Annotated in this window: 57 protein-coding genes, 2 tRNA genes and 1 other RNA gene (2 of these 60 only partly in view); 26 read left to right on the forward strand and 34 right to left on the reverse strand. The window is 44.6% G+C overall.

Annotated features, from left to right (window positions below; genetic code table 11):
• The 4 genes in view from PHILAsVB114_RS06005 to aroA are tightly spaced (at most 37 nt apart) and all read right to left on the reverse strand, a layout consistent with a single transcriptional unit that may run on beyond the window.
• Positions 1–671 carry the 5' end (the start) of a heavy metal translocating P-type ATPase gene (locus PHILAsVB114_RS06005; protein ID WP_095698462.1) on the reverse strand. The gene continues 1585 nt to the left of window position 1, outside the view, so the window shows 671 of its 2256 coding nt (coding positions 1–671); it begins with the start codon at positions 669–671; its stop codon lies off the left edge, out of view.
• Entirely contained in the window at positions 671–1477 is an 807-nt protein-coding gene (locus PHILAsVB114_RS06010; protein WP_095698463.1) for an inositol monophosphatase family protein, read from the reverse strand. Before PHILAsVB114_RS06010 ends, PHILAsVB114_RS06005 begins: the two co-directional genes overlap by 1 nt.
• A gap of 37 nt (positions 1478–1514) precedes the next feature.
• Positions 1515–2546, reverse strand: coding sequence for a ribosome small subunit-dependent GTPase A (gene rsgA, locus PHILAsVB114_RS06015; RefSeq protein ID WP_095698464.1), 1032 nt, complete (start codon positions 2544–2546; stop codon positions 1515–1517).
• On the reverse strand, positions 2546–3895 hold the full coding sequence (aroA, locus tag PHILAsVB114_RS06020) for a 3-phosphoshikimate 1-carboxyvinyltransferase (protein WP_095698465.1): 1350 nt from the start codon (positions 3893–3895) through the stop codon (positions 2546–2548). Before aroA ends, rsgA begins: the two co-directional genes overlap by 1 nt.
• A gap of 31 nt (positions 3896–3926) precedes the next feature.
• Between aroA and PHILAsVB114_RS06025 the strand changes: the two genes are divergently transcribed.
• The 4 genes from PHILAsVB114_RS06025 to PHILAsVB114_RS06040 are packed head-to-tail and all read left to right on the forward strand — an operon-like array spanning position 3927 to position 6153.
• Positions 3927–4658, forward strand: coding sequence for an SOS response-associated peptidase (locus tag PHILAsVB114_RS06025; RefSeq protein WP_095698466.1), 732 nt, complete (start codon positions 3927–3929; stop codon positions 4656–4658).
• A 48-nt stretch (positions 4659–4706) separates the two neighbouring features.
• Entirely contained in the window at positions 4707–5330 is a 624-nt protein-coding gene (locus PHILAsVB114_RS06030; protein ID WP_095698467.1) for a sigma-70 family RNA polymerase sigma factor, read from the forward strand.
• Positions 5327–5728, forward strand: a complete 402-nt coding sequence (locus PHILAsVB114_RS06035; protein ID WP_095698468.1) for an anti-sigma factor family protein — start codon at positions 5327–5329, stop codon at positions 5726–5728. The genes PHILAsVB114_RS06030 and PHILAsVB114_RS06035 overlap by 4 nt, the downstream gene beginning before the upstream one ends.
• A 5-nt stretch (positions 5729–5733) precedes the next feature.
• Positions 5734–6153: a thioesterase family protein gene (locus tag PHILAsVB114_RS06040; RefSeq protein WP_204246782.1), complete on the forward strand. Its 420-nt coding sequence runs from the start codon at positions 5734–5736 to the stop codon at positions 6151–6153.
• Here PHILAsVB114_RS06040 and sodN read toward each other — a convergent pair.
• Complete coding sequence (gene sodN / locus PHILAsVB114_RS06045; protein WP_095698469.1) at positions 6143–6535, reverse strand: superoxide dismutase, Ni; 393 nt, start codon at positions 6533–6535, stop codon at positions 6143–6145. The genes PHILAsVB114_RS06040 and sodN overlap by 11 nt on opposite strands.
• A gap of 71 nt (positions 6536–6606) precedes the next feature.
• Here sodN and sodX point away from each other — a divergent pair, with 71 nt between their 5' ends.
• Entirely contained in the window at positions 6607–6930 is a 324-nt protein-coding gene (gene sodX / locus PHILAsVB114_RS06960) for a nickel-type superoxide dismutase maturation protease (RefSeq protein ID WP_157906160.1), read from the forward strand.
• Here the strand turns inward: sodX and PHILAsVB114_RS06055 are convergent.
• Positions 6920–10666, reverse strand: a complete 3747-nt coding sequence (locus PHILAsVB114_RS06055) for a multifunctional oxoglutarate decarboxylase/oxoglutarate dehydrogenase thiamine pyrophosphate-binding subunit/dihydrolipoyllysine-residue succinyltransferase subunit (RefSeq protein WP_095698470.1) — start codon at positions 10664–10666, stop codon at positions 6920–6922. The genes sodX and PHILAsVB114_RS06055 overlap by 11 nt on opposite strands.
• 171 nt (positions 10667–10837) lie before the next feature.
• On the opposite strand from PHILAsVB114_RS06055, the gene PHILAsVB114_RS06060 reads away from it, so the two are divergent.
• Positions 10838–11578 carry an SDR family NAD(P)-dependent oxidoreductase gene (locus PHILAsVB114_RS06060; protein ID WP_095698471.1) on the forward strand — a complete coding sequence of 247 codons (741 nt, stop codon included), beginning with the start codon at positions 10838–10840 and terminating at the stop codon, positions 11576–11578.
• Between the two features lie 8 nt (positions 11579–11586).
• Here PHILAsVB114_RS06060 and PHILAsVB114_RS06065 read toward each other — a convergent pair whose 3' ends face one another.
• The 3 genes from PHILAsVB114_RS06065 to PHILAsVB114_RS06075 are packed head-to-tail and all read right to left on the reverse strand — an operon-like array spanning position 11587 to position 13182.
• Complete coding sequence (locus PHILAsVB114_RS06065) at positions 11587–12156, reverse strand: hypothetical protein (protein ID WP_095698472.1); 570 nt, start codon at positions 12154–12156, stop codon at positions 11587–11589.
• A 28-nt stretch (positions 12157–12184) separates the two neighbouring features.
• Positions 12185–12805, reverse strand: a complete 621-nt coding sequence (locus PHILAsVB114_RS06070; RefSeq protein WP_095698473.1) for a potassium channel family protein — start codon at positions 12803–12805, stop codon at positions 12185–12187.
• Positions 12802–13182, reverse strand: coding sequence for a hypothetical protein (locus PHILAsVB114_RS06075; RefSeq protein WP_095698474.1), 381 nt, complete (start codon positions 13180–13182; stop codon positions 12802–12804). Before PHILAsVB114_RS06075 ends, PHILAsVB114_RS06070 begins: the two co-directional genes overlap by 4 nt.
• 58 nt (positions 13183–13240) lie before the next feature.
• Here PHILAsVB114_RS06075 and prfB point away from each other — a divergent pair, with 58 nt between their 5' ends.
• The 5 genes from prfB to ssrA all read left to right on the forward strand — a co-directional run bounded on the left by prfB (position 13241) and on the right by ssrA (position 17158).
• Positions 13241–14344 (forward strand): peptide chain release factor 2, encoded by a 1104-nt coding sequence (gene prfB, locus PHILAsVB114_RS06080; protein ID WP_095698475.1) that lies wholly within the window; start codon positions 13241–13243, stop codon positions 14342–14344.
• 175 nt (positions 14345–14519) lie between these two features.
• A complete protein-coding gene (gene ftsE, locus PHILAsVB114_RS06085) occupies positions 14520–15209 on the forward strand; it encodes a cell division ATP-binding protein FtsE (protein ID WP_095698476.1) in 690 nt (229 codons plus the stop codon).
• 9 nt (positions 15210–15218) lie between these two features.
• The gene (gene ftsX, locus PHILAsVB114_RS06090; protein ID WP_095698477.1) at positions 15219–16121 is read left to right on the forward strand and encodes a permease-like cell division protein FtsX; all 903 of its coding nucleotides are present in this window, start codon (positions 15219–15221) and stop codon (positions 16119–16121) included.
• A gap of 48 nt (positions 16122–16169) precedes the next feature.
• Positions 16170–16649 carry an SsrA-binding protein SmpB gene (smpB, locus tag PHILAsVB114_RS06095; protein WP_095698478.1) on the forward strand — a complete coding sequence of 160 codons (480 nt, stop codon included), beginning with the start codon at positions 16170–16172 and terminating at the stop codon, positions 16647–16649.
• Between the two features lie 137 nt (positions 16650–16786).
• Positions 16787–17158, forward strand: a transfer-messenger RNA (tmRNA) gene (gene ssrA, locus PHILAsVB114_RS06100).
• A gap of 10 nt (positions 17159–17168) precedes the next feature.
• Here ssrA and PHILAsVB114_RS06105 read toward each other — a convergent pair.
• The 6 genes from PHILAsVB114_RS06105 to PHILAsVB114_RS06130 all read right to left on the reverse strand — a co-directional run bounded on the left by PHILAsVB114_RS06105 (position 17169) and on the right by PHILAsVB114_RS06130 (position 22132).
• Positions 17169–17435, reverse strand: coding sequence for a hypothetical protein (locus PHILAsVB114_RS06105; protein ID WP_095698479.1), 267 nt, complete (start codon positions 17433–17435; stop codon positions 17169–17171).
• Positions 17435–18010, reverse strand: a complete 576-nt coding sequence (locus PHILAsVB114_RS06110; RefSeq protein ID WP_095698480.1) for a GNAT family N-acetyltransferase — start codon at positions 18008–18010, stop codon at positions 17435–17437. The genes PHILAsVB114_RS06105 and PHILAsVB114_RS06110 overlap by 1 nt, the downstream gene beginning before the upstream one ends.
• Positions 18011–18038: 28 nt before the next feature.
• A tRNA-Met gene (locus PHILAsVB114_RS06115) sits at positions 18039–18112 on the reverse strand.
• 74 nt (positions 18113–18186) lie between these two features.
• Positions 18187–21030: a UPF0182 family membrane protein gene (locus PHILAsVB114_RS06120; RefSeq protein ID WP_095698481.1), complete on the reverse strand. Its 2844-nt coding sequence runs from the start codon at positions 21028–21030 to the stop codon at positions 18187–18189.
• Positions 21031–21077: 47 nt separating this feature from the next.
• A complete protein-coding gene (locus PHILAsVB114_RS06125; protein WP_095698482.1) occupies positions 21078–21857 on the reverse strand; it encodes a S16 family serine protease in 780 nt (259 codons plus the stop codon).
• 2 nt (positions 21858–21859) lie between these two features.
• On the reverse strand, positions 21860–22132 hold the full coding sequence (locus PHILAsVB114_RS06130; protein ID WP_095698483.1) for a hypothetical protein: 273 nt from the start codon (positions 22130–22132) through the stop codon (positions 21860–21862).
• Positions 22133–22265: 133 nt separating this feature from the next.
• On the opposite strand from PHILAsVB114_RS06130, the gene PHILAsVB114_RS06135 reads away from it, so the two are divergent.
• The 7 genes from PHILAsVB114_RS06135 to PHILAsVB114_RS06165 all read left to right on the forward strand — a co-directional run bounded on the left by PHILAsVB114_RS06135 (position 22266) and on the right by PHILAsVB114_RS06165 (position 29038).
• Complete coding sequence (locus PHILAsVB114_RS06135) at positions 22266–23561, forward strand: zinc-dependent metalloprotease (protein WP_095698484.1); 1296 nt, start codon at positions 22266–22268, stop codon at positions 23559–23561.
• A 226-nt stretch (positions 23562–23787) separates the two neighbouring features.
• On the forward strand, positions 23788–24399 hold the full coding sequence (locus tag PHILAsVB114_RS06140) for a M48 metallopeptidase family protein (protein WP_095698485.1): 612 nt from the start codon (positions 23788–23790) through the stop codon (positions 24397–24399).
• A gap of 127 nt (positions 24400–24526) precedes the next feature.
• On the forward strand, positions 24527–24685 hold the full coding sequence (locus PHILAsVB114_RS06985; protein ID WP_095698486.1) for a DUF5679 domain-containing protein: 159 nt from the start codon (positions 24527–24529) through the stop codon (positions 24683–24685).
• Positions 24686–24869: 184 nt separating this feature from the next.
• Entirely contained in the window at positions 24870–25997 is a 1128-nt protein-coding gene (locus tag PHILAsVB114_RS06150) for a bacteriocin biosynthesis cyclodehydratase domain-containing protein (protein ID WP_095698487.1), read from the forward strand.
• Positions 25998–26077: 80 nt separating this feature from the next.
• The gene (locus PHILAsVB114_RS06155; protein ID WP_095698488.1) at positions 26078–27424 is read left to right on the forward strand and encodes an ABC1 kinase family protein; all 1347 of its coding nucleotides are present in this window, start codon (positions 26078–26080) and stop codon (positions 27422–27424) included.
• A 118-nt stretch (positions 27425–27542) separates the two neighbouring features.
• Complete coding sequence (locus PHILAsVB114_RS06160; RefSeq protein ID WP_095698489.1) at positions 27543–27878, forward strand: hypothetical protein; 336 nt, start codon at positions 27543–27545, stop codon at positions 27876–27878.
• Positions 27879–27883: 5 nt separating this feature from the next.
• Positions 27884–29038, forward strand: coding sequence for an exonuclease domain-containing protein (locus PHILAsVB114_RS06165; RefSeq protein WP_095698490.1), 1155 nt, complete (start codon positions 27884–27886; stop codon positions 29036–29038).
• A gap of 209 nt (positions 29039–29247) precedes the next feature.
• Here the strand turns inward: PHILAsVB114_RS06165 and PHILAsVB114_RS06170 are convergent, their stop codons facing one another.
• The 4 genes from PHILAsVB114_RS06170 to nudC all read right to left on the reverse strand — a co-directional run bounded on the left by PHILAsVB114_RS06170 (position 29248) and on the right by nudC (position 32574).
• Positions 29248–29577 (reverse strand): WhiB family transcriptional regulator, encoded by a 330-nt coding sequence (locus PHILAsVB114_RS06170; RefSeq protein WP_095698491.1) that lies wholly within the window; start codon positions 29575–29577, stop codon positions 29248–29250.
• Positions 29578–29699: 122 nt separating this feature from the next.
• Positions 29700–29882: a hypothetical protein gene (locus PHILAsVB114_RS06965; protein WP_157906161.1), complete on the reverse strand. Its 183-nt coding sequence runs from the start codon at positions 29880–29882 to the stop codon at positions 29700–29702.
• An 86-nt stretch (positions 29883–29968) separates the two neighbouring features.
• The gene (locus PHILAsVB114_RS06175; RefSeq protein WP_095698492.1) at positions 29969–31645 is read right to left on the reverse strand and encodes an ATP-dependent helicase; all 1677 of its coding nucleotides are present in this window, start codon (positions 31643–31645) and stop codon (positions 29969–29971) included.
• Complete coding sequence (gene nudC / locus PHILAsVB114_RS06180; RefSeq protein WP_095698493.1) at positions 31636–32574, reverse strand: NAD(+) diphosphatase; 939 nt, start codon at positions 32572–32574, stop codon at positions 31636–31638. The genes PHILAsVB114_RS06175 and nudC overlap by 10 nt, the downstream gene beginning before the upstream one ends.
• Positions 32575–32602: 28 nt before the next feature.
• Between nudC and PHILAsVB114_RS06185 the strand changes: the two genes are divergently transcribed.
• Positions 32603–33400, forward strand: coding sequence for an endonuclease/exonuclease/phosphatase family protein (locus PHILAsVB114_RS06185; RefSeq protein ID WP_095698695.1), 798 nt, complete (start codon positions 32603–32605; stop codon positions 33398–33400).
• On the opposite strand, the gene PHILAsVB114_RS06190 is transcribed toward PHILAsVB114_RS06185, so the two are convergent.
• From PHILAsVB114_RS06190 to PHILAsVB114_RS06205, 4 genes are all read right to left on the reverse strand, one after another.
• Complete coding sequence (locus tag PHILAsVB114_RS06190) at positions 33381–36578, reverse strand: ATP-dependent helicase (RefSeq protein WP_095698494.1); 3198 nt, start codon at positions 36576–36578, stop codon at positions 33381–33383. The genes PHILAsVB114_RS06185 and PHILAsVB114_RS06190 overlap by 20 nt on opposite strands.
• A complete protein-coding gene (locus tag PHILAsVB114_RS06195) occupies positions 36575–39697 on the reverse strand; it encodes an ATP-dependent helicase (RefSeq protein ID WP_095698495.1) in 3123 nt (1040 codons plus the stop codon). Before PHILAsVB114_RS06195 ends, PHILAsVB114_RS06190 begins: the two co-directional genes overlap by 4 nt.
• A gap of 57 nt (positions 39698–39754) precedes the next feature.
• Positions 39755–41656: a translational GTPase TypA gene (gene typA, locus PHILAsVB114_RS06200; RefSeq protein WP_095698496.1), complete on the reverse strand. Its 1902-nt coding sequence runs from the start codon at positions 41654–41656 to the stop codon at positions 39755–39757.
• 119 nt (positions 41657–41775) lie between these two features.
• Positions 41776–43260, reverse strand: a complete 1485-nt coding sequence (locus PHILAsVB114_RS06205; RefSeq protein WP_095698497.1) for a CoA-acylating methylmalonate-semialdehyde dehydrogenase — start codon at positions 43258–43260, stop codon at positions 41776–41778.
• A 62-nt stretch (positions 43261–43322) separates the two neighbouring features.
• On the opposite strand from PHILAsVB114_RS06205, the gene PHILAsVB114_RS06210 reads away from it, so the two are divergent.
• Complete coding sequence (locus PHILAsVB114_RS06210; RefSeq protein ID WP_095698498.1) at positions 43323–44672, forward strand: aspartate aminotransferase family protein; 1350 nt, start codon at positions 43323–43325, stop codon at positions 44670–44672.
• Between the two features lie 3 nt (positions 44673–44675).
• On the opposite strand, the gene ychF is transcribed toward PHILAsVB114_RS06210, so the two are convergent.
• Positions 44676–45749, reverse strand: coding sequence for a redox-regulated ATPase YchF (gene ychF / locus PHILAsVB114_RS06215; RefSeq protein ID WP_095698499.1), 1074 nt, complete (start codon positions 45747–45749; stop codon positions 44676–44678).
• A gap of 51 nt (positions 45750–45800) precedes the next feature.
• Between ychF and PHILAsVB114_RS06220 the strand changes: the two genes are divergently transcribed.
• The 3 genes from PHILAsVB114_RS06220 to PHILAsVB114_RS06230 are packed head-to-tail and all read left to right on the forward strand — an operon-like array spanning position 45801 to position 47618.
• Positions 45801–46958, forward strand: a complete 1158-nt coding sequence (locus tag PHILAsVB114_RS06220; RefSeq protein ID WP_157906162.1) for a DNA recombination protein RmuC — start codon at positions 45801–45803, stop codon at positions 46956–46958.
• Positions 46955–47371, forward strand: a complete 417-nt coding sequence (locus tag PHILAsVB114_RS06225; RefSeq protein ID WP_095698501.1) for a hypothetical protein — start codon at positions 46955–46957, stop codon at positions 47369–47371. The genes PHILAsVB114_RS06220 and PHILAsVB114_RS06225 overlap by 4 nt, the downstream gene beginning before the upstream one ends.
• Before the next feature lie 16 nt (positions 47372–47387).
• Positions 47388–47618 (forward strand): hypothetical protein, encoded by a 231-nt coding sequence (locus PHILAsVB114_RS06230; RefSeq protein ID WP_095698502.1) that lies wholly within the window; start codon positions 47388–47390, stop codon positions 47616–47618.
• Positions 47619–47620: 2 nt separating this feature from the next.
• Here the strand turns inward: PHILAsVB114_RS06230 and PHILAsVB114_RS06235 are convergent, their stop codons facing one another.
• The 5 genes from PHILAsVB114_RS06235 to PHILAsVB114_RS06255 all read right to left on the reverse strand — a co-directional run bounded on the left by PHILAsVB114_RS06235 (position 47621) and on the right by PHILAsVB114_RS06255 (position 51616).
• Positions 47621–48772, reverse strand: a complete 1152-nt coding sequence (locus PHILAsVB114_RS06235; protein ID WP_095698503.1) for a molybdopterin molybdotransferase MoeA — start codon at positions 48770–48772, stop codon at positions 47621–47623.
• Positions 48769–48993, reverse strand: coding sequence for a DUF6457 domain-containing protein (locus PHILAsVB114_RS06240; RefSeq protein ID WP_236850935.1), 225 nt, complete (start codon positions 48991–48993; stop codon positions 48769–48771). The genes PHILAsVB114_RS06235 and PHILAsVB114_RS06240 overlap by 4 nt, the downstream gene beginning before the upstream one ends.
• A gap of 125 nt (positions 48994–49118) precedes the next feature.
• The gene (locus PHILAsVB114_RS06245) at positions 49119–49865 is read right to left on the reverse strand and encodes an amino acid ABC transporter ATP-binding protein (protein ID WP_095698505.1); all 747 of its coding nucleotides are present in this window, start codon (positions 49863–49865) and stop codon (positions 49119–49121) included.
• The gene (locus PHILAsVB114_RS06250; protein ID WP_095698506.1) at positions 49865–50731 is read right to left on the reverse strand and encodes an amino acid ABC transporter permease; all 867 of its coding nucleotides are present in this window, start codon (positions 50729–50731) and stop codon (positions 49865–49867) included. The genes PHILAsVB114_RS06245 and PHILAsVB114_RS06250 overlap by 1 nt, the downstream gene beginning before the upstream one ends.
• A gap of 36 nt (positions 50732–50767) precedes the next feature.
• On the reverse strand, positions 50768–51616 hold the full coding sequence (locus PHILAsVB114_RS06255; RefSeq protein WP_095698507.1) for an ABC transporter substrate-binding protein: 849 nt from the start codon (positions 51614–51616) through the stop codon (positions 50768–50770).
• A gap of 214 nt (positions 51617–51830) precedes the next feature.
• Here PHILAsVB114_RS06255 and PHILAsVB114_RS06260 point away from each other — a divergent pair, with 214 nt between their 5' ends.
• Entirely contained in the window at positions 51831–52316 is a 486-nt protein-coding gene (locus tag PHILAsVB114_RS06260; protein WP_095698508.1) for a phosphate-starvation-inducible PsiE family protein, read from the forward strand.
• A 12-nt stretch (positions 52317–52328) separates the two neighbouring features.
• Here PHILAsVB114_RS06260 and PHILAsVB114_RS06265 read toward each other — a convergent pair.
• From PHILAsVB114_RS06265 to PHILAsVB114_RS06275, 3 genes are all read right to left on the reverse strand, one after another.
• Positions 52329–52413 (reverse strand) — tRNA-Tyr (locus PHILAsVB114_RS06265).
• Between the two features lie 39 nt (positions 52414–52452).
• Entirely contained in the window at positions 52453–52971 is a 519-nt protein-coding gene (locus PHILAsVB114_RS06270; protein WP_095698509.1) for a copper resistance CopC family protein, read from the reverse strand.
• The gene (locus tag PHILAsVB114_RS06275; RefSeq protein ID WP_095698510.1) at positions 52968–53843 is read right to left on the reverse strand and encodes a CE1 family esterase; all 876 of its coding nucleotides are present in this window, start codon (positions 53841–53843) and stop codon (positions 52968–52970) included. Before PHILAsVB114_RS06275 ends, PHILAsVB114_RS06270 begins: the two co-directional genes overlap by 4 nt.
• A 66-nt stretch (positions 53844–53909) precedes the next feature.
• Between PHILAsVB114_RS06275 and PHILAsVB114_RS06280 the strand changes: the two genes are divergently transcribed.
• The gene (locus tag PHILAsVB114_RS06280; RefSeq protein ID WP_095698511.1) at positions 53910–54398 is read left to right on the forward strand and encodes a YajQ family cyclic di-GMP-binding protein; all 489 of its coding nucleotides are present in this window, start codon (positions 53910–53912) and stop codon (positions 54396–54398) included.
• Positions 54399–55295 carry an EamA family transporter RarD gene (rarD, locus tag PHILAsVB114_RS06285; RefSeq protein WP_095698512.1) on the forward strand — a complete coding sequence of 299 codons (897 nt, stop codon included), beginning with the start codon at positions 54399–54401 and terminating at the stop codon, positions 55293–55295.
• On the opposite strand, the gene PHILAsVB114_RS06290 is transcribed toward rarD, so the two are convergent.
• Positions 55257–56246: a polyprenyl synthetase family protein gene (locus PHILAsVB114_RS06290; RefSeq protein ID WP_095698513.1), complete on the reverse strand. Its 990-nt coding sequence runs from the start codon at positions 56244–56246 to the stop codon at positions 55257–55259. The genes rarD and PHILAsVB114_RS06290 overlap by 39 nt on opposite strands.
• A protein-coding gene (gene nuoN / locus PHILAsVB114_RS06295; RefSeq protein ID WP_095698514.1) for an NADH-quinone oxidoreductase subunit NuoN crosses the window boundary here: on the reverse strand, positions 56246–56391 show its 3' portion. The gene runs 1375 nt beyond the window's last position; only the last 146 of its 1521 coding nucleotides appear in the window; the start codon falls outside the window, past its right edge; the stop codon is at positions 56246–56248. The genes PHILAsVB114_RS06290 and nuoN overlap by 1 nt, the downstream gene beginning before the upstream one ends.

Here is a 56391-nt window from a genome sequence, read left to right on the forward strand (position 1 = left end):
GCAGATAATGCGCTACTTGCACGTCGCTTGGCACGCGTTTCTAGAAAGCGGCCAAGGATTACAAAAGTAATAACTCCTGCCGCAACTTCTGTATAAACATCGCCACTACCAGTTGCATTTGCATAGATCGACCAGCCAAATGCACTCAGTGATCCCATTGAAATTAAGTTATCCATCGTTGGATGTAACAAATTACGAAGGGCTGCGCGATGAATTGGCCATGCAACCAATAGAACAACTGGTGCACTCAGGCCTATTACTAGCCAGGCAGTTGGAGAATGCAATGGATGCAAAATTCGCAGATCATCAAGGGTCTGAAGAATTCGGGCGTCTATTTTTTCATGCCACGCCATTGTCATAGAAATTGCAACTGATGGCACTGAAAAAAGCAGTGCAAAGAAGAGTGCGATGGCAGATCGTTTGCTATGAAATGCAAACTGGTTTGAATCTCCAAGTAATTCGGCTGAATATCCCGCGCTCTTTACTGTTTCAATTAGTTTTTTTGTAGAAATCTCTGCCGGAGCCAAAATATGCGCAGTTTCACTTGCAAAATTAACTGTGGCGCTTACGCCATCTAAATTATTGAGTGCGCGTTCAATGGAGTTAACGCACGCACTGCACGTCATTCCCTCTAATTTAAGTGTGCGAGTTTCCAGAGCGCGCTTAGTCATTACTTAGTCCGCAGTGCATCTAGTAAGTGCGCATGAATAATGTTGTTAGTTGAGAGACCACTTCCGTGCCCAGGTCCATCGACGCCATCAATACTTGAAAAGCGCCCGCCTGCTTCGGTGACAATAATTGAAATCGCTGCCATGTCCCAGAGCGCAACTCCAATTTCGAGTGCAACTTCTGCAGCACCTTCAGCCACCAACATGTGCGACCAAAAATCTCCAAAGCCACGTGTTCTATTGGCATCACTAAGAAGTGCTTGGACCTTTGGCAAATATTCGCCCCAGTTATTTAAATCTGAATAAGTAACGGATGCATCAGCGATGGTTGAGATTCCTGATACGTGAATTTTCTTTGGTGCTAATTTGTTAAGGGATACGTAAGCACCTAGTCCCGCTGCGCCATGCCAACGACGGAACAGTGCGGGTGCGCTAACGACTCCAACAATTATTTGTTCAGTGCCATCATCGTTGCGTTCGATCAGCGCAATTAATGTGGACCAACTTGGGACACCACGCATAAAATTCTTTGTTCCATCAATTGGATCAATGACCCAGTAACGCTTTGCATCGGTTCCGCTGGTTCCAAACTCTTCACCAACTAATCCATCATTAGGGCGTTCTTTAGCAAGAATTTCACGCAACGCTTTTTCAGTTGCTTTATCAGCATCGGTAACTGGTGTGTTATCTGGCTTCGTGGTGATAACTAAATCTTGGGATTGATACCGAGCCATTGAAATTACATCGGCAGCATCGGCCATTTTCAGCGCCAAAGCCAAATCAGCTTCGCGCGAATACTCAGATGCCATCACTCGTTCAGTCTACAACGCAGCGTAAAGTAAGTGTTTATTCAGGCAGGGATGAATCAAAATCTTTAATCTCAAGCAGTGAACGCAAACTTTGTAAACGTCGAGTTTTAGCAACATCGGCTGTACCTCCTGGAGCGGCCCACTCATTAAGTCGGCAACTCTCTTCGCTATGTGAACAATTCGGCATGCACGTTGCTGCAACCTCGGATAAATCACTAAATGATGCAATGATTTTATTTGGATCAAGGTGCGCCAAACCGAATGCACGAATACCTGGTGTATCAATCGCCCAACCACCAGCAGGATCTAAATCTGGAGAAAGCGGCAGTGCAATTGCACTAGAAGATGTGTGACGTCCACGACCAGTGACATCGTTAACATCTCCGGTGATTCGACCGGAGTGGGGAACTAAATCATTAATCAATGTTGATTTTCCAACACCAGAGTGTCCAACAAGTACTGAAGTTTTTTTCGCGAGTAACGCGTGAATCTTTGCGACATCAGCTTCGCGATCTGAAGTTTTGCTAGACGTTGTAACAATCTGCACACCCAAAGCTTTGTACTCTTCAATAAATTCTGGCAGTGGTGCTAAATCTGTTTTTGTAATTAGAAGTACTGGTGCGATTCCTTCGTGAAATGCGCAGACTAAGAAGCGATCAATTAATCCCCGACGTGGCTCTGGATTAGTCGTTGACGCAACAATTACAAGGTAATCAATGTTTGCAACAATGGTGCGCTCAATTTTTGCCGCATCATCGACAGTTCTACTGAGCGAATTTCTCCGTGGATTAACAGAGACAATTCTTGCCAACGTTCCTTCACTTCCGCTGACATCGCCAACCAAACTTACGATGTCTCCAACAACAACTGACTTGGGTCCTAATTCACGGGACTTCATTGCTGTAACAATTAGATGGTCATCAGTAATACATGTGGTTCGACCACGATCAACCGTTGTTACAAGTGCAGTAATTGCATCATCGTGTGATGGGCGATCTTTTGTGCGCGGACGAGTGCTTCGTGCAGGGCGAATGCGTGCATCGCTCTCGTCATAAACGCGTTTACTCACTACTCAACCAAGCTCTTCCATAGTCCTGGGAAATCCGTCAGTGTCTTACGCGTAGTGGCAATGTTTTCAACTTCAATTCCTGCAATTACTAGACCAATAACAGCCCCAGCAGTTGCAAGTCGATGATCTTCATATGTGTGAAATACGCCTGCATGTAATGGTGATGGATCAAAGTGAAGCGCACTTGGTTCTTCGCTTACTTTTCCACCGATTTCATTTATCTCGTGAGTAAGCGCAGCTAAGCGATCTGTTTCATGCAAACGAAGATGTGCAATTCCACGCAGATGTGAAGGTGAATCAGCAAGTGCGGCTAATGCTGCAATAGATGGTGTTAATTCACCAACATCATGCAAATCAACATCTATGCCAATAATTTTTGGTGCATCACGTAGTGATGATTTTTCTGAGTTAGAAGTAAGAGTTAACCCATCGCTATTAAGCGAAATACTTGCTCCCATATCTCGAAGTAATGTTCGTAATTGATCTCCAGGTTGTGTGGTTTTTTCTGGCCAATCAGAAATCGTTATGGATCCGCCACACACCATCGCAATTGATAAAAATGGTGCTGCATTTGATAAATCAGGTTCAATCATCAAATCTTTTCCTTGCAATGCACCTGGCTCCACTCGCCAAGTCTTCTTTGCTGAATCCACATGAACAGTGGCACCAAAATCACGGAGCATTTCAACTGTCATTTCAATATGCGGCATAGATGGAAGTTCGCCGCCAATATGTCTGGCTGTAATTCCATTGACAGTGCTTGGTCCAATTAATAAGAGCGCTGAAAGAAATTGGCTAGATGCACTGGCATCAACATCAATTTCGCCACCAGGAATCTTTCCTGTTCCAACAAGTGAAAGCGGCAAGCTGTAACGATTGCCGTGATCGATTGAAATACCAAGTTCTTCGAGCGCTTTAATTACGGGTCCTAGTGGGCGCTCATGCGAACGCGGATCGCCATCAAATGAAATGTTTCCTTGCGCAAGGGCTGCAAGTGGTGGCAAAAAGCGCATCACTGTTCCTGCATTACCAACATCAATTGTTGCTGGGCCCTTAAGTGGTGCTGGTGTAATTTTCCAAGCTAAATCTTTTGCTGCGCCGGTATTGCTTTCAACTTCTATTTCTTCAACTTTAATTCCAAGTTGGCGAAGTCCAGCAACCATTAATTCACTGTCGCGAGAAATAAGTGGTCTGCGCAAAATTGATGGTGAGTTTGCTTGGGCTGCAAGTATTAGTGCACGGTTTGTAACTGACTTAGATCCAGGAATTACAACACGAGCATTCACAGGCTGTGATCCACGAAAAGGAGCAGGCCACATTGCCCCGCTCGTGCTCGTTGATTTATCCATATGTATGAGTCTACCGATAACCTGTATCTCTATGTGCGGCCGTTATGCGCAATCGCTGAACACCTCCGAACTGGCTGAAGAGTTCGGTATCGGTGTTACTACCCCTGCCGAAGAATTACCATCGAGTTGGAATATTGCACCGACTAATCCAATCTATATTGTTCGTGCATCACAAACTTTGGCCGAGCAAAAAGAGTTATCAATTGCATCATGGGGAATCATGGCGCATTGGCATCAGAGTGAAGAGGAAGCACGTGCGTCACAATCACACGCTATTAATGCGCGCTCTGAATCTATACATGAAAAACCAACTTTTAGAAATGCATTTAGAACTCAGAGATGTTTAATTCCAGCTGATGGATATTACGAATGGGCGACTGCTCTTGGTAAATATTCACCCAAGCAACCATTTTATATTTCATCGACAAAGACCCGCACTCTTTCAATTGCAGGAATCTGGTCGACTTGGAAAAGTATGGAAGGTGAAATCATTCAAAGCGCAGCAATCATTACTCGTGAAGCTGTTGGAGAATTAGCAACGATTCACAGTCGCATGCCAGTGATGATGCCGAAAGATCGTTGGCAAGCATGGCTTGACCCTGCTCAACACGATGTTGAATTACTTCGCTCATTAATGGAAAACGCGCAGCCAGATGACGGGTTGGTTACGCGCCCCGTTTCCTCTCAAGTAAATCTGGTTCGAAATAACACGGCGCGTTTAATTGAGCCTATTGAACTCGGCGAACCCGAAACCCTTTTCTAGCGCGCCTCGCCATGCAAGCAGTGGCTCCAAAGCGATAGCCTTACGGCGATGTCATCAACTGATTTAGTAAAAGAGAGCGCCGCCGATCGCACTAATCGGTTCGAGCGCGATGCCCTTGCGTTCACAAATCAGTTATACGCTGCCGCACTTCGTTACACACGAAATCCAGATGATGCGCGCGACTTGGTTCAAGACACTTATCTCAAAGCATTTACTTCTTTTCATCAATTCGAAGCGGGCACCAATCTAAAAGCCTGGCTTTATCGAATTCTTACAACAACTTTTATTAATACATATAGAAAAGATCAACGTCGTCCACAACTAAGTGCTGGTGAAGTCGAAGATTGGCAATTAGCAGATGCTGCATCACACACAAGTGATCAAGGAAAATCTGCTGAAGTAGAAGCACTAGAAAACTTGCCAGATAGCGACATTAAACGTGCGCTGCAGGAAATCCCAGAAGAGTTTCGCATTGCGGTTTATTTAGCAGATGTTGAAGGGTTCTCATACAAAGAAATTTCAGAAATTGCTGGTGTTCCAACTGGAACTGTGATGTCACGTCTTCACCGTGGTCGCAAGCAACTTCGCGAAAAGTTAACTGAATACGCGAAAGAACTTGGTTACTCCACAGACAAATCTGAGAAAAAAGCAGACAAAGGAGGTGCATCATGAGCAATGGCTTTATCAATGAAACTAATTGTGTAGATGTCCTTCACTCCGTGTTGCTCTTTGTCGATGGTGAGATTTCAGATACTTCAGAGATTGCAACCATTGAAATGCACTTGCAGCAATGTCTGGCATGCACCGCAGAACTCGAACACGAACGCAATGTTCGATCTCTAATGCAAGCGGTATTACGCAGATCATGTAATGAAAGTGCGCCACAAGAATTACACGAGCAAATTCATCAGCAACTCTTGAGTGCATCAATGAACAGCGCTCCGGATATTGTCCGTGAATTTAGAATGACTGAAATCTCAATTGAAATTAACGAAGATGGTTCGATTGAATCACGTGAAATTCATATTGAGCACACCGAGGAATATCGCTTCCCTAACGAAGAGGCTTGATTCTTATGATGGTTCCTGCAGATGAACTCGTAGGTGCAGTGGCATTTTCTTCAATGATTGTTCGCCCAGGAGATACAGCAGTTGCAATCGGCGTTGGTGATTTACCAGTACTAGCTAATTCACTCATCATTAACGCGATGCAAAGCGCTGCGATTGCATCAATTGCTGAGCACTTAGAAAATGGCGAAACAACTATAGAAACTTCAATTGCACTCGAATTCCATGGTGGAATTGCAATTGGCGGCGAACTTCGCACCTCTGCTAATTGCACAGAAGTAAATGGTCGGGAAATAACTTTTATCTGTGAAGCCTATGAAGGCGAAAGACTTGTTGCATCTGCTGTAATAAAAAGAACAGCGGTTGAGCGAGTATCTTTCCTCGCCCGAACCGCTGCTCAGTCAATAAAGTCGAGTACTACTTCTTAGTTGCCCAGAAGATCTCTGCGATTTCATCGATTTTTGCAATCAACTTATCTGCAACTGCAACATCATTTGTACCCTTGGTGCCAGCTGCGCCAGCAAGTTTTGTTGCATCATTAAATAGTGTGTGCAACTGAGGATAAGCCTCAAAGTGATTTGGCTTAAAGTAATCAGTCCACAAAACCCATAGGTGTTCTTTTACTTGGTGTGAACGCTCATCTTTAATTGCTACTGAGCGAGATTTGAAATCTGCATCGCTACTTGCTGCATATTTTTCCATGCATGCCTTTACTGAAAGTGCTTCAATTTTTGCTTGTGCTGGATCGTAAACTCCGCAAGGAAGATCGCAGTGAGCAAGTACAACTGTCTTTGGTTGGAATAATTTCATTTATTTCTCTCCTTCAAGAGCGCTATTTCTATGCGTTAACACGCGAACAACTATGTGCAAGACTACTGTTCGTGAGCAGATTTGGCACGGTTAGAGTTTCTGGGCAGTCCATGGCCCCAACATTTAACGATGGGGACTGGTTGTTGGTCTGGTACGCCCAGCGCATGCAGATCCATGTGGGCCAACTCGTAGTCCTGCGTCGCCCTCTTGATGCACGTGCAGAAGCGGCTTCTTTATTTATTAAACGCATAGCTGGCATCAACGAATCCTTTGTAACCGTTCATGGCGATAATAAAAATGCAAGTACAGATTCACGTCAGTGGGGAGATATTCCTCGCGAAGAAATTATCGGAAGAGTTATCGGTAGATATCACCGAGGAAAAGTTAGCGGGTAAAGGCTTCCATTAACAAAGCTTTTTGTTCTTCTTCATGCAAGTGATGATTGCCAGTTGCAGGACTTGCAGTCGCGCGACGTGATACGCGGCGCAATGTTCTTCCGCCAAATCCTTCTCCACCAAATTGTTCTGCTGTGCGAAGTGCAACGAATGGCCAAGGTCCTTGGTTAGCTGGTTCATCTTGTACCCACAAAAGATTTGCATTTGGATGTTTCGCAGCTTCTGCTGCCATTTCTGCAGCAGGTAGTGGATACAAAAGTTCTAGACGAATGATTGCAGTTGTATCTTCCTTGCGCGCGGCGCGCTCTGCGACAAGATCGTGATAAATACGACCAGAGCAGAAAATAACGCGAGTGGCATTTTGAACGATGTCATCTGGAATTAATTTTTGGAATTGCCCGGTTGTGAAATCTTGTAACTTCGATGCAGCAGCGCGTAAGCGCAACATTGATTTAGGTGTGAAGACAACCATTGGTCTACGTGTTGGATTCTTTGCATGCCATCTGAGCAGATGGAAATACGACGCTGGATTAGATGGTTGAGCCACTGTCATGTTTCCTTCTGCGCACAATGCTAAGAAGCGTTCAATGCGCGCAGATGAGTGATCTGGGCCTTGTCCTTCATAACCATGTGGCAACAAGAGAACAATTGAAGAACGCTCGCCCCATTTTTGCAGCGCTGATGAGATAAATTCATCAACAATTGTTTGCGCGCCATTTGCGAAATCACCGAACTGCGCTTCCCACAGAACTAGCGCTTCATCTCGCACAACTGAATAGCCATATTCAAAGCCCATAGCTGCATATTCAGAGAGCAAAGAGTCAATAACAAAGAATTGGCTCTCATCGCTAATTAATGCGCGAAGTGGAGTCCACTCATTTCCATTTACTTTATCAACGATTACTGCGTGACGATTACTAAATGTTCCTCGACGTGAATCTTGTCCTGCCAAACGAATTGGTCGCCCTTCAAGTAATAGTGAACCAAAGGCGAGTGTTTCACCCATTGACCAATCGATAGTTCCGTCGTTAAGCATCTCAACGCGCTTTTGCAGTTGCGGCAATAGCTTTGGATGAACGTTAAATCCATCTGGAACTGCAATTTGTGTTGCAGCAATTGTGCGAGCAGTAGCTTCATCGATACTAGAAACTAGCGTTTCTGGATTAGCAGCAACTGGTGCTTTAAAGTTTGGATCTACTTCTGGTTCGATGTTATGAACTTCGGCAAAGACTGCTTCAAGTTGCATTTGGTACTCGCGTGCAAGCTCATCTGCTTGTTCGCTTGAAATATCGCCACGACCGATGAGTGCTTCTGTATAGAGATTACGAGTTGAGCGCTTTGCATCAATAAGTTTATACATAAGCGGCTGTGTAAAGGATGGCTCATCGCCTTCGTTGTGACCACGACGGCGGTAACAAACCATATCAATAACAACATCTCTATTGAACTCTTGGCGATATTCAAATGCTAAACGTGCGATGCGTACACATGCTTCTGGATCATCACCATTTACATGGAACACAGGCGCTTGAATAATTTTTGCCATATCTGTCGAATAACGAGATGTGCGTGATGCATGTGGTGATGTTGTAAAACCAACTTGGTTATTAACAACGATATGAACTGTTCCACCTGTGCGATAGCCCGCTAATTGTGAGAGCTGGAACGTTTCTGCAACAACGCCTTGCCCAGCAAATGCAGCATCGCCGTGAAGAAGAATTGGTAGCACTGAATACGCATTCTTCACATTTAGACGATCCTGCTTAGCGCGCACAATGCCTTCTAGCACTGGGTTAGCTGCTTCAAGGTGAGAAGGATTTGCTGCCAAGTAAATCTTTGTTTTCGCACCAGATTCTGCGGTGAATACACCTTCTGTACCAAGGTGATACTTCACATCTCCTGAACCTTGCACATCATTTTCCTTGTAGTGACCTTCAAACTCTTGGAAGATTTGTCCGTAAGACTTACCAGCAATGTTTGCAAGAACATTTAATCGGCCGCGGTGTGGCATTCCAATACACACTTCATCTAATCCGCGCTCTGCTGCACTAGAAATTACTGCGTCCAGAATTGGAATTACAGATTCGCCTCCTTCGAGTGAGAAGCGCTTTTGTCCGACGAACTTAGTTTGCAAGAAAGTTTCAAATGCTTCTGCGCTATTTAGTTTGCGCAGGATTCGTAATTGTTCTTCACGTGGGAATGTTTGCACGCCAACTTCAACACGTTCTTGAATCCAATTACGTTCTTCTGGACTTTGAATATACATATATTCAATTCCAACTGTGCGGCAATATGAATCACGCAAGATTCCAAGAATCCTGCGAAGCTTCATAAACTTTTCGCCACCAAATCCACCAGTTGCGAATTCGCGATCAAGATCCCACAGAGTTAATCCATGAGTAACAATGTCGAGATCTGGGTGAGAGCGTTGGCGATATTCAAGTGGATCAGTATCGGCCATGATGTGACCGCGTGTGCGATATGCGTGAATTAATTGTTGAACACGAGCCGTCTTATTGATCTCTTCGTCCTTGGAGAATTCAAAGTCCTGTGCCCAGCGAATTGGTTCGTAAGGAATTCGAATTGCAGCGAATATATCTTCATAGAAATGTTCGGCGCCAAGTAATAATTCGTGAATACGGCGAAGGAAATCACCTGATTGTGCACCTTGAATAATTCGGTGATCGTATGTACTTGTTAGAGTGACAACTTTGCTAATCGCCATGCGTGCAAGAGTTTCTTCACTTGCTCCATGAAACTCTGCAGGGTAATCAAGTGCACCAACACCAATGATTAAGCCTTGTCCTTGCACCAAGCGTGGCACAGAGTGAACAGTTCCAAGTGTTCCTGGATTCGTAAGGGAAACCGTTGTGCCTGCAAAATCTTCAACAGTTAAAGTGCCTCCACGGGCTTTGCCGACAATTGCCTCATAAGCATTCCAAAATTGTGCAAAATCTAAATCTTCGCAACCTTTAATAGATGGCACCAATAATTGGCGCGATCCATCTGCTTTAGCTAAATCAATTGCAATACCGAGGTTGATATGTTGAGGATGACCGATTGCTGGTTTGCCTTCAATGTCTCCGAAGAATGCATTCATCTCTGGCATTTGTCGAAGTGCCTTAATCATTGCAAATGCAATTAAGTGTGTGAAGGAAACTTTTCCACCGCGAGCGCGCTTGAGGTGATTGTTAATGACAATTCGATTATCAATCATTAATTTAGCAGGAACAGCGCGCACACTTGTAGCAGTTGGAACACTTAATGAACCTTCCATACTTGCAACAACGCGAGCGCTTATGCCGCGAATTGGTTCAAGTCGCGCGGCATCTGGTGTGCTTAATACTGGAACAGGTTTAACAATTGGATCAGCCGGCGTTGGCGATTGCAGTGAGCGATCACGAACAAGTTTTTGTGTTGCAGAAGTTGGTGTTGCTGCAACGGGTGCAACTGGTGCTGGTGTTGATGCAACAGGTGCTGGTGTTGATGCAACAGGTGCTGGTGTAACAACTGGTGCGGCACTTGCAGCTTTTGGTGTTGGTGGAACTCCGCCACGGGGTGCCGATGCAATTGGCGCACTAGTTGCGGCTGAAGAATTATTTGTTGGGCTATAAGTTTTAAAGAATTCAATCCACGATGGTTCAACCGAAGTTGGGTCTGCTAGGTAGCGCTCGTACATTTCGTCGACGAGCCATTCATTGGCTCCAAAGTCCTGATTCGGATCTTTTGCCGACACTGGCGCTCCCCTGCTTGGCGAATTTCAAATAACCACTTACTTGCAGGCCTAAGAGTATCCGCTCAAATGCACAGAGATAAATGCCGATAGCCCCTGATGAAGGCGAGATTGACCACAAATCCAACCCAACGGGCACGATTGCAATCTTTGGGGCACAGTATCGCCATGAATATGTCGAGTGAATCCACATCCAAACTGGCGTTCGTCACGGGTGGATCTCGCGGTCTCGGATTCGAAGTTGCCCGTGGATTGGCTCGCGCAGGAATTAGCTCTGTATTAATTGCAAAAGATTCAGAGAGATTAGAAATCGCAGCCAAACAACTCAGCGCAGAATTTCCTGGAATTACATTTGAAACAAGTACATGTGATTTAGAAGACCAAGTACAGACAAGAAAAACTGCCGAAGATTTACTGAGTAAATACGGTGCACCATTTGCACTTGTTTTAGCCCATGGTGTGATGAGTGAAAAAATGTCTAAAACTTTGCGAACAACGGATGCAGAATGGCGCAGAGTTATGGCGATTAATTTGGATTCTGTTTTCACACTCGTAAATGTTCTTGGATTACCCATGGCAGATGCGCGAGATGGTCGCCGAGTAGTCATCTTCTCTGCCTGCTTAGGAAGAATGTCTGGACCTGGAAATGCCGGTGGACTTGCGCCGTATCGAATTAGTAAAGCCGGTGTTAACGCCTTTGTTAGAAATCTTGCACACGAAACAGGACTCGGTGCACGTGGTTTCTATGTTGATGCAATTTGTCCCAATCATTCACGCACTGACATGGGTGGCCCCGATGCACCGCGAAGCGCCGAAGAAGGTGCGGAGTGTGCAGTGTGGTTAGCGACGCGAGAATTTAATGCAGGAGATACAACTGGTGTGCTGTGGGAAGATCGAAAGATTGTGGATTGGTGAGTTAGTTTTTAGAACTTAACTGCATCAGTCATAGCACGGGCTAATAAACCAAAATTCGGTTGGTCTTCTGTGCCACCTTTAATCATCGCCAAAACTGGAATTACTTCACCGGTTTCCAAACATTTAACAATTTTTTTATGAACTTCTTTAGCCTGCTCTTTTGCTAAATGACCAACAATTTGACAGTTATATTCTTTGTCTTTTTTGTGTTTCCAAATCAGCACAACAGAAACAGCATTGGGATCGAATGGATTTAACGGTTCCGGCAATAGAAATCCTGCCATCCAATTTTCAAGACCAACTGCGTCCACAACAATCTTTAGTGCATCTGTATGAAAACTCTCACCAACAACATCTAAAAATTGTTTGTTTTCCGAATACAGCACATTTCCAATTGATTGATGCATGGAAATACTGTCATCAATATCTTGGCAAGTTTTCTCCGGAAATTCGAGGGACAAAGTGGGGACATACTTTCCAGGAGCATTGCGAACCATCTCGATTAGATTTGGCACATACTTTGCATCAAACTTGATTGAAAAATTCTTCTCTGGCAGCTCTTTTTTAAACCATCCCATGGTGAAACCTTACCCTTAACTTAACTACCTAAACATTTTTTGAATCATCTTGCATCATTTTGACGAAAGTTGCTGCGATGGTTGCGCTGATGACTCCGATTAATGCGATCCCCAACATCATTAGTCCAACAGCAAGAACTCGACCTTCTGTCGTCGTGGGAAAACGGTCTCCGTATCCAACGGTTGTTACCGTTGTAATCGCCCACCAAAAACCATCTCCAAAAGTTTTAATATTTGAATCCAAAGCATTTCTTTCAATCAGTGTGATTTGTATCGCTGCAATGTAGGTCAAAAAAAACGTGGTTACAAAAACTCGAATAGTTATCCCAAATGATCTACCAATTACAACTTTCTGAATGACCAGTGAGCCAAATGAAACAATTCTCAACAGCCGTAAGGGGCGCAAGAACGGTAGAACTACTGCTGCAATTTCTAGAGGATGCGACTTTAAATATCTTTTTTTACTCTCTGCTCTGATTATTCCATAGATTAAATCAGCAGCAAAGGCCGTCCACGAAATCCACTGGATAGCATCCAAGATTGTTTGAGTTTGTGCATTAATTTCAGAAGTAAAGGCTGGGTAAGAAAACGAAACTAGGAAAGCTACCGCTAGTACCGTAAGTGTTTCGTTCCAAAATCTTTTTTTCATTTACTTTTCTTTTCAGGTATGACAGAAACTGCAAGAAATATTGTTATTGCAGCGAGCAGTGCCAAAGGTAACGCAGTCCACCATAAACCGCCGTCATACATATATTTTGCTACGCCGAGTGCAATCAGATTCGCAAGTACTGCTGGCGCTCGTCCATACATTTTTTTGTCTTTAAAACCTTTGGCAGCAAATAACAATCCAGCACCGCCGCCAATAACTAGGCATAATTCCCCAGAGATTACGAACCATTCGATTGAATCTTTGCTGGTTAACCCTTTCACAATAAGGAATACACCAATACCAAGTATCAAAAAACCTTCTAAGCGCAAAACAATGATGGCTAATTTACGCCGAAGTTCCTGATTCTGGTTGCTCATGAACGCACTTTAGCAACTAGTCATAACTTTTGGTTTTTTAAGTAGGTATCCTTTACCCATGGCTGCGCGTGAATACGGGATAGAGATCGGTGCGATTGACGCGACCCTTGTTTCTATTGAGAAGGTTTTAGATCTTCCAAAATTACGCAAATTAGCAGCAGAACTAGAAGAGCAAGCGGGCGTGCCTAATTTATGGGATGACCCAGATACTGCTCAGAAGATTACAAGTCGTTTATCACGCACGCAATCAATTATTTCTAAGTTGGAGAGCTTGCGTCAGCGCGTTAGTGATTTACCAATTTTAATTGAGTTAGCGCAAAGCGAGAGTGATACTGCCTCTGCAATGACAGATGCTGAAGCAGAATTAGATTCAACCAAGAAAGCCATAAGTGAGTTAGAAGTTCAAACTCTTCTCAATGGTGAATATGACGATCGCGATGCACTCATCACAATTCGTTCAGAAGCTGGTGGAGTCGAAGCAGCGGATTGGGCGCAGATGTTGATGCGTATGTATTTACGTTACTGCGAACGCCACGTGTTAAAGGTAGATATTTTAGAAACTTCTTATGCCGAAGAAGCCGGAATTAAATCGACGACTTTTAAAGTCAGTGCGCCATATGCATACGGAACTTTGTCGGTGGAGCAAGGAACTCATCGACTAGTTCGTATTTCACCTTTTGATAGCCAGAGTCGCCGCCACACTTCTTTTGCCGGTGTTGAAGTGGTGCCGGTCGTGGATCAAAGTGATCACATTGAAGTTGATGAAAAAGAGATTCGCGTAGATGTTTATCGTTCTTCAGGTCCTGGTGGACAAGGCGTGAATACAACAGATTCTGCTGTTCGTATCACTCATATTGCAACAGGCATTGTTGTTTCTTGTCAGAATGAACGTTCACAAATACAAAACCGTGCAACTGCAATGGCTGTTTTGCAATCAAAGTTGTTAGAACGTCGTCGCCAAGAAGAGCAAGCAAAAATCAATGCCCTTAAGGGCGATAACTCCGGGTCATGGGGAAATCAAATGCGTTCATACGTTCTTGCGCCATATCAAATGGTTAAAGATTTGCGCACCGATCATGAAACTGGAAATACCGGTGCAGTTCTAGATGGAGAAATAGATGACTTCATCGAAGCCGGAATTCGTTGGCGACGTAGTTCATAAATTACGCGTGATTTGCCACACTCAGAGAAAAATCACAGGCTTACCTAGCACCTAATTCCCGATAAAAGTGGGTGTATTCCATAAACTATGTCCAGTAAGGAAAGCGCAACAAAATTCTTATCTCTGCAAGAGATTGGAAAATTGTGGCGCTTAGGCCGAATTAATTGGAGCACGCGTGATTCGTTTTGAAAATGTAACGAAGCTTTATCCGGGGCAAGAACGGGCGGCTCTTGAAAACGTCTCCCTTGAAATCGTAAAAGGTGAATTCGTATTCCTTGTTGGTTTATCCGGATCAGGTAAGTCAACATTTCTTCGTTTGATTCTGCGTGAAGAGCGACCAACTTCAGGAACTATCCATGTTGCTGGAAAAGATTTAGGAACACTTGCAACTCATAAGGTTCCTGAACTACGCCGCCAAGTTGGAACTGTTTTCCAAGATTTCCGCTTGCTGCCAAACAAAACTATTGCAGAAAACGTTGCATTCACATTACATGTATTGGGTTATTCACAAAAAGAAATTAACCGTGAAATTCCTGAAGTACTTGAGTTAGTTGGTCTTGAAGACAAAGCAGATCGTCTTCCAAATGAAATTTCTGGTGGAGAGCAACAACGTGTGGCAATTGCCCGTGCATATGTAAGCCGCCCACCAATTCTTATTGCCGATGAACCAACCGGAAACTTAGACCCTTCAACATCGGTTGGAATTATGAAATTGCTTGACCGCATTAACCGCGAAGGCACCACTGTGTTGATGGCAACACACGATGCAGGAATCGTGGATCAAATGCGCAAGAGAGTTATCGAATTAGATGGCGGACACGTGATTCGCGACCAAGTTCGCGGCGTTTACGGTTACACAGGTTAGGGTTAGCAAATGCGCGCACGTTTCCTATTAGGTGAAGTTGGTATCGGGCTTAAACGAAACTTCACCATGACATTTGCAGTCATTGTCACGGTTGCAATCTCGCTCTCATTGCTTGGAATTGGCTTACTCTCAAATTCTCAAGTAAATGCCATGAAAGATTATTGGTATGACAAGATCGAAGTTTCAGTATTCCTCTGCGGTTCTTTATCAGAATCACCATCATGTTCTGCAGGAATCATTTCTTCTGCCCAGCGCCTCCAGATACAAAATGAATTGCAGAAGATGCCAGTTGTAGACACTGTCTATTACGAATCTCAATCACAGGCCTACTCACGTTTTCAAGAACGCTTTAAGGATTCAGCTATTGCACAAAATGTGACTGCAGATCAATTGCCAGAATCATTTCGTGTGAAGCTCAAAGACCCACAGCAATTTCCAGTAATTGTCAGTGCATTCTCGGGTCGTCCAGGAATTGATTTAGTACAAGATCAAAGAACAATTCTTGAAAAATTCTTCCGATTACTTGCTGTTCTCCGAAATGGTGCCTTACTCGTTGGTCTTGCATCAGTCCTGACTGCAGCACTCTTGATCAGCAACACACTTCGCATCGCAGCCTTTAATAGACGTCGCGAAACTGGAGTGATGAAACTTGTTGGCGCATCATCTTGGTCGATTCAACTTCCATTCTTACTCGAAGGTGTCATCTCTGCGATTATCGGTTGGGGCTTGGCAACAGGTTTACTGGCCCTCCTAAAATCCGTAGTTGATTCCAAAGTTGCACCACTTTTGACCTTTACTAAGTTTTTTGGCTGGGGCGAAGTGTGGGTTGCATCAGGTTGGCTCTTGCTGACGGGACTTACTGTTTCGGTTCTGGCTTCATTGGTAACTCTTCGCCGCTATCTCAAGGTTTAATTATCTCTTAACAACCGCATTGGTTGTCTTATCAGGGGGTGATGTGCGATGGTAAAAGAAGTTGGTCGCAAAGTCATCGCACAAAATAAGAAAGCTCGTCATGATTATTCAATCGAAGATGTTTTTGAATGCGGAATTGTTTTAACCGGTACTGAAGTTAAGTCACTTCGCATGGGTCGTGCTTCACTAATTGATGGTTTCGCAATGGTTAATAAGGGCGAACTCTGGTTAAGCGGGGTACATATACCTGAATACACCCAAGGTACCTGGACTAATCACACACCGCGACGCGATCGTAAACTTCTTGTTCACTCAGCAGAGATTCGCAAACTATCTGCTCGTATGAAAGAAGGCGGACTCACTCTTGTTCCACTCTCGCTCTATTTTAAAGATGGCAAAGCGAAAATCGAACTTGCAGTTGCAAAGGGTAAGAAAGTTCACGATAAGCGCGCGGCACTTATGGAACGTCAAGCAGGTCGCGAAATAGAGCGCGAAGTTTCTCGTCGCCGCACCGGAAAAGATTCTTAATCTAGTTAATAGGCTTAGTTTTTACCCCGTTTTGTATCTTTTTTTATTCAGCCTTACACTTATCTACTCATTACTTAAAGCACGCAATGTTTTAGTAATGAAAAAACTAAATAGTGGAAATAGCTTTCCACACCCATGGGGGTGAACGGTCTCGACTTTGGAAGTTGATTCAGGGGAAGCGGGCCGAGGAAGCCAGGATGATCTCGTTAACCAAAAACCTGTGCAAAAAATAAGTGCAAGTACAACTCGCACTGATTACGCCCTAGCTGCATAAGCTAGCCCCGTAATCCGTCAGCTCAGATTCCGTCTTCGGTCTGAAACCTGGCGTCGCTAGAAGACTTTTTCTGCAGTGGCGTTGCGAACACTGTGGAAGAACCTTTTCGCAAATGAGTTCGTCGAATACTTGTGTGGATGAGATTCGGAACTGAGAAAACGTTAATCACACTACGCCCGTAGAAGCCCTGTTTTAATCCCGAAGGACCCGGGTTCGATTCCCGGCACCTCCACCATTTCTATAAATTACTTTCTTTTGAACTCACGCTTAAGTGCAAACGCACTAGCCGCAATTGCAAAGAGCGCCATTAACTTTGCGCCAATTGCAATGCCTTGAAGTAAAAGCATTACCCCTAAACCAATTCCAATTGCACTAAATTGGCAGATAAATACTCTTCTGAGAGTGTTGGTAGATCTTTTCGTCGTCTTTATAAATGTTAAACCAATTGCCAATGGTCCTGAAAGAATTAAGACAAGCAACAAAACTCCCACAAACAAAGCAAGTGATTCCATTATTGCAACCCCACCCAATTATTTTGTAGTACCGCGTATACGTCCATATCAATTATTGAACCATCGTCGCGAACAACTCTTTGACGAAGCAAACCTTCATGCTCATATCCTGCCCGTGTGACAACCTTTTTTGAAGCTTCATTGTCATGATCAATCATTGCTTCAATTCGATTCCAGCCCATCGTTTCAAAGCCAAAATTAGTAAGTACTTTTACTGCGGTCGTGCCAATGGATTTTCCGCGAAATTCTTTTGTAATCCAGTAACCAATTTCGGCGACTTTATTGTTAAAACTTGGAGAATGAAAAGAGATCACACCTGCTAATTCGGGTGCGACGCCATGGTTACTTTCGACAATGAATCTAATCTCGCGCTTGCTTTGTAATCCCTCAGGATCTAATTGGCGAACAAAAGCCTGTGCATGTTCGAGTGTGTAATCTGCGGGAACAGTTGTGAAGTGCGAAATGAGTGGATCTTGGCAAGCATTAAAAATGCTTTCGATATCGCTCTCACGTGATGGGCGCAGAGTGATGTTGCCATATGTAAGTGTTGGAACTTCACTGGGCCACCAAATCATGGCTTAACAATGCCACAGACGAATCTAGTAGCGGGGGCAGGATTTGAACCTACGACCTCTGGGTTATGAGCCCAGCGAGCTACCGAGCTGCTCCACCCCGCGTCGGAAGGCTTATCGTAAGTGAGCAAGCAGTAATAACCAAATCCATCACTGTGTAGCGGGATTTAGATGAGAAATTACTTTTTGCTTTGCGCAGAAATTGCCGCAGCAATCGCTGACTTTAAGCGATCTTGCGCTTTTCCATACGCAGTGAAATCACCCTTAGCAAGTGCTGCTTGTCCATCTGCAAGTGCTTGTTTTGCACTTGCAAGTGCATTAGCTAAATCATTTGTTCCAGTTGTTGGTTTTCCTGAACCAGTTGATGCACCGGATTCTGATGTTCCAGAGTTACCAGCAAATACTTGATCAAGTGCACCCTTAAGAGTGTCGCTATAACCAATCTGATCACCGAATGAAACCAATACTTTTTGAAGTAATGGATACGCTGCAGCGTTTGCTGTTGCTCGCACATAAACAGGTTGTACGTATAACAAGCCACCGCCCACAGGAAGTGTTAATAAGTTACCGAGCACAACATCTGATCCACCCTGGCGTAGCAATGAAAGTGAATTTGCAACTTCTGGTTTGGCTTCAAAGTTGGAAGCAACTTGTGAAGGACCAGCGACGTTGGTGCTTCGTGGCAATTGCAGAACAGTTATTTTTCCGTAATCAGGACCAGCCTGTGAATTAACAACTGCAAATGCTGCCAAGTTTTCACGGCCACCACGTGGTACGAATGGTGTGGTCAATGAGAAGGCTGCTTTGTCAGAACCAGGCAACTGCATGGTCATGTAATAAGGAGGTTGGTTTCCAGCGTTAGCGCCAAATGTTGATGGATCGCGAGGTACGCGCCAGAAATCTTGTCCACCATAAAACGCTGCTGCGCTTTTAACATGGTAGGCACTCAAAATATCGCGCTGAATTCTAAACATATCTTCTGGATAACGGATGTGCTCCATTAACTGATCAGACATTTCTGACTTTGATTTAATGCTGTTAGGGAAGGCTTTTGACCATGTCTTTAGAACAGGATCATTCTCATCCCATTGGTACAAGCTAACTGTTCCATCGTAGGCATCAACAGTGGCTTTTACAGAGTTACGAATGTAGTTAACTGTCTGATCTCCCTGTGCAGTAATAGATGTTGAGTTAACTGTCAGTGCATCAGTTGTTGCACCTGAAAGAGTTGTCTTGCGTGAATATGGATATCCAGCACTGGTTGTATATCCATCGATGATCCAAAGAACGCGTCCATCAACGAGTGCTGGATACGGATCTCCATCAAGAGTAAGCCACGGTGCAACTTTTGCAACACGCTCTCGTGGGTTTCTTTCAAACAAAATCTTTGAATCTTTATTGATCAAATTTGATAGCAAGATACGTTGTTCTTGATACTTCAAGGCAAAAACTAATTTATTGAACAGCGATCCAACTGGAACTCCACCTTTGCCTGAATATGTAACGTTCTTTTGCCCATTTGCAGATGCGTCATCTGGATAATCGAATTCAACTGGTTCTCCAGTAGTTGTTCCACCAATAATTGAGTAATCCGGCACGTTCTCACCGAAATAAATACGTGGTTCGAATTCACCAAGTCCCTTTGTTGGAGGTAAATCTCCAACAACAAAGGATGGCTTTCCGTCTGCATCTCGAACATTTCCGTATGCTGCAACGAAACCGAATCCGTGTGTGTAAACAAGGTGGTCGTTAATCCAGTTTCGACTTGGGTTTCCATCGATGTTTAATTCACGAACTGCCACGATTGTGTCGTATGAAACTCCGTCAACTTTGTAACGATCCACATCGAGTGTTGCACCAAATGTGTAATACGGCTTAATTTGCTGAAGCTGTCTAAAGGTGGCTGAAAGTACATTTGGATCCATTAAACGGATATTTGAAATAGTTGCTGAATCTTTTGATAGCTGCCCGGCTGATGCATTAAGTGTCGCTTGAAAATCCTTTACTTCAACAGCAGATAAACCGAAGGCATCTCGTGTTGCATCAATATTGCGCTGAATAAATGGCGCTTCCTTTGAAGACTCACTTGGCTTTACTTGGAATTGTTGAATAGCTGCGGGATAAATTCCTGCAATTAATACAGATGAAATAACAAGAAGTGCTGTTCCGGCAGCTGGCAATAACCATGACCTGCGAATGATGTTGGCAAAGAAGAGAAGTGAACAGATAGCAGCGATTCCCGCCAAAATAGCTTTAGCTGGCAAAAGTGCATTGACATCTGTGTAAGTCAAACCTGTAATTAATTTATTGTCTTTCAGGGCAAGTGCGTAACGGTCTAACCAATATGCACCAGCCTTAAGAAGAACAACCAAACCAATTAATACAGAAAGCTGCACGCGAGCTGCAACTGTTGTGCGCTCTTGTGCAACTTGTGGACGAATACCACCATATAAATAATGCACAACTGCTGAGCCAATAATTGCAAAGACAAGTGTAGAAATTGCCCAAGCAACTAATGCTTGATACATCGGCAACTTAAATGCAAAGAATGAGATATCTAAACCGAATTGTGGATCTACCACACCAAATGAAGTTGAATTCTTAAAGAGCAACCATGTATCCCAGAGTTGAGATGCAGATGATCCACCGAAGTAAAAGAGAACGAGTGAAAGTCCGACAAGTACAAGTCTGCGAATAGGCTCGATCTGAGAACGGTAACGCTCGAGGTTGTCGGCTTCTACAGTCAGTGGAACATATAAAGGTCGCTTACGAAAAGCTAAATAAACATTTAACGTAATAATCAATGATGTTGCAAAGCCAGCAACTACAAAGACAGTTGCCTTTGTCAGAAGAATTGTTGACCAGACTTCAGTGAAGTCAACTGATCTAAACCAGAGCCAATCGGCATAGAAGCCACTGAGGCTTACGAGTGCAACGGAGGCAACCACCAAGATTGCAATAACAATTGGAAGTGGTCCGCGACGACGGCGATTAAAGTTTAAATTCGGGAAGCTACTAGTCATGAGTTAAAGATACTGAACTCGGTGCCACTTCTGCCACTTGGGCTAAATCAGGCACTTTGAGCGCAGGACATACCTATTTCTTCTGGTGCACTATTTGCAGAAAGGGCCTTCACCGCATCCTCGATCGTGCTAATTGCAAAGACGGTAATGCCTTCTGGAATCGATCTGATTTCTGAACAATTTGAACGGGGTGCAAGAAAAACTGTCACACCGACTCGTTGGGCCGCAATTAATTTTTCGTCAATGCCGCCAATTGGTCCAACTTTTCCTAAAAGATCAATTGTTCCGGTACCCGCAACTTTTCTTCCTCGTAACAAATCTTGTGGAGTTAACTCTTCAATCACACCGAGGGTAAAAACCATTCCTCCACTGGGGCCACCAGTATCTTTTACATCCAAAGTAATCAAATCTGGATCAACGCTGGTAAGTTCTGGATAATTTTTCTTTACATATGCACGTGCAACTATTTTTGCTTTATCTTGCGAAGAAGTCATATCTACTTTTGCTTCTTTGTCTAAAACCTTTGAGCTCACGTTATCTGGATACACCGCAGAGCGAGGATAAATTCGAGAATTTCCATTAACCCAGCCATACACAATTTCACCTGAATACATAGATGCCCCTGGGCTCGTCACTCGAATGGCTAGCAAATAAAGTGACCCACTTGGTTTGTAAGAGTTTTCAGATTTAATTGAAATGACTTTGTCTAAGACATCTGTTGCGCCACCTGGCATTACAACAACGAAGGGCAGCGGGGCGAAAAGTGCAAAACCAAAAAAGATAACGATGATTGCTTTAACCGCAATGGGTAGCGATGAATAGCGCATTGCTATAGCGGTGTGCGATCTTGGTTCGAAGGTGGAGATTGAAATGGTTTTTGGGGTGGCAATTCATTTGCTGTTGGATCATTACGATTTACAGGAGTCTGGTTGTTGGGATCTCTAAATGTGCTTTGGAACTGACTAAATTTGCCAATTGAACGAGACGTTTCAGATTCAAAACGATCTTTAAACTTCGTAACCCACACCACGTAACCCAAAGCGCCAATCAAACCCGCAGCAGGAATTACCCACCAAATAAGGGCTACGAAAGAACTGGACATGTTCCTAGTCTAGAGGTTGAAGTGCCCATAAGTTCAATGGAATTATTTTCTTTCACCGCGCGTTATAGGTGTTACCACCCGTACGATATGAAGAACAGATAATTAGTTAAAAGGATTAAGGGGAAAGGAAGTCATGTCAGCATTTGGTTTCACCCCAGATGATGGTTCAGAAGAGAACCCAAATGAGATGACCCCTGAACAACTGGCAGCAATGCTCGCGCAAATGCAGGAACAAGTCACAGAACAATTCCAAAAACTAGGAATTAATCCTGCAGGATTTATTAATCCTTTTGCCGCTGGAACTGAATCACTTCCAAAGAGCATTGTTCGAGATACTGCAAAGAAAATTGTTTCAAGTGCTGGCTCTCTTCCCGTTGGCAACACTGATACAACCGTTGTCGCACAAGCCAGCTCTATTGCTCAACTCTGGCTAAATGAAGCCACTGACTTTGCACCCATTACAGCGGCTACTCAAACCCTGAGCCGCTCAGATTGGGTGGATTCAACCCTTGCTGGTTGGCAAATAACCGTAGAGCCACTTGCATCTGGTTTAGCCGCTGCTGTTTCTGAACTGATGCAGCAAGCAATTAACGAAGGCCAAGCGCAGGAAACTCCGATGCCAATCGAAACAATTGCGACTCTGCTTCGCTCCTTTATTAGCGCTCTTATTGCAACGCAATTGGGGCACTCAGTTGGTGCACTCGCATCATCTGTTACCGGAATTCACGATGTTGGTTTGCCGCTAGTTGATCCTGCAATACCTGCGTTAGTACCTGAAAACATTGCACTGTGGTCGCAAGATCTTGAGATTCCTAAGAGTGAAATAACACTCTTTCATGCAATCCGTGAAGAAGCAGTAGCGCGTTTATTTGAGAGCAATCCATGGCTAGTCTCTTATATTCGCACCGCAATTTCTGAATACGGAAAGGGCATTCACATAGATATTGATGCCATACAACGCCAAGCGCAAGAGGCAATGGAATCTGGAAATATCGATCCCAATAATCCTGAGAGTTTCTCTCTTGCAATTGGTGAAGGAATGTTTACACCCGAAGAATCACCAGCACAGCGCGCTGCACTGACAAAGTTAGAAACTGTCTTTGCTTTAATTGAAGGATGGACTGATGAAGTCACAACACTTGCAGTAAGTGATCGACTTCCATCCATCGATGCACTTCGTGAAACATTTCGCAGACGTCGCGCAACATCGGCGCCAACTCAACAATTATTTAAATCACTCTTTGGCCTTGAAGTCTCACCACGTATGTCCCGTGAAGCTGCACACTTCTGGAAAGTCATCCGCGAAAAAGAGGGTGTGAGCGCGCGAGATAAAATCTGGTCATCGCTTTTGCCATCACCGGATGATTTATTAGATCCTGAAGGTTTCTTAAAGAGCACTGAAGTTCCCGACGACTTATCTTCTCTCTAAAAGAGAAAAGCGAAGTCCCCGGGCGCACACTCTTTATCTGCCTTCCCCTTGCAGATATAGAACGGTTATCCGAGGACTTCGTAGTCGCAAAGTACGACAGAAGAGAGTCAGAATCAACTGAACACCGCTTTGACAACAGGACTTTTTTTGTTGTAATGCAAATATTTTTCGGCGTTTTATTACGTTAAATAAGTTGTGAAATCCCTTCAACAGGTAGCGTTTGGCTATGACCCTCAACCACTCCATTACACATTCACTTGGAGATGGAGATGGTGACGTCGAATCCACCCTTCCAGGAATCTCAGAGGGTGAAATAGTTGTATTGAGATCCAAACGCCGCAAAAAAAGTATCTCTGCCTATCGCCAAGGTGGACGAATAATTATTTCGATCCCTGCACGCATGAGTAAGGCTGATGAACGAAGCGTTATCCCCGAGATGATTGCCAAAATACGTGCTCAGGAGGCCGATGAATCACCATCTGAAACGATTTTGTTGGATCGAGTGACGCAATTGCTAGATCTTTATGCTCCAGAAATAACTCAACGTCCTCAATCGATTAATTGGCGAGCGATGCGCGAGCGCTGGGGATCTTGCACATCTGTTGATGCAACGATTCGGATTTCAGATCGCCTCAAGGGCGCTCCGGCCTATGCCCTTGATTACGTCCTCTTTCATGAAGCGATCCATCTGCATCACTTCGACCATGGCCCAGAATTTAAGGCTGTGCTGGCCAGATTCCCTGAAGAAGGGCGCGCTGAGGCCTATCTAGAGGGCTTTGAGGCCGCTGAACGGCGTTACATGCCGCCCACGGTGCTGCCAGGGGCACAGGTCCTGTAAAAAACTTCCCACAATCACGCGTGATATGAGCGCTATCGAGCGTGAGCGGGGGTATCGTCATGCTTGCACGCCTGCCCCTTATTGGGAAAAAACCCATAGGCAAGCATGCGTCGAACGGAGGAAGAAAATGGCAGAGACATACAAAGGTGACGCTTATTGCGTTAAGTGCAAAGAGAAGCGTGAATTCGAGGGAACCGTAAAGGTCTCAGAGTCCGGTCGTCGCATGGCACAGGGCATCTGCCCAGTATGTGGCACCAAGGTGAACCGCATTCTCGGTAAGGCTTAATACAAGCCCAGCTAAAAGCACTTTTAAGAAAACCCCCGCAGGCAGATATTGCTTGGTGGGGGTTTTCTTTTGTACTGGTGCAATTTGTAACGCCTTAACTACGCAACGCAATGAAATCACGTGTTCGTGCACAGATATTAATGGAGCCAAATTCCGGCTTAGAAATTACCGCCATTGTGCGCAGATGAAAATACAAACAGTAGCTACGCCAACCCTTGATTTATTACAAATCCGTCCACGCCTTAAAAGAGGCGCAATTGTTCTCTCACTATCTGATTCGCTCATCGAAGGAAATCGCGTCTTTATCGGGTGTAATGGATCCGGAATCGAGTGTGAAGCACTTGGAATTAAATCAATTGTCACCGCATTTGATGGCAAGAAGAGCGCGCAGGAAATTGCTGAAGCGCTCGCGATTAGTACGGAAATTGTCTGTGAGGTTATTGGTCAATTACTCAGCGCCGGCCTAGTCGATTATTTAGTCACACCGATTATTGCGCCAGGTCGTTTCAAAGAACAAGATCAGAGCGCCGATGCTGGTTATATTCAATTGCAATCAAAAATCACTCCAGAGTTATCTGCAACAACATGGATCCCCGGTGTTATCGATGGTGGAGTTGAAGTATTAACGAATCGTCGATTGGCACTAATAGAAATATCCGGAGAAAACAGAGTTGCAACTCAGTTATACGGACTTTTGCTTGCAAGTGGTGTGACACAAACAAAGATGGCCTCTGCTTCTAGGCGAGATCGTGCACGTATTGGCAACCAAGATATGTGTGCAGGATTGTTAACAAGTAGCGATGTTGGTTCAAATTTTCAGCACACTCTTGAAGATAAGGCTCGTGAATTGGCGCTCTTTCCAAATAAAGACAAATCCGTTGCAGAAGATATCCCAGAAGTTTTCCTAAAAATCTTTATTGGCAATGGTCATGAAGCACTTATTGCACAGAGCATGAGCGAAGATGAAATTCATTTAATTGTTGCGGCCCCCGATGGACCATCCATAGATGTTGGCCCACTTGTGATTCCGGGCAAAAGTGCGTGCTCTCGGTGCATAACACTTGCCAGAAGCGATCAACATCTGTTGTCGCGCGAAATAGATATCTTCAGAAGTACGCACACAGAGTTAGAAATACCTGTATCTATTTCACACTTTGTGGCGGCGCAAATTGCCTCTGAAATTCTTAAATTTATTGATACAAAGAAATCTGCTCTGCTCTCAGCTCGGGTGCGTACCAACTATCTCGATGTGTGTAATCCTCAACACATTCGCTTTGCACGCCATCCATTGTGCGGATGTTCTTGGCGTTAATTCGCCCTTCACTTGCGCACCATTAACCACCCGTACTTTCTCAAGATGCCAAGTGAGAGATTTTCTTCCAGAATAAGCCCATGCCCGAAGACAAAGTTCACGAAACAGAAATCCCTCGTTCTAGCGCTGTGCGCTCGGCGAAGATGGTTTCTATTCCACTAGGTCTTGCAGGACGTGGAGCACTCGGTCTTGGTCGTCAATTAGTTGGTCAATCGGGTTCTGTTGTACTTGCAGAGATCCAAGAAAAAACTGCAGAACAATTATTTAAAGTTCTTGGCGAATTAAAGGGCGGCGCCATGAAATTTGGACAAGCGCTCTCTGTCTTTGAAGCAGCGCTTCCAGAAAATATTGCAAAGCCATATCGCGAAACTCTCACAAAGTTACAAGAATCCGCACCACCGCTTCCTACTCGCGTTGTTCATAAAGTGCTAGCTAAAGAACTCGGTGAAAACTGGCGAGATAACTTTGCAAGCTTTGAAGACAAGGCAACAGCCTCGGCTTCCATTGGCCAAGTGCACAAAGCTGTATGGAAAGATGGTCGCGTTGTTGCTGTAAAGATTCAGTATCCAGGCGCCGCAGAAGCACTCATCGCCGATCTCAATCAGATTCAACGCTTCTCAAAGATCTTCCAATTAGTTTTACCTGGCCTTGATATGAAGCCACTTCTTGAAGAACTGCGTGCTCGCATTATTGAAGAAGTTGATTACATGTATGAAGCAGAAGCACAGACCACATATGCCGCGGCATACGATGGCGATCCGGATATTGCGATTCCTAAAGTTGTTATGGCATCGGATAAAGTCTTGGTCAGTGAATGGCTTGAAGGAAAACCACTTTCACAAGTTATCAAAAACGGCACACAAGCAGAGCGCAATAACGCTGGGATTAAGTTAGCTCGCTTCCACTTTACATCCCCTATCCGTGCAGGTTTATTGCACGCAGATCCGCATCCAGGAAACTTTCGCGTATTAGCAGATGGGCGCTTAGGTGTACTTGATTTCGGTGCATGTAATCGTTTGCCTAATGGTTTTCCAGAACCTTTTAAGAATCTCTTGAAAAACGCCCTGGATGATGATGCACAAGCACTTTACGAGGGTTTCAAAAAAGATGGGTTTATTCTTCCTGAAGTAGACGTTGCTCCAGAATTAGTTCTTGAATTCCTTGTTCCACTTGTGGAACCACTGCGAACACCAACGTTCAAGTACTCACGTGAATGGCTACGTGATCAAAGCGCCCGCGTTGGAGATCCTCGTAATCCCACTGCAAAGATTGGTTTTCAATTAAATCTTCCTGCTGAATACGTATTAATTCACCGCGTAACAATGGGCACTACCGGAATCTTCTGCCAACTAGAAGCTGAAGGCCGTTGGCTTGATGAAGCAATTATTTGGCTGCCGGAGATTACGCCTTCTTCGCTGGCTCGTTAAAGTTCTTAACTTGGTGAGGCGAAGAAAACTAGTAGAAACCCTTATGTCCGGTAAAAGTCTTGGGCTACATTGAGGGCTAGACGCAGGGATACTTAAAGGAAAAGGGGCACCGCTAGCTATGGGAATTTTTGGAACAAAGGCATCTAGCGAACCCAACATTAGAATAATTAAACAAGGCGCAGGAAGCCGCGTACTGGAATTCTCTGAATTCATGGACCAGGAGATGAAGAAACGCATTAAGTCTGGCGTTCTTGAATGGATGGACAAGGTAGATATTTTTGAAGCCTTCTATATCCCTAAGCGTGAATCAGAAGGGTGGATACCCATCAAAGGCGGAAGAAACGATGGAGACAGATTCAAAATTACATGGCAAGTTGGCAATGATGTAATTGTGGGGGCCTACAACGACGGGGAATCTACGGTTACTGAGCGCTTGAAGAAGGTGAAGAAGTAGAGAATATGAAGAGATTCGCAGTAATTGATACAGAGACCACCGGGTTTGGAAAAACAGATCGATTGGTTGAGATTGCTGTCGTTCTCGTAGCGGGCAACGAGATTGTTCAAGAGTGGGAGACTCTAATAAATCCCGAAAGAGATATTTCAAATTCAAATATTCACGGAATTACATCAGAACTCGTTTCATTGGCTCCAACTTTTGCAGAAATTAAGTCTGAACTTTCAAGATTTATAGACGGAACAGTAATGGTCGCACATAATATTTCTTTTGATCAAAGAATGCTGGAGCAAGAATTTTCAAGAGTCAAAGAAAACATCGACCTCGGTGTTGGTTTTTGTACTTTACAAGCGACCAAACTTAAATTAGAGGCCGCATGTAAAGAATATGGGATAACTAATGTTTCTGCTCATAGAGCATTAACTGATGCCCGCGCCACCGCACTCATATTTATCAAGGTACTTGAGCAGCTAGATTCCATGGAGGGATTAATACCGATATCTGTTCAACATGACTCTCAGGCAAAATCACCACAACTTCTCTCCCGCGCTGCACTATCTCAAGATCACAAATCAGGGCAGCAGAATCTGCGTCGGATTATTCGTGGCCTAGGGCCGTCAGAAGAAGCAGGACCCGACCTGTCCTATTTAGATGCCCTCTCTTCAGTCATGAGTGATTTTGCAATTACCACAGACGAATTAAAGTACTTAAATGATTGGGCTGAGACTCTAGGTCTCGGCTCTAGTAAACAGGAAGAACTCCATAGCAGCTTTTTTAATCAGATTGTAAAAGCAGCTGAACGAGATAACTATATTTCCGATACAGAGAAAATGCTTTTAGAAAAAGCCGCCAAAACATTAGGGCTGACATATAAGGCACCCGCAGAGACCGACCAAAAAAATGATCAGTTTTCACTTAAACCAGGTATGAAAGTGTGTTTTACAGGTACCGCGATAGGTAAGAACGGTGAAGAATTAACAAGAGAAACTTTGGAGGTATACGCAACAAAGAAATCTCTCATCCCTGTCTCAAGCGTGACAAAGAAAACGTGCGACTTATTGGTTGCAGCCGATAAATCTTCAATGTCGGGTAAAACAAAAAAAGCAAGAGATTACGGTATTCAAGTTATTTCAGTAGCAGAGTTCTTGGATTTGATTTAACAAAATGTCGCTGATCGTCGATTATTTCTTTTCCTTTCGATTTCTTATTTGATGATAAACGCACAAAGTTGACACTCTTTGACTAGAACTTGGCCTTTCGCATCCTTCTTTAGTGCAGGTGAAAATACCAAGGGATTGAACCCCTTCGAGCGTACTCACCACAAAGCAATGAGCGAGCGCTGAGGCTTTCTCAGCACCCGCTCATTACTCTATGCAGCGATACGTGGCCGTCCCGCTTTACGTTTACGTTCGATCACAACACCATCTTCAAATAATTCTCCGCCCCACACACCCACTGGTTCTTGGCGTGAGAGTGCACCGCTTAAACACTTTGCACGAACAGGACATTCACCGCAGAGTGCCTTGGCAGCCTTGATATCGGCTTCGGCTTCAGAGAAAAAAGTTTCCGGGTTGGCGCTGTGACATGGAAGCGCATAACCAATCGCGCTTTCATACGTTCCGGTGACATCGTTTAATCCGATCTTCTCCCCGGTTTCTGCCCATCCTGGTACTAGTAGTTCGCTGTAGAGAACGCTCATGGTTCTCACCTCTTCCCTCTCGTTGTTCTTCCTGTTAGTTGGTTTGTAGTTGGTTTACTGGTGGAAATGAAAAAGGGCCCGAATCCTTTGTGGATTCGAGGCCCTTGGTTGGCTGCTATCGGTTAGGCGATAGTGCCCCAAGTGGCCTCATCCACTGCGTAAAAAGCTGCGTAAAACGCTGGCTTTGTAGCAGTAGGCCAAGTTGTATAGCGCTTATTAGTCGCTGTACTTGGATGTGAATGGGCATGAGAAGTAGCGCTAACGCGTGAAGCGTTCACGTTATGAGTGCTTACGATTGTTGACATCGCGTGCTCCCTTTTCTCGTGTCCATCCATATTTTGGATGAAGTGCAAGGGTAAAGCATGGACCCGCGATGATGCAAATTAATTAATTACGAACTAGCCAGTAACCCAGATTCACGCAGGAATCGGCTTGGCTCACCGCGGTAACTCATGCGTAAATCCTTCTTCGCACGCGTGATTCCCACATAGAACAAGCGGCGCTCTTCATCGATAGCGCTCTGATTTTCTGGGCCTGTATTTCCTGATTCAAATGGCAATATCGATTCACTGACGCCAATTAAAAACACACGTTCCCACTCGAGGCCCTTTGCAGCATGCAACGTTGCCAAAGTCAGTACCGGCATTGTTGGTGGATTATTTTGTTGTACACGATCTTCAACTTCACGCAGATATGCACGTAGTGTCTTTGGTGCAAATGAATCATCAGCATCTAACTCACGCGCCAGGTGCAATAAACCCGCAATGCCATCGATGGTGGCGCCAGTTAAAAATGGTTGTGCCAACGTGCGCAGCTCATCGAGCCAATACACGCCTTCTGTTGGAATAACGGAAGCGGTGCGAACACCCTTAAGGAATTCGCGAACATCCATGCGATCAAAGAATCGCTCATTATTGCGCACTTGATACGGCAAGCCTGCGGCTGCAATCGCTTTTTCAATGGAGTTCAGTTGATTATTGGTGCGAGCCAAAATTGCGATCTCTTGTGCCGCGGCGCCTTCTGATAACAGCTCTCCAATATCTTTTACAACACCTGCAATCTCTGCTGACTCATCTTTATATGCTGCAATAGATGGTTTAGCGCCGTGATCATTTTGGGCGACTAACTCTTGCCCCATCGAAGCACTTCGCAAAACTGTATTGGCCATCAATGTAATCTCAGGAGTTGAGCGATATCCGCTGGTTAATCTAATTACTTCGGCATCTGGAAAACGTTGGGTGAAAGTATTTAAAAAGACCGGGGTTGCGCCAGCGAATGAATAAATAGTTTGGGCAGGGTCTCCCACAACACATAACTCTTGGCGACTGCCTAGCCATGCATTGATCACACGTTGTTGTAGCGGTGAAATATCTTGATACTCATCGATTGTGAAGTGGCGGTATTGATCTTGTACTCGCTCGCGCACTTCGCGCTCTTCTTCTAGCATCGCAGCAGTTAGCAACAAAACATCTTCAAAATCCATTGCGCGCTCTTGCTTCATCAAAGACATATAGGCGGTGTAAACCTGGGCGATTTGTTCTGGATTAATCCGTGGCTTTTGCGTGCGCTTTGATGCTTCATTTACATAATCTTCTGGCACAACTTGTGAAGATTTTGCCCACTCAATTTCAGATGCAATATCGCGCATTAGATCGCGAGATGTCACAGATAGGGCTCCTTGTAAATCTGCGCGTGTAATTGCTTGCGTAATAAAACCAGTCTTAGTTGTGAGCAAATCTGGGGCGCGACCGCCAAATACTTGTGGCCAAAAATAAAGTAATTGCTTAAGGGCGGCTGAGTGAATTGTTCTGGCAGCAACAGTTGGTACTCCCAATGTGCGAAGACGCATACGCATTTCACCTGCAGCGCGTGCGGTAAATGTCAGCGCTAAAACTTTTTGTGGATCCATCACTCCGATAGATGCTGCATAAGCAATGCGGTGTGTGATTGCTCTTGTTTTACCTGTTCCAGCACCTGCAATTACACAGACAGGGCCGCGGCTTGCGAGTGCAACAGCGCGTTGTTCATCATCTAAGGATGCGAGTATTTCTTCAGAATTTAGCGCCATGATTCGCCGCCGGTGAGTTTTTCTGCACCTGGCCCAAACCACATTGCAATCATCTTGCGTGCAACGCTAATTGTTGGTGGCAAAAGTAGCGAGCCATCGGCCACGGATGATTTAAGTTCAGCACGACTAAACCAGCGCACTTCTGTGATTTCAACTCCATCAGCTTTTGCTGTGCTTGGGTCATCCACAACTGCTGAAAATGCAATCATGATTGAAGCTGGAAATGGCCATGGTTGTGAACCAAGATATTTAATCTCATTTACTTTCACGCCAGATTCTTCAAAGACTTCACGTTCTACGCATTGCTCAAATGTTTCACCTGGTTCAAGAAAGCCAGCAAATGTTGAAAATCTTCCATCTGGCCAAATCGGTTGATGCCCCAGCAGAATTCGATCATCTTTATCTTTTACTAAAACAATAACTGCGCTATCAGTTCGTGGGTGATGCTGGCTCTGATCTTTAACGCACGCGCGCACAGATCCGCCCAAAGTTGATTTAGTTTCGGCTCCACACTTAGAACAGTGTGGGTGAGAGCGATGCCAATTTGAAAGTGCAGTTGCCTGCATCGAAATACCTAACTCGAACTCATCGAGGGTTCCACCTAATTCGCGCAGCGATGCCAAACCTTCGGTTGAAGTTTCACCTGCTGACAGACCGACTTCATCGCAATCCCAGGCGAAATATGCCACCTTGCTTGCAGTATCGATTCCAAGAAAATACTTATCGCCACTTGTAAAAACCTTTGATGCGATTAACTCTTCAACTTCGGTGGCGCTTAGAAAAAGTAGTGACTTTCCATCAGTAGCTAATTGCGAGTTTGAGACTCGAATAATTTTTGCGCTATTCCACAATCGATCAAGTGCTGCTTCATCACTTCGAAGTTCACTTGCCCGATCAAGTGGGGCGCTAATTGGTTTGAGCGTGCTCATAGGGGGGCAACGCTACTAGCCTGTGCGCATGAGGCTGACATCGTGGAATCTGCTGCATGCGATGGCCATCCCGCCTGGCAGCAAAGCCTCCCTGCCCAGCGCAATTAAGAAAATTGCCCCCGAAGTATTAGCGATGCAAGAAGTTGATCATTTCCTGCCCCGCAGTAATTCAGTAAATCAAGTACAAGAAATTGCGAAGGCAATGAAAGCTGTTGATTGGGCATTTGCTCCAGCAATCATAGGAACACCCGGAGAAAAATGGCGCGCACTCAAAGACAGCGATGAATCAATAATTACGGCGAAAAGTAAAGGAGAAGGTGGATACGGAATTGGGTTTGCTTCAACAATTCCCGTGACCGCATATGAGCGCATTGAACTTGGTCGCTCTCCTGTAGGCATGCCGCTGCTGGTTCCTGGTGGAGAAGATGGAAAAGGCAAACCACGTTTTATTTATGTTCAAGATGAACCACGTGTTGCACTCGTTGCCCACCTAGAAAATGGTTGGAGCATCATAAATACGCACCTCTCATTTGTGCCAGGATTTAATATTGCCCAGCTCAAGAAAATAAAACGGTGGGCAGAAAAATCTGCAGCACAAACAGGAAATAAAGTAGCAATCATTGGTGATCTAAATCTGCCTAAGGGCTTGCCTGTCGTTGGCTCGCAGTGGAAATCATTGATCACACAAAATACGTATCCAAGTTGGGGTGCAAAGATTCAATTTGATTACATCTTGGCTAAGGACAGTATTTCAAAGGTGAAGACGATTAAAACTACCGCAACAGGAATTAGTGATCACTTGCCAATTACTGTAGAGATTGAATAAGACCTACCAACGCAGCTTCATCGAGTAAATCTGCACGCTTATCAGTTACAGATGTTGGCACATAATGAAATGCTGCACTGACTTGAGAGACATCAATAGATTTTAATCGCGCCCATGCCAAGCGATACATAGCCAACTGAATTGCAGCCGATGCTCCAAATTGTTTTGAGCCAGTCTTCCAATCAACAACTTCAAAGCCATCTGGTGTTTCATAAACAGCATCGATTCGACCGCGCACGAGTACGCCAGCTATGACTGATTCAAAAGGAACTTCTATCGCGGCTGGTTTGCGCTGTGCATATTCGCTGGCAAGCCATGACTTCTTTAAATCTTCAAGTTTTCCATCTTCTTCAATTGGATCGAAGTAATCTAAGTACGAATCATCAAATAAAGTCATCGCTCCAAATTGTTTTTCAACCCATGCATGAAATTGTGTTCCGCGACGTGAATAAGGATCTTGTGAACGCGGGATTGGCCTGCGGATAGCAAGTGCCAGCGCTGCTGGATCTTCGTGTAATGCAACAAGTGTGGATGTTGAGATACGCGATGGCAGCGCCACTTCGATACTTGATGAAGCACGGTTTTTTACTTCTGCAATAAGTGCTTGCGCATCATGGACCCACGAATCCAAAGTTTCATCGCCACTTAAAGTTAGTGCATGCGCCTGTGATTTCTTTACTAGTGCCACGCCGGCATCAAATGCTTCACGACGATCACCCAATGGATCGCGTGGCCAATACGCGCTATCTGGATTTACTTCTATCGGATTGCGTACTCCGTCTTCTGGTGCACTCGCTTCGCTGAGTAATTCTCCACCACGTTTATCTGCAACTTCTGTGACGTGGGCGAATAATTCGCTGGGATCAACACTTCTAGAACCTTCGCGCCACCATGATGTTGTGCAGAGTAAATGCGTACGTGCACGAGTAACAGCGACATAACCAAGGCGTATCTCTTCTTGTTTCTTAATTGCTGCGCACGATTTTGCATAAGCAGTAATAACTTTGCCTGCTTCACTATCTTTTGTGCACTGTGCTAGTGAAAATACGGGCAGTTCGTCGCCATCTCCACGAAGAGCAAATGGTATTTGTCGCTCATTTGTAATCCAGTTATCTGGATCATTTGTATAAGTACTTGGAAATGTTCCTTCTGCTAATCCTGGAATTGCAACGAAATCCCACTCGGCACCCTTTGCAGTGTGAATGGTGAGAAGTTGAACAACATCGCTGCGCACTTCAGGCGCGCCAGATTTGAGTCCACCTTCTTTCTTTGATGTCACATCTAGCCACTCAATAAATGCTGAGATGCTGCCACCGCTTCGAGAAAACTTTGAGGCTTCATCTAAGAATCGCTCAAGGTGACGGCGACCATTTCGAGTGCCATCGCGCAATGAAACTTCGAGATCAAGGTTGAGATAGTTTTCGATCTCAGTAATCAAATCAATGATTGAGCCGCCTGCGCGCGAACGTAACCTGCGAAGATCTGTTGCAAAACGAGATAGACGAGTAAATCCAACTTCACTAAATAACGCACGGCTCTCTTTATCGCACTGTTCGATCTCATCTAGCGCGTCAATGAGAGAGCCAATAAAGAGATCATCTGCTTCGGCTGAATCAGGATTTCCTGCAGCGATTTTTGCAATAAAGGAGTGTGAATCTTCGTGACCAAGTTTTGCGCGCTTTCTGGAATATGCACCCAGTGCTGCAATATCTTTTGCACCGAGTGCCAACCTTGGGCCTGTTAGATGACGCATCAACGCTGTGCCAGCTTCTGGATCTGTTACAACTTTCATAAGTGATAAAACATCTGCAACTTCTGCTACATAAATTAGCCCACCAACACCGATAACTTCCACAGGAATACTTCGCGCACGAAGTGCACTCTCAATCATTGAAATTTGTGAGCGTTTACGAACTAAGACTGCAAAGGATGTTCGCTTATCTTCTTCAATGGCAATGCGCTCTGGTGCAAACCAGTGCTTGTGGAAATACTCAGCAATGCCTTGTGCTTCACCGTCGAGTGTTTCAAAGACTCCGTATGCGATTTCACCATCACCAGCGCTATCACGCGGACGAAGTGGATCGACACGTACGGATGAAGTAGAACGAATCTGATCTGAAATTGAGTTCGCAATTTCCAGAATCTTCTTATCATTTCTAAATGTAATTGAAAGATTAAATAACTCTGCGCCACTGTGGCCCGCGCTCTTTGGAAAATACTTAGCGAAGGTTCCAATAGTTCCAGCTGATGCACCGCGCCACGTGTAAATAGCCTGGCAAGGATCTCCAACTGCCATAACAGGATGGCCCTGTCCAAAGAGCGCCGAAAGCATGCGCACCTGGGATTGAGATGTATCTTGATACTCATCGAGTAATACAACTTTGTACTTTGCTCTTTCTAATTCGCACGCTTCAGGAAATCTTTCTGCAATGTCTGCTGCAATGGACATCTGATCATCAAAAGAGAGTTGTCCGTCATCACGGCGGCGCTTAAGAAACTCTTCCACCATTGGCAAAATCGCAATTCGTTGTTGTGCGATACGAACGACTTTTCGTACTTCTTCATTGCTGGTTCCACCGATTCGTTGCATCTCTGCCAACGTTTTTTCATCTTCAGCTCTAATTGATTCAAATGAAACTTGGTGTTCCAAAACTAGTTTGGCAAGCCCAATAACATCATCAATTACTGTGCTAACTGCGCTCTCATTTGTGAAGTTTTCATCAGGCCAATTACGGACAACATCGGATGCAATTTGCCACAGCGCAGCATCGCCCAATGGATCACTCGTTGCATCAATGCCTAAGCGAATAGCGTGCTCGCTCAGAATCCGTCCCGCATATGAGTGATAGGTAGTAATTGCTGTATCCAACGCTAAATCTTTATCTAGCAATCCAGCTTCTTTTAATTGGCGCAGGCGCTTTCGCACACGTATTGATAACTCACCGGCAGCTTTACGAGTAAAAGTTAATCCTAAAATTTCATCAGGGCGCACAATTTTGTTGGCAACTAACCACAACACTCGCGCACTCATTGTTTCTGTTTTTCCAGAACCCGCACCTGCGATGACAACTGCTGGTTCAAGGGGTGCACTAATAATTGCGATTTGCTCAGGCGTTGGGTCAGACACTTTTGAGTCAACGCTTCGAAGAGCTGCGGCTATTTCTAGTGGAGAAATCATTCGATCACCGTGCGCCCTTCTGCCTTAATTGGGCACGAACTCTTTACAGGACACTCTTTGCACCGTTTATTAGTTGCGGCAACAAATTGCGCCGCTCCCATTGATTGCGCGATGCCTTCAATCTGAGTCCGAGCTGCCTGAATATCTATTGGCTCTTGCTCGCGTGAAGAGATTTTCTGCACGTCATGTCCCAAATACACCAGCGCTGCTCCACTAGAAGTTGTGCTTGCGTGATGTGCCTTAAATCCACCTTCGGTGATTGCAATTTGATAACTCTTGAGTTGAAGATTCTCTTTCGCTTTTTCATAGGAAATAGGATCTTTGCTCGTCTTAAAATCAATAACAAATAGATTGCCTGCGGAATCAACTTCTAATCGGTCAACAGTTCCAATAATTCGAGCTTTTCCAACTGTGACATCAAATTTAAGTTCTACACCCACAACATCTCGCTCATGCTTGATGTGATATTTCATGAAACGAGAAATCATTGCAATCGCTTTATCTTGTGACCCTTTGCTTACCCATCCTTCTTGCGGGTCAATCAGGTTCCAGGAACTCTTAAGTTTTTCAACAAGAATTGATTCGGTGATTCCTTCTTCTTGGACCATTAATGCAGCAAATGCGTGAATCGCAGAACCTAATACTTGCGCGATGCTATCGCCATCGGTTCCACCGCTTTTTTCTAGGAACCATTTCATTCCACACTCTGTAAAGTTTTCAGCGCTACTAGGTGAAATTGGTACAGCCTTGCTTGGATCAATAATTGGTTCAGTAGTGCTTAATTGCGCAACACCCGTCCAACTCTGGGGATCTGCGCTATGAATTCCGGCATCACTTAATGCCTTAATAATTGATGCGGCACCATTAGCGCGCTCACCGGAAAGAGCCGAACGTAACTCAGCTACTAGCGCGGGCGTAGTAATTGGACGTGGCAGTGAGTATTGCTCAAGTTCTTCACTGGATTTATTAAGTATTGCTCCTGCAATTTCTTCAAAGAATTGCGATGGCTGATCATCTTCGTATGAAACACATGTAACAAATAATGAGTGTCGTGCGCGTGTGGTTGCAACATGTAATAAGCGACGTTCATCTTCTAAGAGTGCACCCGCTGCAATAACGTCGAGTTCAATGCGTGCAAGATTTCCATGACGTTCGCGTTCAACAAGTCTTTCAGCACCGAGCAGCGAACTGCGTTGACGTAAATTTGGCCATGAACCTTCTTGCAGACCAGCAACTGCAACAAGATCCCATTGGCGACCCTTTGCAGCATGGACTGTAAGTATTTCAACGCAATCAGGACGTTGACCTTGGGCGGTAATAACATCGCCAGCAATAATTTCGGCGCTTATTTCGCGGATAAATGCTTGAGCGCCCGATAGTGGAAATCTTTCTGAGAAACGTTGTGCGCTTTGAAAGAGTTGCATCATTGCATCGAGATCTCGATCTGCGGCCGCTCCACGATTGCCACCACGCAATGCAATCTCTTGCCACGCGGTACTAAGTTTTGCACCATCACTTGTTTGCGCGTTATCCCAAATAGCCCAAAGTAAATCTTCACCACGTGCATCTGCTTTTCTAGCAGCCACACGCGCTTTAGTTAGAAGTAAATTGATTCGAAGAATTGGTTCGGCGCCTTCAATAGAAATATCGCCAGTATCGACTGCTTCAATCAATAGTTGATTGCCCGTGCGCTTGTCATCATCGCCACGATTCGCCAACAGTGCTCTGCGAATTCGGCGAAGTGAAATAGCATCGGCTCCACCACATTCGCTCAGTAATAAGCGCTCAACATTTTCTGTATTGAGATTCTTGGATTTAATCGCAATTTCTGCGAGCAAAATAAATGGCGCAATACTTGCATTAGTTGCTAGCGCTTCGAGTTCACCTGCGACTGGAATGGAAATTTGTGCAAATGCTCTTCGTACCGCACTTGTCAGCGAACCAGGAGATCGAACAAGTACTGCCATCTGCGAATATGGCACACCATCGACTAGGTGAGCACGACGGAATTGATAAGCAATGTATTGAGCTTCTTCAGAGACAGATCGCAATCGCTCTATTGCAACATCACCTTCTGTTTTTTCATTAACGCATGAGCGTTGATGGGTCTGACCCGTAAGTCTGAAATTTGATGAAACACTCAAACCAACTGCGTGCGTTGCTTGAGCACTGCGAAAATCTTGATTCAAAATTACTTGTGTGCCATTTTGTTTAAGGTAATAATCAATTTCAGTACTCATGCCATCAGGGTCTGCGCCTCTGAAGCGACCGATTGCACTGTGAGCATCTCCGACAAGAACTAGATCTTGTGGTGCAAGCAAGCGTAACAATCGTCTTTGTGCCGGATCTGTTTCTTGAAACTCATCGACCATAATTGTCTTAAATCTGTTGCGAAGTTCTGAGAGCAGATCTGGATTGATTTCTAGATGTCTGATTGCACGAGATAAAAGTTCGGATGGATCAATGCGCAGTTTTGAATCCCCAGCAGATACTTCACGTAAGAACATTGCCCCGTTATATCTCTTCCAAAATTCTGCAGCGCCTTGCCAATATTTCTCACCATAACTCTTTGCATACTCTTCTAGTTTTTCTGGTGTTACTCCGCGCTCTGATGCACGCAAAATAAGATCTCGTAATTCACGAGCAAAGCCATGTGTTGATAACGCTAGATGTAAATCTTCTGGCCACTGTCGATAGCCATCCGTAATGTCACCTTCTAAGAGATCGCGGATAAAGCTCTCTTGTTCTGGCCCGGATAACAAAATTGGATCCGGATCATCAATATGGGACTTCATCTTAAGAATAGAAAATGCGAGTGAGTGAAATGTGCGCGCAAGTGGTTCATACATCGTGGCACTGGTTTGTAGTGCAATTGCATCGCGTAAATCTGATGCGCTTTCGCGGCCAAAGGTAATAAGCAGAATTGAATCTGGATTTTGTCCGTCATTTATTCGCGCAAGTGCTGAATGAATAAGCACTGTTGTTTTTCCTGTGCCGGGGGCACCTAGCGCAATGATTGGTGAGTTGCGATGTGTAACGACAGAACTTTGTTGAGATGAAAGCGTGATTGCAGGGGCAACAGAAATATTGCCGACCAGGGTTACTTTCGCTTTACTCACAGTGGTTATCTTGCCCGACCCGTGTGACAAAACCAGCCAAGAACGCGGCTGGTAGAACTAAGCGTTGAGGTTCGCCTTCTTTTGGCGTGATGTAGTGCGTGCACGTTCAGATCCATCGAGAACGACCTTACGAATTCGCACAACAGCTGGAGTTACTTCTACGCATTCATCTTCACGACAGAATTCGAGAGCACCTTCCATGTTGAGTTTCTTAGGTGGAATCAAACGCTCTGATTCATCTGTGCCTGATGCACGCATGTTTGTTAATTTCTTTTCGCGAACACAGTTAACGTCCATGTCATCGCTACGTGAATTCTCACCAATAACCATACCTTCATACACTTCATCGCCAGGTTCTACGAAAATAGTTCCGCGATCTTGTGTTCCATAAAGCGCGTATGACGTAACTGTTCCGAGACGATCTGAAACAAGGGAGCCCGTACCGCGTGTGCGGATATCTCCGTGCCATGCTTCGTAACCATCGAATACGTGGTGCAGTAAACCTGTACCGCGAGTTTCTGTTAAGAACTCAGTACGGAAACCAATAAGTCCACGTGAAGGAACTTTGTAATCCAGGCGAATCCAGCCAGTGCCGTGATTAACCATTTGTTCCATGCGGCCTTTGCGAAGTGCCATTAACTGAGTTAATACACCTAAATATTCTTCTGGAGCATCAATTGTCAAACGCTCCATAGGTTCGTGAACTTTGCCATCAATTTTCTTGATAACTACTTGTGGCTTGCCAACAGTTAATTCAAAACCTTCGCGCTTCATGATTTCAACTAGAACTGCGAGCTGAAGTTCTCCGCGTCCTTGTACTTCCCATGTATCTGGACGTTCTGTATTTAGAACGCGCAATGAAACGTTACCTACGAGTTCGGCATCTAAGCGACCCTTAACTTGGCGCGCTGTAAGTAGTTTCCCGCTCTTTCCAGCAAGTGGGGATGTGTTAATACCGATTGTCATAGAGATAGATGGTTCATCAACAATAATTGGTGGAAGTGCATGCGGATTATCTAGATCAGCAAGTGTCTCGCCCAATGTAATTGTTTCGATACCTGCAACAGCGATGATGTCACCAGGGTGTGCCTCAAGTGCAGGTACACGTTCTAACGCTTCAGTAATAAGTAACTCTGAAACTTTTACACGCTCTGATGTGCCATCTGCTTTCATCCACATAACTGATTGACCTTTTTTGATGACACCTTCGCGCACGCGACAGAGTGCAAGGCGACCAAGAAATGGTGAGGAGTCAAGGTTTGTTACGTGCGCTTGTAGTGGTGCACCTTCGTGATAAACAGGTGCTGGAATTGCAGTAAAGATTGTGTCGAATAAAACATCGAGGTTTTCTTCTTCTGGCATTCCACCATCTGCAGGACGCTTAAGGGACGCGCGACCTGCTTTTGCAGATGCATAAATAACTGGGAATTCGATTTGTTCTTCATTTGCATCAAGATCTAAGAATAATTCATACGCCTCATCGACTACTTCTGCGATACGTGAATCGGGGCGATCTACTTTATTAATAAGCAAGATAACTGGAAGGTTCTTTTCAAGTGCTTTGCGAAGTACGAAACGTGTTTGTGGAAGTGGGCCCTCTGAGGCATCGACGAGCAAAATAACGCCGTCAACCATTTCTAGTCCACGTTCTACTTCTCCACCGAAATCTGCGTGGCCTGGCGTATCAATAATGTTAACGATTGTGTCTCCGCGCTTAACAGCAGTGTTCTTAGCAAGAATCGTAATTCCCTTTTCGCGTTCTAGATCCATTGAATCCATCATGCGATCCTGGCTATCGTCTTGCTTCTTATAAGCCGCGAAAGCACCTGATTGCCACAACATGGCATCAACAAGAGTTGTCTTGCCGTGGTCTACGTGGGCGATGATTGCAACGTTGCGAAGATTCTCGCGCTTCTTTTGTGGCAGACCAGCTAAGTGCGCACTAGATGCTTTAGACATTGAAATTTCACTCCAGACGTATGTGCTCTGGAAGAACTTCACAGAACGTGCGAAGAATAGCAGTTGGGGTTGCAATCACTTAAATCGTAGGCAATTACGCCTTAAATAAGAGATTTAAATTACGTATTTTGTGGAAAACCTAAATTAATTCCACCATGACTTGGATCAAGCCATCTGCTTGTCACAACTTTGCCACGAGTGAAGAAATGCACGCCTTCTGTGCCATGTGCATGGCTGTCACCGAATAATGAATTCTTCCATCCGCCAAATGAGTAATACGCCATTGGCACAGGAATTGGAACGTTAATGCCAACCATTCCCACTTCAACTTCATTTTGATAACGACGAGCTGCGCCACCATCATTTGTAAAGATTGCAGTTCCGTTTCCGTATTGGTGTGAGTTAACAAGTGCCAGTGCTTCGTCATATGATTTAACGCGAATTACACTAAGAACTGGACCGAAAATTTCATCCGTATAGATAGACATCTTTGGTGTTACGTGATCAAAAAGTGTTGGCCCAAGCCAGAAACCATTACCGCCAGGGTTAACGCTGCGACCATCGACAACAATTGTGGCGCCTTCTTTTTCACCTGCATCAACGTATGAAGCAACTTTGTCACGGTGTACTTGTGTGACAAGTGGGCCCATGTCCGCGCCCTTTGTGCCATCGCCAGTTTTTAACTTAACTGCGCGCTCTTTAATCTTTGCAACTAACGCGTCTGCAACTGGTTCAACAACAACCAGTGCTGAGATTGCCATGCAGCGTTCGCCTGCAGAACCAAAGCCTGCGTTAATTGCCGCATCCGCTGCTAAATCTAAATCAGCATCTGGCAGAACAACCATGTGATTCTTTGCTCCACCAAGTGCTTGAACACGCTTGCCAGATTTTGTTCCGGTTTCATAAACATATTTTGCAATTGGAGTTGAACCAACGAATGAAACTGATTTGATTCCTGGATGCGTCAAGATTGCATCGACAACTTCCTTGTCGCCATGAACAACGTTAAATACGCCATCTGGCAATCCTGCTTCTTTCCATAATTGCGCCATGAACATCGCAGCACTTGGATCTTTTTCTGATGGCTTAACGATGACTGTGTTTCCGCAAGCAATAGCAACTGGGAAGAACCACATCGGAACCATTGCTGGAAAGTTAAATGGAGAAATAATCGCAACTGGTCCAAGTGCTTGGCGGATTGAATACACATCCACGCCAGTTGAAACTTCTTCTGAGAATCCGCCCTTTAGTAGGTGTGGAATTCCGCAAGCGAATTCAACAACTTCAAGTCCGCGCGTTACTTCACCGGCAGCATCGCTGAGAACTTTTCCATGCTCGGAAGTAATGAGAGCAGCAATTTTTTCTTTGTTTGTATTAACTAATTCGCGAAATGCGAATAAAACATTAACGCGCTTAGTGAGCGAACTATGGCGCCATTCTGCAAATGCGTCCGTTGCAGACTTAACTGCAGCGTCAACTGTTGCAGCGGTGCCGAATGCAACTTTCTTAGAAACCTCGCCAGTTGCAGGATTAAAAATATCCCCGTGACGTTTTGCCGAGTCGTCGAAAGTTTTTCCGTTTATCCAATGGGTAATTTCGCTCATAGACGCACACTATCTGAGAGCATTATGCTTACGCTATTCAGTGTTGAAGGGAAGTCTTTTTCGTGTCAAACCCACAGGCAGATCCAAAAAAAGGTGCTGCAGTAACGGCAGCCGACCACTCTTTTGTTTTTCACTCATGGTCAGCCCAAGGTCAAATTAAACCTCTTCCTGTGGCCGGCAGTTCTGGTTCACGTTTTTGGGATTACGAAGGCAAAACTTATTTAGATTTTTCTTCACAACTTGTCTTTACAAATATTGGTCACCAACATCCAAAAGTTGTTAAAGCAATTCAAGATCAAGCGGCAACACTGACTGCCCTTGCTCCACAGCATTCAAATGATGCGCGCAATGAAGCAGCCCAAAGAATTGTTGAATTAGCTGGTGGACATTTTAAGAAAGTTTTCTTCACCAATGGTGGAGCAGATGCTGTCGAAAATGCCATCCGCATGGCGCGCTTGCACACAAATAAGCACAAGGTTTTTTCAACATATCGTTCGTATCACGGCAACACTGGCTCATCAATTAACGCAACTGGTGACCCACGTCGTTTCCCAAATGAATATAGCTATGGTCACGTTCACTTCTGGGGTCCATATCTTTATCGCTCAGCATTTCTTTCAACAACGGAAGAAGAAGAGTGCGAACGCGCACTTGCTCACTTAGAACAGATGATTATTTTCGAAGGCCCCAACACAGTTGGAGCAATTTTGCTTGAATCAGTTGGCGGAACTGCTGGTGTATTAGTTCCACCTAAGGGATATCTCGAAGGAGTTCGCGCGCTTTGCGATAAGTACAAGATCATGTGGATTGCTGATGAAGTGATGTCAGGCTTTGGTCGCACAGGTAAGTGGTTTGCATATCAAAACTCAGCCGCTATTCCTGACTTAATCACATTCGCTAAAGGTGTGACATCTGGGTATGTCCCACTCGGTGGAGTAGTTATCTCAGAGGCGATCTCAAATACATTTAATGACCGCGCATTTCCTGGTGGACTTACTTATTCAGGACACCCACTTGCTTGCGCCACAGCGGTTGCAACTATCGATGTCATGAAAGAAGAAAAGATGCTTGAAAACGCCACCATGATTGGTGAGAAAGTTTTCGCTCCTGGACTTGTTGAATTAGCAAAGAAACACAAAGTTATTGGCGATGTTCGCGGTGGCGGTGTTTTCTGGGGAATCGATATCGTTACAAGTCGAACAACTCGAAATCCAATGGCTGCATACGGTGGAACAAGTCCTGAAATGAATGAACTTGTTGCTGCATGTAAAGCTGCAGGTTTAATGCCATTTAATAACTTCAACCGAATTCACTTGTGTCCACCGTGCAATATCTCAGTAGAAGATGCCAAGTTGGGTCTAGAGATGTTTGATAAAGCGCTCGAATCAGTTGCTAAATATTACAAAGAGTAAAAACTAAACGTTAAAGCGGAACTCGACTACGTCCCCGTCCGCCATTACGTAATCTTTGCCTTCCATTCGAACTTTGCCCTTTGACTTTGCATCTGCCACAGAACCAGCTTCGAGCAGATCATCAAATGAAACGATTTCGGCTTTAATAAATCCTTTTTGAAAATCAGTGTGAATAACTCCTGCAGCCATTGGCGCAGTGTCACCGTTATGAATTGTCCATGCACGAGTCTCTTTTGGCCCGGCAGTTAAATACGTTTGCAAGCCCAGTGTTTTAAATCCAACGCGAGCAAGTGTTGCAAGGCCTGGTTCGGTTAAACCAATTGATTGCAGCAATTCGAGTGCATCTTCATCGCTGAGTTCTACAAGTTCAGACTCTGTCTTTGCATCCAGGAAAATTGCTTCAGCCGGTGCGACAAGTGCTGCTAACTTTTTCTTAAGTTCTTCATCACCGAGTTCGGCGGCATCTACGTTAAAGACATACAAGAATGGTTTTGCTGTAAGTAAGTGCAACTCTTTGAGTTCTGGTAAATCTATTTTGCTAGAAGATAATGGCTTTCCACTTTGTAGATGTGCTTCAGCCGCCTTCATTGCATCCAACACACTCTGGCGTTCTTTATTTACACGCGCTTCTTTTTCAATACGTGGCAGCGCTTTTTCAAGTGTCTGTAAATCTGCGAGCGCTAATTCAGTGTTAATGGTTTCCATATCACTTGCTGGATCGATTTTTCCATCAACGTGAACTACATCGCCGTCATTAAAGACTCGAATAACTTGGCAGATTGCATCTGTTTCGCGGATGTTTGCTAAGAACTTGTTTCCAAGGCCCGCACCTTCTGATGCGCCTTTAACAATTCCGGCGATATCTACAAATGAGAGTGCTGCTGGAAGAATTTTTTCTGAGCCATAAATCTTTGCAAGCTTTGGCAAACGATCATCTGGAACACCGACAACTCCGACGTTTGGTTCGATTGTGGCAAAGGGATAGTTAGCGGCAAGAACATTGTTCTTAGTCAACGCATTAAAAAGGGTGGACTTGCCCACATTTGGCAGACCGACGATTCCGATTGAGAGGCTCACGAGGAGTAGAGCCTACGCGCCTTCGTCAGTGGTTACTGCCACGATATGCCCATGCAAGCATCAACCGTGACCCTTCTCATTGGCCTTGCCATCGGTATCGCCCTTGGCTTTGTTATCGCCACCCTTAAATCTCGGGCAGCCAATGCCAACGCACTTGGTGCACAGGCACAAGTAAAGATGCTCACCGAACAATTATCTGCGGCGCAAACTCAACAAAATAACACCGTGAGACTAGATGAAGTTCTCAGCGATGTTAAGGCGCGCATGAATACATTAACAACGCAGTCACAAGAGGCTGAGAACAAAAGATTTGCCGCCGAATCTGCAATTAAAACTCAGATCGAATCTATGCGTGTGGGTAATCAATCTTTACTTGAGCAAGCAACCAAACTTGCCGGGGCTCTTTCTAATTCGCAGACTCGCGGAAAATTAGGGGAAACGCAATTAGAAATTCTCCTAGAAAGTGCTGGCCTCATCGAAGGCGTTCACTTTGAACGACAAGAGTCATCACGTTCTGATTCAGCAGATGTTTCTCGTCCCGACATCACGATCGCAATTCCTGGTGGCAGCCAGATATTTATCGATTCGAAGTTTCCATTTCATCGCTTCCTAGAAGCAGTGGATATGGAAGATCCTGATGCGCGTAGCGAAGCTATGGCTTTGCACGCAAAAGATTTACTTAAGCACGTTGATGCACTTGCAAAGCGTGACTATCAAGGAGTCTCTAACTCCCCTGACTTTGTTGTGCTCTTCGCACCCTTTGAATCAATTCTCTCTGAATCCTTAAAGGCTGATCCACAACTACTTGAAAAAGCATTTTCAAAGCACGTGACCATTGCGACACCGACAACTATGTTGGCTCTGCTTCGCACAGTTGGATACGCGTTTAGTCGAAATGATTTGGCTCGAAATGCCAGCGAGATTCAAAACTTAGCGGGCGAATTACTCAAGCGAATTGGCTCACTCCATAGCAAGCTCTCTACTTTGGGTGATCGCATTAAAAGCGCCGAGCGTGCCTTTAACGATGTCATTGCTACTGCTGAAACAACTGTGATGCGACCAGCGCGCAAGATGATGCAACTAGGAGTATCTAGCGGAAGCAATAAGATTGCGGCTCTGGCAGATGTTGATGATGAAGTTCGCGCCATTAAATCTTCAGCACTAGAAATTGATTACATTGACGCAGAAGAGGATGAAGAGCAAGTATGAGCACAGAAGCACCAAACAGAGTTGCAATAACTGGTCCTGGATTAAAAAAGCAAGGTGTTGTTGTATTACAAACCTTATTTATCGCCCTCTTCACACTCCTTGAACTCTGGATCCGAAGCGGTGTCGGAATCGTTACAGGTGTAGTTCTCTGTCTTGCTGTCTTCGGTGGTGTTCGCCTTGGGCGCGCTGGCACACGTTATGTCAGCGTTGTCACTCCACCCTTAGCTTTTGCCGGCACAATTTTGGTAAGCGTGATTCTTTCTGGGGGCTTCAAAATTAGTCAAATAGGTATCGACTTTATTGCAGCCCTTGCCAGCGTCGCACCTTACTTAATCATTAGTGCGCTCTATGGATGGTTTATGTATTTCAATGAGAAGGCAAAGTCGCGTCCATCTCGTAAATCAGCTGCATAAGTACTACATTAAAAACATGCCTAAATTTCTAGTTGGAGTTGCACTCGCACTTGCTCTTAGTTTTGCACCAATAGCTCAGGCACAAGCATTTCAGCACTCAATAACAATACTTTCCGAAGATGAAGAAGGACCAGAAAATCCAGAGCACCTTGATCACGATAGTGATGACATTCAATTCGTTATCTTGGGTGTTGTTATTGGCTTAGGTATTGCAGGTGTAATTATCTATCGTCGCTTCAAGAAATAAAGTTAAGGTAGCGGTAACCAGGCGACCATCTCGCCTTCTTCCATAGATTTTTCCGCCACAGCAAAGCCAGTTGAGTGTGCAAGTCCGCGCAACATTGCAGATCCTAAATATTCGCCCATTTCAAACCAACCATCGACAATATTTCCTAAGACTAAACGTGTGAAACCTTCTGGAACATTAATATCATCGCCTGTAACAATCTGATGAAGCTCTGCTTCTTTGCGGCCCATCAGTGCATCAATTACTGGTTGGCCAAGAGTTAGAAGCGCAACAATTGCTGATTGCGGATTACCAGGTAAGCCAACAAAAGGTACTTTGTTTATGTGTGCCAAAACCATTGGGTGTCCTGGGCGCACTTTCACACGATCAATAATTAGTTCGCCTTTGAGCGCAGCAATCGCAGCGCGCACGTGATCGCGTGGTCCATCTGCTGTGCCAGCAGTTGTAAAGACAACGTCGCTGTTTTTTGCAGCAGCTGCAAATGCTTTGGTCACAAGATCTAGCTCATCTGAAACATAATGAGTTGCAATAACTTCAACACCTAGTTTGTGCAACCATCCAGGCAACTGTGGTCCAAGCGCATCACGAACTAATCCATCATGGGGTAATCCATCTAAAACAATTTCATCACCGAGTAAAATAATTGTGGCTTTAGGTATGCGAACTACTTCAAGTAAGTCGTGTCCCGCAGCTGCTAATAAACCAATTAATCCTGGATTAAGAACTGTTCCAGCCGTTGCTAGGACTTCACCCTTATTGCTTTCAAGCCCAGCGGGGCGAATCTCTTGTCCTTCTTTTACTTCGCCATTTAAATTATCGCCATCAACAGTTGCAATTTCCCAACGAATTATTCCGAATGTTTTATCAGGGATAACCGCACCCGTTGCAATTTTGACGGCAGTGCCTTCTTTGAGGCCGCCTTTCATAGGCGCACCGGCTTTTACTTCACCAACAATTCTCCATGGCCCTTTGCCACACACTGCATATCCATCCATTGCAGATGTTGGATATGTTGGAAGTTCTACGAGTGCAATAGCATCGGTTGCAAGTGTGCGATCAACACATAGATTTAAGCTTATTTTTTCTGAAGGTAATTTCTTCCAAAAACTGTAGGCCTCAACTCTTGCTTGTTCCCAGTGAGCTTCTTGAATCATGTGGTGCTTGGCCAGCCCTTTGCTAACTTCTCAATCTTTGCTGCAACATCTGCTGGGTTTGCGCCATGTGCTACAGCTACTCCCATTAAATATGTTGTAACCGGAGCAGCTTTACGTTCTGTGGCATGTGCAGCTTCACGGGCTACATCTAAAATTGCATCGTTATCAAATGAAACGTCCAAGCCAAGTTCTTTTTGTACTGCTGCAATCCAGTCGTTCATCGAGGACACGTGCAGCGATTTTGTTCAGGAACATCAAAGAGAGCTTCTTCAATATGTTCACCACAACCTGACCACGTTGGTTTTTTGCAACTACTACACATTACTTGTGAACACATAGCTACAGTCTACAATCTTCCGGCTTGATGCACGCGCTTTAAAAACTCTTGAGTCTTCGGATTCGTTGGATTGCGAAGAACTGCCTCAGCGCTACCTCTTTCAAGAATGTTTCCTGATTCTAGGAAGCAGACCTCATCGGCAACTTGAGTAGCAAATCCCATTTCATGCGTTGCAAGAACCATTGTCATTCCATCATGCTTAAGGTCACGAACAATGCTGAGAACTTCATTAACAAGTACTGGATCAAGTGCGGATGTGATTTCATCGAGCAATAAGAGACGTGGATTAACAGCCAAAGACCGAATGATTGCCACGCGCTGTTGTTGTCCACCAGATAAACGATCTGGGTATTGATCTGCTTTATCGGCTAAATCAAAGCGAGTAAGCAGTGCCTTAGCGGCGCTACGCGCTTCTTCAACAGATTTGCCTTGGACTTTCACAGGAGCAAGTGTGATGTTTTCTAAAACTGTTTTGTGAGGAAATAGGTTAAAAGATTGAAAGACCATTCCCAGTTTGCGTCGTACATCATCAACATTAATGAGTGGATCAGAAATCTCTTTTCCATCAAGCAGAATCTGTCCATCATCGATTGTTTCGAGCAAATTAATGCAGCGCAGCAAGGTTGATTTACCAGAACCAGATGCACCGATTAAAACTGTGGCTGTGTGTTCGGGAACTACAAGTGAGAGGTTATTCAGGACAACTTCTTCACCAAAAGATTTACGAACGTCTTTTAGCTCTAGGACATAGCTCATTAGATTGCACCTTCTGAGCTCTGTGCATTTGTGCGCTGTCTAATCGCTCTATCTGTATAACGAGTCATCGGAATTGTGATGAGCAAGAACAAGATTGCAGCCACAACATATGGCGTGTAATTAAATGTTCGGCTTGCATTAATTTGCGCCGCACGTACCGCATCAGTCACGCCAAGAATTGAAACAAGACCAGTGTCTTTAAGCAGCGATACAAAGTCATTGAGAAGTGGCGGGACAACTCGTCTAATTGCCTGAGGCAAAACCACATAACGCATTGTTTGACCTGAAGACAGACCGAGTGATCGCGCAGCTGCTCTCTGACTTGGATGAATAGAAAGAATTCCACTTCGAATAACTTCGGCAACGTATGCAGAATAAGTCAGCACAACTGCCACTGTTCCCAGGAAAATTACATTGCTAGAAATTCCTTTTAGTCCAAGTGCTGGAACACCAAAGCCAACAAGTAAAATAATCAAGATAAGTGGGGCACCGCGGAAAATGTCGACGTAGGCGGTTGCTAAAAATCTAAATGGAGTAAGCGTTGGTGACTTTGTTGTGCGCAATAGGGCCAGGCCCAATGCAATGACACCGATGGCAGCGCCACCAATAAAAGTAAGTTGAAGGTTGATCCATAAGCCTTGTAATACCTTTGGAAGTACTTCTTTGCCATATTCAATATCAAAAAAAGTACTTTTTACTGTCTGCCAGCCAGGAGAAGTCACAAGAACGAGTGCAAGTGTTCCTAGAACAAACAAAGAAGAGAGCGCAGCAATAAGGACTTGCTTGCGGTTAATTGCCCGACGCGATCCTTGACGCTCTAATTCACGTGAGCTTGGCGACCACGCAGAGTTTTTTCTCTCTGTCATGGTCGCCAAACTACCGTGTTTACTTCTGGTTATTACTTATGGCTTTAATACTGGCGCGCCAGCATCAGTTGCAAGCCACTTATCAGTGATTGCAGCCAGTGTTCCATCAGTTGTGATTGCATCAACTGCTCCAGAAACACAAGAGGTCAACTTGCTGCCCTTTGTTAGCAAGAGACCAAATTGATCTCCGCTTCCAGTAGAAGGAAGTTGGCCGACGATTAGACCATTTGGAACTTCAACACCAGATAGGTAGAAAGCTGTTGGAAGATCAACAACTAATCCGTCAATCTGCTTATTCTTCAATGCTGATACACCTGCTGCGTTGTCATTGAATACCTGTGGCTTTGCACCAATCTGGTTTTCAATTGCATCAAGTGATGTTGTTCCAACTGCGGCTCCAAGCTTGGCACCCTTGAGGTCTGCAAGTGAAGTCTTTCCATCAATCTTGCTTCCCTTGAAGGAAACGATTGCTTGTGGCGCTGTGTAGTAAGGAGATGAGAAATCAACAGCAGTCTTGCGCTCATCTGTAATTGAGAATTGCTGCAAGTTAAAGTCGAAGTTCTTTTCTCCTGGTGTTACAGCGGAATCAAATGTTGTGCGAACCCATACAACTTCTTCATTTGTAAATCCGAGTTGTGTTGCAACTGCGTATGCAACTGCGCCTTCGAAGCCTTCGCCAGATTCTGGCTTGTCATCGATAACCCATGGGTAGTAAGCAGGCTCACCAGTTGCGATAGTTAATTTACCTGCTGTAACTGTTGCAAGATCAGCCTTTGCACATGATGCTGCTGTTTCAGTTGTCGCAGAGTCAGATGATGAACATCCTGTAAGTGTTAGTGCTGCAGCAATTACTACAGCTGAAAAAATTCCAAAACGCTTTTTCACAAGTTCTCCTCTTAGGTGGATTGTTATAAGCGAAGAATATAAAGATGAGTTATTAATGTCTACACGCGAGTTATGTGCAAAAGGCCACGCTGCGCTGAGGGCTGCGCGCCATCTGGGGCAGGTCCAGGCAATAATTGCACGGCATTTTGCCCTAAATATTGCGCGAGTTTAATGAGGCACTTACCCTTGAGCATATCTAGTGAGGGCGGTCGATATGAAGTACAAATCAGTCAAGGGTTTATTGACAAAAGATGAGTCACTTATCCCTGTAACTTTCATCGATAAACTTGAAGATATTTTGCACGGGTTTCTTGGAATTCTTTTATTTATTATTTCCATCTTGGCTGCTGGTTACACCCTGCAACGCCTAATTGAAACCCGTCCATTCTTTCCACTAGGGATGATCCAAGGAATCAATGACATTCTCTTTGTGATCATCATTCTAGAAATTATGAGAACGGTAATCGTTAGATTTACCGATGGTATTTTTCAACTAGATAACTTCTTAATTATCGGAGTTATCGCAGCGGTTCGACACATTCTGACAGTTGGTGCATCACTAACAATGGAAAAAGAAAAGACTGAAGAATATTTCAACCGGGCACTAACAGAAATGGGTGTTAACACTGGAATCGTGCTAGCCCTTGTCTTTGCATTATTTTTATCTCGCGCAGCTCGTAAGTCTGGCACCTCTAAATAAAGTTCTTCTTACTGGTGGCGGGTGAAGGATTTGAACCTTCGAAGGCAGAGCCGGGGGATTTACAGTCCCCTCCCATTGGCCGCTCGGGCAACCCGCCAAGGTCGAACGTTTTACGGCGGGTGAAGATTACCTCAAATTAATCGGTAGAGGTAATTCGTCGCTTTCGTGAGCGAATAGCCAACCCAATTAAGAGCACTATTGCGCCACCAAGGATTATTGTGACAAGAGTGACTAGAAGATTTGATCCAGATTCTGGTTCTGCTGCATTTTCATTCTGCGTTATTGGAACTATCGCTTCACTTAAATTAAATGTGAAACTTCCATTAAGTACGTGACCATCAGCCGATGCAACTCGATACTTCACTTGGAATTGCCCAGTTTCTGAAGTTGTATTGAGCAAGCGAGTAATTACTGCGCCTTCCGTGCTCGTTTCCCCCATACCAATGTCTTCACCACTTGGGGTCATAATCGAAATAGAGTTTCCGGTACCTAAATTCAACAATTCCTCATTAAATTCAAGTTCTATCTGTTCTGGTAATTGTTGGATATTTGCTGCAGAACTTGGGTTAGATGAAACTAATTCTGAGTGAGCAAGAGCGGGTGGCATTAGAAAACTCAAAAGGGTTACAAGGGATAAAACAAGTATTTTTCTCATGCGCTTTTCTTTGGTCGACTCAGTAGGAAAGTTATAACGCTTTCTGCAAAGGTAGCAGAGAGCTCGGGCGAGTGTTTACCTTTATTTATGGTCCACATTTCAGAGGTAGCACTTGTTTTACACCCTTTGTATCTAAGGACTGTTGTTTCTGCTCCAGCTAATTTTCGATCTAAATCAAGTCGTGGAAGCACGCGGTAAGGTTTTTTACCGCATTCATTTAATTTGCCCCAAAGATCAATTGTTTTTCTAGCAGAAGGATATGCGCTGCCAAATAAGTATCCACCTGTGTATGTAATAACAGCGTCATTGCTACCGTGGATTTGTAAGACGCTCACAGGAGAAGTTGGTCTACAACTCTTTGGATTTGAATATGTCATCCCTGCCAAACTAACAATTGCAGCTATTCGATCTGATTGATTACACGCCATTCGATGAGCCATGAATCCACCATTTGAATGCCCAATAATGTAAACACGAGCAGGGTCTACCGCGTGATCTTTGGAAACTGAATCAATAATGCTCAACAAATACGCTTCGTCATCGACTGTGCTCGAATCAAAGTTACAACAAGCAGGTGTTGCATTCCAGAAAAGATATCCATTGGAATCTTTGCTGCCACTTGGATAGACAGTCAAAATTCCTTTTTGATCCGCCACTTTGCTTAGTTGGAAATAACTATCGGCATATGGAGTATTTGCTGTGTATCCATGAAGAGCAATGAGTAAAGGAGCAGGGGTACCAGCCTGATAATTGCTTGGTAAAACTAAAGTAAATGGTCGATCTCCAGAATAAACAACATCGGCTGCCTGTGATTGTGAAATCGGGAGAACACTGAGCACTAAGAGTAAGAGGCACAGACGTACTCGAAACATGGTGAAAATCTAGTCTACGAATGCAAGAATTTCATAACTTTTCGGGTGAGAAGATAAGATGAGCAAATGGCTGACAGCAGTTTTGACATAACTTCCAAGATTGATCGCATGGAATTAGATAATGCGATTAATCAAGCAATCCGCGAAATCGATACTCGCTTTGATTTTAAAAATACAGGTTCTTCAATAGAACTCAAAGGTGAAGTTATTAGTATCGAAGCAGACACTGAAGAACGCGCTAAAGCTGCTCTTGATGTTGTTAAGGACAAGATGATTAAGCGCGGTGTTTCTCTCAAGCATTTAGATGCTGGGGCACCACAACTAAGTGGAAAGATTTATAAAATTGCTGCGCCTCTTAAAGAAGGAATCTCAACTGAGAATGCGAAGAAAGTTGCAAAATTCCTACGCGATGATGGTCCTAAGTCACTTAAAACTCAGATCCAAGGCGATGAACTTCGCGTGACAAGTAAGAGTCGCGATGATCTACAAACAGCCATGGCGCTAGTTAAAGATGGCGCATGGGACTTTGCAGTTCAATTCACGAATTTCCGTTAATTGACTAGATATAAAACCGGCTTAATCTTCGGTGTATCTGCGTACACCTTGTGGGGCGCATTTCCTTTGTACTGGCCACTTTTGCAACCAGCTAATCCAATGGAAATTGTTTCTCACCGTGCTGTCTGGTCGCTTTTTTTCTGTTTAATTGCACTTGGAATTGCTAAGCAACTTAAGAGCACATACGCACTACTTAAAAATCCAAGAGTCTTTTTTCGCTTATTACTTGCTGCGGGGCTGATCTCAGTTAATTGGCTCGTTTATATCTGGGGAGTAAACAATGAGCACGTTGTTGAAACTGCACTTGGGTATTACATCAACCCGCTAATCATCATTGCTTTTGGCGTAATTATGTTGCGCGAAAAAATGCGCAAACTTCAATGGATGGCAGTTAGTTTTGGTGCACTAGGTGTAATCGTCTTAACCATTGATTATGGGCGTCTTCCATGGATTGCATTGGCACTAGCGTTTTCTTGGGGTTCTTACGGTCTTGTAAAGAAGCAACTCAACCTTGGAGCACTTGAAGGTTTGGCTATTGAAACATTGCTTTCACTACCTTTTTACGGTGGTTATTTGATCTACATCGGACTCAATGGAACTGGTCAACTCGGATCATCTGTTGGATTATCTCTATTGCTCATCGGCGCTGGTGTTGTTACTGCGATTCCGCTCTTGTTATTTAACGGTTCTACAACTCGACTGCCATTTACCATTATTGGTTTACTTCAATACATCACACCAACCATTCAATTCTCAATTGGTGTGTGGGTTCGTCATGAAGATATGCCAACAGCGCGTTGGGTTGGATTTATGATTATTTGGGCAGCGCTAATAACGCTAGCGGTTGATCTACTTAAATCAGGCCGTACGGTCAATAACAGCGTCGCACAGGGATAACAACGCACCTGTTGGCGCGCCAACTGGCAGCGGACCAAGTGCGGCGCGTGCTTCTTTAGCAATTGAAACTAATTGAGAACGTGATTCATCGAGTGCTTTGTGCTGGCGTAATTCGCGTAACACCTGGGCAACGGTTGTTTCATCTTCAATAGGTCCACTGAGTAAATGACGAAGTTCAGCGTCGGCTGAATCGTGTGATTTCATAACATTTAGAGTTACTAGCGTTGGAATTCCTTCACGTAAATCTGTTCCAGGAGTTTTACCTGACTCAAAGGATTCACTTGAAATATCAATGACGTCATCAGCTAATTGAAATGCAACACCCATCTTTTCGCCAAAAGTTGTAAGAGTTTCCATGATGTCGCGAGGAGCACCTGATAAAAGTGCGCCAAAACGTGCACTGGTGGCAATCAGAGATCCTGTTTTATCTGCAACAACATTGAGATAGTGCTCGAGTGCATCGACACCGGCACTTGGTCCTTGGGTCTCCATGATTTGCCCAATAACAAGGCGTTCAAATGTTCGTGCTTGCAGGCGAACAGCTTCTGGGCCCATATCTGCGAGCAAATCAGAAACTTTTGCAAAGAGATAATCACCAGTCAAAATAGCAACAGAGTTAGTCCAGCGAGTATTGGCACTCATAACTCCACGACGAAGTGGCGCTTCATCCATCACATCATCGTGATACAAAGTACCAAGGTGAGTTAATTCGCAGACGACTGCAGCATCAATTACTTGCGAACGGCTTGGATCGCCGTAATGAGATGCAATCAGTGTCAGTAACGGACGAAGTCGTTTTCCACCTGCATCAACTAGGTGGCGAGAAGTTTCGATAACGAGTGGGTACTTTCCAACAATTTGTTCACGCAAACGATCTTCTACTTGTGAAAGCCCATCGGAGAGTTGCGCCTCAAACTCTGGCGAGATCTCAGGAATTCCGAGTGATGCCATTAGCGGATGAAGATCGCGATGTTGCTGATGAAATCAAGAAGAGGAGATGGGAATACTCCCAAGAAGATTGTGACAATAACGGCGAACAAAACAGTGATGCGTGTGAGCGCTGAAGGAATAACAACACTCGTTGCATCTTCTAGAG

This window comes from Candidatus Planktophila limnetica (assembly GCF_002288365.1).
In the GTDB taxonomy this organism is placed as follows: Bacteria; Actinomycetota; Actinomycetes; order Nanopelagicales; family Nanopelagicaceae; genus Planktophila; species Planktophila limnetica.

Coding starts and splice junctions, on each gene's coding strand:
- PHILAsVB114_RS06010 (WP_095698463.1), bottom strand. CDS start 1,477: ATGGCATCTGAGTATTCGCGCGAAGCTGATTTGGCTTTGGCGCTGAAA.
- aroA (WP_095698465.1), bottom strand. CDS start 3,895: ATGGATAAATCAACGAGCACGAGCGGGGCAATGTGGCCTGCTCCTTTT.
- PHILAsVB114_RS06025 (WP_095698466.1), top strand. CDS start 3,927: ATGTGCGGCCGTTATGCGCAATCGCTGAACACCTCCGAACTGGCTGAA.
- PHILAsVB114_RS06030 (WP_095698467.1), top strand. CDS start 4,707: ATGTCATCAACTGATTTAGTAAAAGAGAGCGCCGCCGATCGCACTAAT.
- PHILAsVB114_RS06035 (WP_095698468.1), top strand. CDS start 5,327: ATGAGCAATGGCTTTATCAATGAAACTAATTGTGTAGATGTCCTTCAC.
- PHILAsVB114_RS06040 (WP_204246782.1), top strand. CDS start 5,734: ATGATGGTTCCTGCAGATGAACTCGTAGGTGCAGTGGCATTTTCTTCA.
- sodN (WP_095698469.1), bottom strand. CDS start 6,535: ATGAAATTATTCCAACCAAAGACAGTTGTACTTGCTCACTGCGATCTT.
- PHILAsVB114_RS06060 (WP_095698471.1), top strand. CDS start 10,838: ATGTCGAGTGAATCCACATCCAAACTGGCGTTCGTCACGGGTGGATCT.
- PHILAsVB114_RS06065 (WP_095698472.1), bottom strand. CDS start 12,156: ATGGGATGGTTTAAAAAAGAGCTGCCAGAGAAGAATTTTTCAATCAAG.
- PHILAsVB114_RS06070 (WP_095698473.1), bottom strand. CDS start 12,805: ATGAAAAAAAGATTTTGGAACGAAACACTTACGGTACTAGCGGTAGCT.
- PHILAsVB114_RS06075 (WP_095698474.1), bottom strand. CDS start 13,182: ATGAGCAACCAGAATCAGGAACTTCGGCGTAAATTAGCCATCATTGTT.
- prfB (WP_095698475.1), top strand. CDS start 13,241: ATGGCTGCGCGTGAATACGGGATAGAGATCGGTGCGATTGACGCGACC.
- ftsX (WP_095698477.1), top strand. CDS start 15,219: ATGCGCGCACGTTTCCTATTAGGTGAAGTTGGTATCGGGCTTAAACGA.
- smpB (WP_095698478.1), top strand. CDS start 16,170: ATGGTAAAAGAAGTTGGTCGCAAAGTCATCGCACAAAATAAGAAAGCT.
- PHILAsVB114_RS06105 (WP_095698479.1), bottom strand. CDS start 17,435: ATGGAATCACTTGCTTTGTTTGTGGGAGTTTTGTTGCTTGTCTTAATT.
- PHILAsVB114_RS06110 (WP_095698480.1), bottom strand. CDS start 18,010: ATGATTTGGTGGCCCAGTGAAGTTCCAACACTTACATATGGCAACATC.
- PHILAsVB114_RS06120 (WP_095698481.1), bottom strand. CDS start 21,030: ATGACTAGTAGCTTCCCGAATTTAAACTTTAATCGCCGTCGTCGCGGA.
- PHILAsVB114_RS06125 (WP_095698482.1), bottom strand. CDS start 21,857: ATGCGCTATTCATCGCTACCCATTGCGGTTAAAGCAATCATCGTTATC.
- PHILAsVB114_RS06130 (WP_095698483.1), bottom strand. CDS start 22,132: ATGTCCAGTTCTTTCGTAGCCCTTATTTGGTGGGTAATTCCTGCTGCG.
- PHILAsVB114_RS06135 (WP_095698484.1), top strand. CDS start 22,266: ATGTCAGCATTTGGTTTCACCCCAGATGATGGTTCAGAAGAGAACCCA.
- PHILAsVB114_RS06140 (WP_095698485.1), top strand. CDS start 23,788: ATGACCCTCAACCACTCCATTACACATTCACTTGGAGATGGAGATGGT.
- PHILAsVB114_RS06985 (WP_095698486.1), top strand. CDS start 24,527: ATGGCAGAGACATACAAAGGTGACGCTTATTGCGTTAAGTGCAAAGAG.
- PHILAsVB114_RS06150 (WP_095698487.1), top strand. CDS start 24,870: ATGAAAATACAAACAGTAGCTACGCCAACCCTTGATTTATTACAAATC.
- PHILAsVB114_RS06155 (WP_095698488.1), top strand. CDS start 26,078: ATGCCCGAAGACAAAGTTCACGAAACAGAAATCCCTCGTTCTAGCGCT.
- PHILAsVB114_RS06160 (WP_095698489.1), top strand. CDS start 27,543: ATGGGAATTTTTGGAACAAAGGCATCTAGCGAACCCAACATTAGAATA.
- PHILAsVB114_RS06165 (WP_095698490.1), top strand. CDS start 27,884: ATGAAGAGATTCGCAGTAATTGATACAGAGACCACCGGGTTTGGAAAA.
- PHILAsVB114_RS06170 (WP_095698491.1), bottom strand. CDS start 29,577: ATGAGCGTTCTCTACAGCGAACTACTAGTACCAGGATGGGCAGAAACC.
- PHILAsVB114_RS06965 (WP_157906161.1), bottom strand. CDS start 29,882: ATGTCAACAATCGTAAGCACTCATAACGTGAACGCTTCACGCGTTAGC.
- PHILAsVB114_RS06175 (WP_095698492.1), bottom strand. CDS start 31,645: ATGGCGCTAAATTCTGAAGAAATACTCGCATCCTTAGATGATGAACAA.
- nudC (WP_095698493.1), bottom strand. CDS start 32,574: ATGAGCACGCTCAAACCAATTAGCGCCCCACTTGATCGGGCAAGTGAA.
- PHILAsVB114_RS06185 (WP_095698695.1), top strand. CDS start 32,603: ATGAGGCTGACATCGTGGAATCTGCTGCATGCGATGGCCATCCCGCCT.
- PHILAsVB114_RS06190 (WP_095698494.1), bottom strand. CDS start 36,578: ATGATTTCTCCACTAGAAATAGCCGCAGCTCTTCGAAGCGTTGACTCA.
- typA (WP_095698496.1), bottom strand. CDS start 41,656: ATGTCTAAAGCATCTAGTGCGCACTTAGCTGGTCTGCCACAAAAGAAG.
- PHILAsVB114_RS06205 (WP_095698497.1), bottom strand. CDS start 43,260: ATGAGCGAAATTACCCATTGGATAAACGGAAAAACTTTCGACGACTCG.
- PHILAsVB114_RS06220 (WP_157906162.1), top strand. CDS start 45,801: ATGCAAGCATCAACCGTGACCCTTCTCATTGGCCTTGCCATCGGTATC.
- PHILAsVB114_RS06225 (WP_095698501.1), top strand. CDS start 46,955: ATGAGCACAGAAGCACCAAACAGAGTTGCAATAACTGGTCCTGGATTA.
- PHILAsVB114_RS06230 (WP_095698502.1), top strand. CDS start 47,388: ATGCCTAAATTTCTAGTTGGAGTTGCACTCGCACTTGCTCTTAGTTTT.
- PHILAsVB114_RS06235 (WP_095698503.1), bottom strand. CDS start 48,772: ATGATTCAAGAAGCTCACTGGGAACAAGCAAGAGTTGAGGCCTACAGT.
- PHILAsVB114_RS06240 (WP_236850935.1), bottom strand. CDS start 48,993: ATGAACGACTGGATTGCAGCAGTACAAAAAGAACTTGGCTTGGACGTT.
- PHILAsVB114_RS06245 (WP_095698505.1), bottom strand. CDS start 49,865: ATGAGCTATGTCCTAGAGCTAAAAGACGTTCGTAAATCTTTTGGTGAA.
- PHILAsVB114_RS06250 (WP_095698506.1), bottom strand. CDS start 50,731: ATGACAGAGAGAAAAAACTCTGCGTGGTCGCCAAGCTCACGTGAATTA.
- PHILAsVB114_RS06260 (WP_095698508.1), top strand. CDS start 51,831: ATGAAGTACAAATCAGTCAAGGGTTTATTGACAAAAGATGAGTCACTT.
- PHILAsVB114_RS06270 (WP_095698509.1), bottom strand. CDS start 52,971: ATGAGAAAAATACTTGTTTTATCCCTTGTAACCCTTTTGAGTTTTCTA.
- PHILAsVB114_RS06275 (WP_095698510.1), bottom strand. CDS start 53,843: ATGTTTCGAGTACGTCTGTGCCTCTTACTCTTAGTGCTCAGTGTTCTC.
- PHILAsVB114_RS06280 (WP_095698511.1), top strand. CDS start 53,910: ATGGCTGACAGCAGTTTTGACATAACTTCCAAGATTGATCGCATGGAA.
- PHILAsVB114_RS06290 (WP_095698513.1), bottom strand. CDS start 56,246: ATGGCATCACTCGGAATTCCTGAGATCTCGCCAGAGTTTGAGGCGCAA.